A 57,671-nucleotide genomic window follows, 5' to 3' on the forward strand; every position below is an offset into this window, starting at 1 on the left:
GAAGCTAAAGAAAAGAAAGCTGAAATTGCTTTTGAATCAGATGTTATTGATTACGGCGATGTTGCACATGGCGCAGACGGCACACGTGAATTTAAATTCACAAACACCGGTAATGCTCCACTTGTAATCTCTAAAGCATACTCGACTTGCGGCTGCACAGTACCAAGCCCACCAACAGATCCTATCGCTCCCGGTGAAAGCAATGTAATTAAAGTAAAATACGATACAAATCGTGCTCCAGGACCTATACGTAAAACAATAACTGTTTATACAAATGCATCTGCAGAGCCTTATACTTTAAAGATTAAAGGAAATCTTTTACCAGCTGCAAACTAAACTGGTGAATCTCTAAATTAAAAAGCGGTCAAAATGACCGCTTTTTTTATGCTTTAAAGTGATCTAAACTTATTGTCAAGTAATTAAAGTAGTTTATCTCATATAAATTTTCCTATGAGCAACTATAACGAGCTAGCTTTTCACTAGAAAGGTGTGTGATTATAAACGTACTCAAATTACTTTCTCATTAATAATTTGCAAATTTGCAGTTCTAAAAAAAAAGATTTTATGCCGAAGATTTCACACAAGGGGCTATCTATGCCTGAATCACCTATACGTAAACTCGTACCTTTTGCAGAAGCTGCAGAAGCGAGAGGAGTAACTATACACCAATTAAATATAGGTCAACCTGATATTAAAACCCCTCAAGCCGCTCTTAATGCTGTAAAAGAGGCAGATATTGAAGTTTTATCATACAGTCATTCTGCAGGTTTTCTAAGTTATCGCGAAAAACTAGCAGCCTATTATGGTAAGCAAGGCATAAATGTTACTGCATCAGATATTATTATATCTACCGGCGGATCTGAAGCTCTTATGTTTGCAATGGGAAGTGTTACAGATCCCGGTGATGAGATCATCATTCCCGAACCTTTTTATGCCAATTACAATGGTTTTGCAACTGCCTCAGGTGTTACCGTAAAGCCTGTAATTTCTTCTTTTGAAAGCGGTTTTGCATTGCCCCCTATTTCAGAATTTGAAAAACAAATTACAGCTAAGACTAAGGCTATTGTTATTTGTAACCCAGGCAACCCTACCGGTTATTTATACAGTCAGGATGAATTAGACCAACTCTCTGAATTAGTTAAAAGACACGACTTGTTTTTAATTGCAGACGAGGTATATAGAGAGTTTGCTTATGATGGTTTAAAACACCACTCGGTTTTAAATCAACGCACTATAGATGAGCATACAATAATGATCGATTCTGTTTCTAAGCGTTTCTCAATGTGCGGTGCGAGAATAGGATGCATCGTGAGTCGTAATAAAACATTGATGGCAACTGCTATGAAGTTTGCTCAGGCACGCTTAAGCCCTCCTACACTTGCTCAGATTGCAAGTGAAGCTGCATTAGACACACCTCAATCTTATTTTGACGAAGTGATATCAGAATACGTTGATCGTAGAAATACATTAGTAGCCGGTTTAGAAGCGATTCCCGGCGTACGTGTTGCAAACCCTAAAGGCGCATTTTATTGCATCGCAGAATTACCTGTTAAAAATTCAGACGACTTTGCACGCTGGCTTTTAGAATCGTTTGAGCATAACAACAAAACGATAATGGTTGCTCCTGCTGCAGGTTTTTACTCTACCGAAGGTGAAGGACTCAATCAAGTACGTATTGCTTATGTTCTTAAAAAAGAAGATTTAATTGAAGCTGTTGCTTTGCTAAAAGAAGCGCTAAAACAGTACCAGGATTAATGAAAATAACGCCAAACGTTTCTCTTAAAAATTACAATACCTTTGGTATAGATGCTATAGCCAGTTCTTTTGTTTCAGTAACTACAATTGCCGAATTAAAAGAAGCCTTAAGCACAAAGGTTGTTGATCGTAAATTTATCCTGGGTGGCGGGAGTAATATGTTACTGAAGAATGATGTTTCGGCATTGGTGATTCAAATAGGATTGAAAGGAATTGCTACAGTAAAAGAAAATGAGGAGCACATTTGGCTTGAAGTTGCTGCTGGTGAGAATTGGCACGACTTTGTGATGTATTGCGTTAATCATAATTATGGAGGAGTAGAAAACCTCGCTCTGATTCCCGGAAATACCGGCACCTCTCCTGTTCAGAATATTGGGGCTTATGGTGTAGAATTAAAAGATGTTTTTGATTCCTGTACGGCATTAAATCGCAGTACACTAGAATCTAAAAAGTTCACACATTCTGAGTGCAAATTTGGTTACAGAGAATCTATTTTTAAAAGTGAGGCTAAAGACATTTTTGTAATCACATCGGTAGTCTTTAAACTTACTAAAACAAACCATTCGCTGCATACCGAGTATGGAGCAATACAGGAGATTCTTGAGAAGCAAAACATTACAGAGCCCGGCATTAAAGATATTGCCGAAGCTGTAATCCATATACGTTCTTCAAAATTACCAGACCCTAAGGTGTTAGGTAATAGTGGTAGCTTTTTTAAGAATCCTGTGATTGATATCGCTGAATTTAAAGCAATACAACGTATTTATCCCGAAATGCCATTTTATCCGGTATCTGAGAATTTAATTAAAGTTCCTGCCGGCTGGCTTATAGAAAAAGCCGGATTTAAAGGAAAACGTTTTGGGGATGCCGGTGTACATACAAAACAAGCATTGGTACTTGTAAATTATGGGGAAGCGAGTGGTGATGATATCTGGAGTTTAGCCATAAAAATTCAGAAAGAAGTTCGTGATCTTTTCAATATCGTTATAGAGCCTGAGGTAAATATTATAGAATAACCATAGCGCTTGTAAAAATAAAAAGCCCGCTCAGCAAATGCTGAGCGGGCTTTTCTATATATTAAAATCTAAAATTATTTAGACATCAATACTTTACTAACCTCATGTATAACCCCGTTAGAAGCGTCGATATTTCCTAAAACAATTTGAGCTTTTTTACCCTTACCGTCTTTAATTACAATCTGATCACCATCACGCATAATAGTAAGTTTATCTCCCTTTACAGTGGTAAGCTCTGCTTTACCGTTACCAGCATCAATAGCTTTACCTAAATCTTCAGATCTCATTTTACCTGCAACTACGTGGTATTGTAAAACACCTATAAGCATTTCTTTATTTTCAGGTTTTACTAGGTCTTCCAAAGTTCCTTTTTTCAATTCAGAAAATGCGTAATCTGTTGGCGCAAAAACTGTGTAATCACCTTCAGCTAATAACATATCAGCAAGACCAGCAGCTTTAAGGGCTATTACTAGCGTATCAAGATCTCTTGATGCCATTGCTTTACCCGCAATACTGTTAGTTCTGGCTTCTTCCTTCATTTTCTCTTCATTAGCTTGAGCTTCTTTCATCTCAGCTTCTTTTGCATCACTTTCGGCTTTGGCCATTTCTGCCTCCTGCTCTTCAAGCTTAATTTGATCTTTTTTCTTACCGTCTTCACAAGAGCTAAATGCTATTACAAAGCCCATAAGTAACATAAATACAAGAGATTTATTAAATTTCATAATTTTATTTTTAATGGTTTGTGAAGATCAAATGTATCAATAATTAACATTCAAATTTTGCGCAGCCTACTAATCTTTAGTTAAATAAAGCAACTTAATGTTAGATATTTTAACTAAATAGTGAATGGTAAATACTTTGGGGCTCTCTCTTCAAGGTCGTATCTTTGCAGTTCAAATTTAAGCTATGAAATTACTTCTGATAACTCTTGTACTTTTAGGACTTGCCTTTGCAGGTATTGCTATTAAGATTTGGGCAAAAAAAGATGGTAAATTTGCAGGAACCTGTGCAAGCCAGAATCCGTTTTTAAATAAAAGTGGTGAAGCTTGTGGTATGTGTGGTAAAATGCCTGAAGAAATGGGCGATTGCGCACCTAAATCTTCTTAATACCTTGTGCTACAATTACCTATTATAAGTGAGCTACTACTAGTTTTATATGTAGCCACTGTTCTAGTTAACTGTTGCTATTATCTCTACTTTTTAAAATTCGGCTATACCAAAGGTGTCTTTGTTAAAAATCATCCTATTCAAAATGAAGGAGTTTCCATTATAGTTTGTGCAAGAAATGAAGCTCACAATATAGACTCACTTTTACAGTCACTTGTAAATCAACATTATCCTCTTTTTGAAATTATACTGGTCAACGACCATTCTACAGATGCTACTTTAGCATTGATGCGGCGATACGCAGGTTTTCACAATTGTATAAAAGTTATCGACTTAAAGTCGGAAACAGGAAAAAAAGCAGGAATTACACAAGCAATAGCCAAGGCATCTTTTGAAAAACTTTTGTTTACTGATGCAGATTGCATACCTAACAGCCCGTACTGGATCACTTTAATGACTGAAAATTTAAATGACACCAAGACATTTGTTTTGGGTTATAGTGGTTATAGATCCTATAAAAATTCATGGCTCAATAAACTTATTCGCTTTGAAACGCTTTTAACTGCGATGCAATATTTTAGTTATGCCACCCACGATAATGCCTATATGGGCGTAGGTCGCAATTTGAGCTACTTTAAAAAAACGTTTAATACAGGAAACGGATTTGAAAAGCATCTGCATCTAAAGGCCGGCGATGATGATTTATTTGTGAATCAAAATGCCACAGCCACTAATGTAGCTACATGTTTTATTCCGGAATCATTCACCTATTCTGAGCCTAAAAAAACCTGGAAAGAATGGTTTATACAAAAACGCAGACATACCGATGTCGCAAAAGAATATAAAATGAAACATCAAATCCAATTGGGTTTATTTTATGTCTCTCAGTTTTTATTTTTTATACTATTCTTCGCACTCCTAATCCTAAAACAATTTTTTACACTGGTTTGCGTTTTAGCACTTTTACGTATTATTTTGGTTTGGTTTGTCACATCAAAAACAGCCATTAAATTAAAAGAAAATAGACTCATTCCGGTAATCCCTATCCTGGAGCCATTTTTAATAAGCCTTCAAATGCTTATCTTTATTTCAAATACATTGGTAAAACCCCACCGTTGGAACTAGACCAGGAACTCTTAGACCGTAAAATTAAAGATGCCAAATCTGGCAGTCAAAGCGCCTATAATTACTTACTTAATGCGCACTGGCACTACGTATACGCTTTTCAACTAAAACGTACTCAAGATGATTTTAAAGCCGAAGAAATAACTATACAGACATTTTCTAAAGCCTTTAATCAGCTAAGCACCTACGATAGTAAATATAAATTTAGCACCTGGCTCATTACGATTTCTAAAAATCTTCATTTAGATCTGCTGCGTAAAGAAAGCAGCGAGCATAAACGTGTACATAAAGAATTTAAACTTAATAGTGTTGTCGATAAAAATCCTACTGCAGAAGACTCTCTTATTACAGAGCAGAATCTATCAGAGCTATTAGCACACATCAAAAAGCTAAAACCTCATTATCAAGAGGTGATCAATTTGAGGTACTTTCAAGAAATGAGCTACAAAGAAATGGCTAAAACACTTGAAGAACCCTTAAGCAATGTAAAAGTTAAGCTCCTACGTGCACGCCGATTACTTTCAGACTTAATTGAGAAAAAATCAAATTTTAAATGAAAAATCTTCTCAGACAATTGGGTCCAGGCCTCTTGTTTGCGGGTGCAGCAATTGGGGTCTCCCATCTGGTACAATCCACGCGATCTGGTGCTGATTACGGTTTTGGTCTGGTATGGGCTTTAGTTCTTATACATATTATAAAATACCCGTTTTTTCAGTATGGCCCAAGGTACGCGGCAGCGACGGGCACGAGTTTATTAGACGGCTATCGTAAGCTTGGTAAGATTGTTCTAATCTTCTATTTTATAATTAATTTGCTTACCATGTTTACTATTCAAACCGCTGTAACTATCGTTACTGCCGGTATTGCGACCTATATTTTTGGCATAGATTGGGATATTACCACCTGGAGTTTAATTATAACCACTATTTGCGCAACACTTCTCTTACTGGGTAAATACAGTTTTCTAGATAATTTGATGAAAGTTATCGTAATCACATTAACTATTAGCACATTAATCGCCGTTTCAATTGCAGGGTTTGAACCACATCAGCAAGTGGCATTTACTCAAGTATTACCTACAGATGCAGCAGGCATTGCTTTTCTTATAGCTTTTATGGGCTGGATGCCCGCACCACTAGATATTTCAATCTGGCATTCGCTCTGGTCATTAGAGAAAGCCAAAGAAGAAACACTTACCAGAAAATCTGCTGTTTTTGATTTTAATATTGGTTTTCTGGGCACTATAATCGTTGGGACGTGTTTTGTAGGTTTGGGAGCTCTCGTGATGCACAATAGTGGCATCGAATTTAGTGGAAGTGGCGTCCTGTTTGCTAAGCAACTCATAGATATGTATACCGGTAGTCTGGGTAATTGGGCATTTTTTCTAATAGGTATCGCAGCACTCACCACAATGTTTAGCACCACGCTCACCACATTAGACGCTTCACCTAGAGCAATGTCGAGAACCTTAGAATTAATAAGCGATGAAACGATTAAAGGAAGTTATACCATCTGGCTTTTAATTCTCATATTAGGAACCAGCTGCATCTTATTTTTTCTTACCAGTGAGATGGGTAAGCTGGTTGAAATAGCTACTATACTTTCATTCCTAACTGCTCCTTTTTTTGCTATCGCAAACTTCTTTGTGATGAATAGTAAAACAGTTCCTCAAGAACACAGACCCGGTAAATTGTTAAATGTATTTAGTATCGTGAGTATTATTTTATTAATTGCGTTCAGCATCTGGTATTTGAGCACTTTATAAATCAACTCTTTTTTCGGTCTTCTCTACGCGTACGTATGGGTGCGTTTTCAATTACTGTAGAAAGCACAATATGGGTTTTAGTCTCCCCATAAGTTATGAGCTTATCTATGAATTCTTCAAGATGAAATTGATCAAAGAGTACTACTTCTAATAAAATATTCTCGTTACCCGTAATGCGATAGCAATTGAGCACTTCGCTAAACTCATGCACTTTCTCTAAAAAGGGTTTAAGACGTCCCATAAAAGCGCGTAGCGTGATTATGGCTTTTAACTGATGACCTGATTCAAAATGAGATATTTCGGCTTTATAACCTATTAATATACCTGCATCTTCCATTTTACGTATACGCTCTGCAACAGCAGGTGATGTAATTCCTACCGCACGCCCTAAAGCACTGTTGCTAATACGTGCATTTTTCTGCAGTGTTTGTAAAATTTTCCAGTTGGTTGAATCTATATGCATTTTTAAATAAAATTGGGTTATTTTCTTTAAATATTAAAGTAAATATAACTTAAAACTTTAAAATCTATATATATTAATCTATGAATACTGCTAAATTTGGAACACAATTAAGCTATGTCATCAACACCTAGAAATACACGTTTATACAATCAAGCAATTGAAATACTGAGACTTTCGCGCTCAATTTCAAATTACCTGATATATGATCTTGCTCCCTTAGAATCTAACGGAAGTGAGAATCCCTACGTTTATTTTACAGGCGACATTGTACGGCATTCAGATTCTTTAGCACCCGAGATCATTAAGGCAGAAAGTCAGACTTTTCAAGATGATCGTCTTAAATATGCTGCATCATTAGAGCGCCTTACTGCCAGTTTATATGCAACCTGTGAACGCCTGGAGCGTGCTGAAAGCAGCGGTAAAGATTTTGTGCGTTTGCTGCGTACAGAAGTAAGAAAATTTAGAAAACTTCAGCACAAATGGATGATGACACTCTAGTCAAATCCTCTTTTTTAAGTATAAATTTTATTGTAATTTAAAGTGTTATGTCCGCTTTCAAATAACAGGGCTACTATTCCTTTAATCTACAGTCATTAATCAATGACTTAAATCTCAATGTATGTCTTTAGAAGACAATTTTAATTCCTCTAATAACTATAAAAATTCGGCGCTTTACTTAAAAGCTACAGAAATATTGAAGTTAGCAAATAGAATTGCAGAGATTGCTGCGGCTTACGAGACAAGCTTAGAAGCGCAACTAGACCAGGAGATTTTAAGAAGTCAGGCATTATACATTAGAGAAGATGCTTCTGTGATTCCTTCAAAAATAGCCGGAGCTTTTAATTGTGATCTTTACGATATTAAGATGGAAAAAGCCTGCCTAATTCGTAAATCTGCGCAGGATCTTGATACACATATGACCGGTTTAGAAATGTATGGCTTTAAAGAAACCGAATATTTAGACTTGTTGCGTAATGAAATTGAAGCCTTTAGAATTCTTTTTGCAGAGTGGGTAAAAACTTTTGATCCTTTTAATTACATGATAGACCGTTGGGGACTCTTTAATCCGCCGGGCGTTAATTATAACGATCCTGATGTAGATGACGATGAGTCATTTGACCCTGACGATTTCAATTTTGAAGATTAAAAAATATTCAAGCTGTTATACAAAAAATATTTATTTAAATAATTAGGGCGTGTCCCTTCGGGTCAGGCTATACGTTGCAAGTCCTCACCTTTGCTAGCGCTTGGCTGCGGGCTTTACACTTCTATCCTTCACGCATTTTTCACCCTTAAATTGATAAAAAAAGGCCTCACAGTTTTTCACAACTATGGGACCTTTTATGATGCGTATATGCTGGTTAATTCCAGATTCGCTAACGCAATTAGAACTATCGCTTACATATTTCTTCTATACTGCCCGCCTACTTCAAAAAGAGCATTTGTAATCTGCCCTAATGAACAGATCTTAGTAGCTTCCATCAGCCTTTCAAACATATTTTCATTTTGAATTGCTGCTTCCTGAACGCTTTTTAAAATCGCTTCTGCATCATTCTCATAAGCTTTATGCAGATTAGTAAGCGTTGCAATCTGTGCTTGCTTTTCTTCTTCAGTAGCGCGTATTACTTCCATAGGTTTTACAGTAGGCGAACCTTTACTACTTAAAAATGTATTTACACCTATAATCGGAAATTCACCATTGTGTTTAAGCGTTTCGTAATACAAACTCTCTTCTTGTATTTTACTGCGTTGATACATAGTTTCCATTGCACCAAGAACACCACCGCGTTCTGTGATTCGGTCAAATTCTTTTAATACCGCATCTTCAACAAGGTCTGTTAATTCTTCAATAATAAACGCTCCCTGAATAGGATTTTCATTTTTAGTAAGACCTAATTCTTTATTGATTATTAGCTGAATTGCCATTGCCCGACGCACACTTTCTTCGGTAGGTGTAGTAATCGCCTCATCGTAGGCGTTTGTATGCAGTGAATTACAATTATCATAAATCGCATACAAAGCTTGAAGCGTGGTACGTATATCATTAAAATCTATTTCCTGCGCATGCAACGAGCGCCCTGAAGTTTGAATGTGATACTTCAGCATTTGCGCTCTTGAGTTTGCTCCGTATTTATATTTTAAAGCTTTTGACCAGATTTTACGAGCTACACGACCTATAACCGCATATTCAGGATCTACACCGTTACTAAAGAAAAAAGATAGGTTAGGACCAAATTTATTGATATCCATACCTCTGCTTAGGTAATACTCTACATAAGTAAACCCATTAGCAAGGGTAAAAGCTAATTGTGTAATAGGGTTTGCTCCAGCTTCAGCAATATGGTATCCAGAAATAGAAACCGAATAGAAATTACGTATCTGATTTTCAATAAAATATTCCTGCACGTCACCCATTAAACGCAATGCGAATTCCGTAGAAAAAATACAAGTGTTTTGCGCCTGATCTTCCTTCAATATATCTGCCTGTACGGTTCCACGCACCTGTTGAATTGTCTCTGCTTTTAATTTTTCATAAACCTCCTTAGGCAATACCTGATCTCCTGTTACTCCCAGAAGCATCAACCCTAAACCATTATTTCCTTCAGGAAGTTCGCCCTGATACACAGGACGATCTAGACCGTTCTTCAGATAAATAGCTGCAATAGTTTTTTCTACATCATCTTCTAGATCATGCTCCTTTATATATTTTTCACAACTTTGATCTATCGCTGCATTCATAAAAAAGCCCAGCAACATAGGTGCGGGACCATTTATCGTCATACTCACTGAAGTCATTGCGTTTGACAAATCAAAACCAGAATACAGTTTTTTAGCATCATCAAGACAGCAGATAGAAACGCCTGCATTCCCTATTTTCCCATAAATATCAGGACGGTGATCGGGGTCATTTCCATAAAGCGTCACACTGTCAAAAGCAGTCGAAAGCCTTTTTGCAGGCAATCCCATACTTACATAATGAAAACGACGATTAGTCCGCTCAGGACCACCTTCGCCTGCAAACATTCGCGTAGGATCTTCTCCTGTACGCTTAAAAGGATACAAACCAGCCGTATAAGGAAATTCACCTGGTACATTTTCTTGTAGGACCCATCTTAAAATATCTCCCCAGGCTTGATACTTGGGTAATGCTATTTTTGGGATATCAGAATGAGACAACGATTTTGAATGTGTCTCAATCTTAATTTCTTTATCGCGTACTTTGAAACTATAAATAGGCTCTTTGTACTTATTTACTTTGTCTGCCCAGCCAGTGATTACTTCCCAATTATACGGGTCAAGATCCATTTTTACCTTATCGAACTCTGCTAAAAGAAGCTTTGCTAAATCTGAATCTGTACCGCTATCATCTAAAACTAAACCTGCTTTATCTAACTGCGGAGTCACACCGGTAACCGTATCTAAGGTTTTAAAAATACCATATAACTTTTGAGCAACCTCTGCTTGATCTATTGCTGTTTTATCATAGGCACGATTACTTTCTGCAATCTCAGATAAATAGCGTGTACGCGCCGGTGGAATTACAAATATCTTTTCAGACATTTCGTCTGTAATCTCAAAGCTACTTCTTAGTTCAGTTTCAGTCTTAGCTACCAACTCATCCATTATAGATTTATAGAGTTGGTTCATTCCCGGATCGTTAAATTGAGATGCTATGGTTCCAAAAACAGGTAAGTCATCTTGATGGGTTTCCCACAATTGATGATTACGCATATATTGTTTTTTAACATCACGCAGCGCATCAAGTGCTCCCCGTTTGTCAAATTTATTTATGGCAACCAGATCTGCAAAATCAAGCATGTCAATTTTTTCAAGCTGTGTTGCAGCTCCAAACTCGGGTGTCATTACGTATAAAGAAACCGAGCTATGGTCTAAAATTTCGGTATCGCTTTGCCCTATTCCGCTGGTTTCTAAAATAATTAAATCGTACTCAGCCGCCTTTAAAACCTCAACAGCTTCCTGTACGTGTTTAGAAAGTGCCAGATTGCTTTGACGCGTAGCTAACGAACGCATATAAACACGAGGAGAATTAATAGCGTTCATACGTATACGGTCTCCTAAAAGTGCTCCTCCGGTTTTTCGTTTTGAAGGATCTACTGATATTATACCTATAGTTTTCTCTGGAAAATCTACCAGAAACCTGCGTACCAGCTCATCTACTAACGATGATTTACCAGAACCACCTGTTCCTGTAATTCCTAAAACCGGTGTTTTTGATTCTTTGTTTTTTTCATGAATTAAATCAAGTGTTGGCTTCGCAACCTCAGGATAGTTTTCTGCAGCAGAGATAATACGTGCAATGGCCGTGTCGTTTTGAGCACTCAACTTATCAAACTCTCCATTTAAAGAATCGCCCAGCGCATAATCTGACTGCATTACCAGATCATTAATCATACCCTGTAATCCCATTTCACGACCATCATCTGGAGCGTAAATACGGGTTACCCCATAATTCATTAATTCTTCAATCTCTTCCGGCAGAATTACGCCGCCGCCGCCGCCAAATATTTTAATATGCCCTGCTCCTTTTTCGCAAAGCAAATCATACATGTATTTAAAATACTCGTTATGCCCTCCTTGATAAGAAGTGAGTGCAATTGCGTGTGCATCTTCTTGAATAGCGGTATTAACAACCTCTTCAACACTACGATCGTGCCCCAGGTGTATTACCTCAACTCCGGTAGTTTGTATGATGCGACGCATTATATTTATAGCCGCATCATGCCCATCAAAGAGCGAAGCTGCAGTTACAATACGTACTTTATGATTAGGCTTATAGGGTGTTATTTGTTTCATTCGTAATATTTAACTTTAAAACTGGTACTAATTTAAATAAATGACAACAAAGACCGTTTTATTTTGTGTTATTTATATAATAATTTGACACATATTTTTCTAGATTAGCTTTAATCTAGCTTGATAAATTATGCAGAAAATTACACTTTTAATTAATTGCCCCGATCGCAAAGGTATTGTAACCACAATTACCCAATATATACTTGAACTAAGTGGAAATATTGTTTATCTCGATCAACACGTAGACAGACAACAAAGCGTGTTTTTTATGAGACTTGAGTGTGAGTTTGACCACGCAGATTTTACAATTACGGAATTTGAAAATCAGTTTGCGGCAAAGTTTGAAGAGGATTACCAGCTCACGTATAAGCTCTACGATGCTCTTTATAAACCGAAACTTGCTTTATTTGTTTCAAAATACGACCATTGCCTCTATGATCTTTTAGGCCGAAACGCTTCAGGTGAACTCGAAGTAGAAATACCTTTGATTATAAGCAATCACAAAGATCTTGAGGTTGTGGCAAAGCGATTTGACATTCCTTTTAAATACATTCCCGTTACTAAAGACACAAAAGAGCAAGCCGAAGCTGAACAGATACAAGCCATACGGGATCATAATATTGATCTTATTATTCTAGCTCGCTATATGCAAATCATATCTGACGATTTTGTTGCTAACTTTAAACATCAGATTATAAATATTCATCATTCTTTTTTACCGGCATTTATTGGCGCTAAACCCTATCACGCTGCTTTTGAGCGCGGTGTAAAAATTATAGGAGCCACCAGTCATTATGTGACCGCAGATCTTGACGAAGGCCCCATTATCGAGCAGGAAATTGTGCGTGTTTCTCACGTACATTCGGTACAGGATTTTATATTGAAAGGTCGAGACTTAGAAAAAATTGTTTTAGCCAGAGCCATAAAAGCACATATAGAACATAAAGTACTGGTCTACGGAAACAAGACTGTTATTTTTTCTTAACCAGCTAGTCATAGACGGCTTATGCGCGTGGTATTACCCATAAAAGGAAGTGACCCTCGGTGCTTTTGCATTTTAAAATTAACCAAGAAAAACCTAACTTAACTCCATGAAAAAAATAATTGCATTAGTTGCCGTACTCTTTTTAAGCGGATGCGCAGAACTACAATCTGTAGTAAATAATTTGCCCAATCAGGTAGGTGTAGACAATACAACTATAGCGAGCGGTTTACGTCAGGCGCTAGATTTTGGTATAGATAAACAAGTAACAAAACTTACGCAGGAAAACGGTTTTTATGGGAACTCGTTAGTGAAAATTCTACTGCCTGAAGAATTGCAAAAAGTAGATAATACATTACGCAGTGTTGGTCTTGGAAGCCTGGCAGACGAAGGTTTAAAAGTATTAAATCGTGCTGCTGAGGATGCTGTAGGAACAGCGACTCCCATATTTATAGATGCAGTAAAAGGAATCACGTTTAATGATGCTAAAAACATCTTATTAGGAGCAGACAATTCTGCAACCTCCTATTTAGAGAGTAAAACAAACACCGCATTATATGCACAGTTTAATCCTATTATTAAAGAATCATTTAATAAAGTAGGAGCAGATAAAATCTGGAGCAACCTGATTACAAAATACAATGCGTTACCGCTTACTAATGATGTTAACCCAGATCTAACAGATTATGTAACTAATGAGGCGCTTAAAGGAGTTTATACTATGATTGCTTTAGAAGAAAAAGATATTAGAACAAACGCTGCCGCACGTACCACTACGTTACTTCAAAAAGTATTTGCACTACAAGATTAATCTTATGACAAAACCTTTAAAAATAGTTGTAGCAGGACCTATTCCTAGAGATACCATCTCAACCTATGAGAATGATATTATTATGCGTTACGGCTGCGTAACACATCCTGTTATTGCCCTTTCAAAACTTTTAAATACTGAAGGAACCGTTACTCCGGTTTCTAATATTCATAAAAAAGATCGTGAAGGCATTGCAACTGAATTTAAAGATTTTAAAAATATTGATCTCGCCGGAATTAATAGTAAAGAAGACCGTGGCACAGTAATTCTACTTGACTTTAAAGATCAAAATAACCGGGAAGAAAAACAGCTTGCCTGTATGAATCCCATACGCCCTAAGCATATCAAAAAGCATCTTGACGCAGATGCTTTTGTTTTTGTGCCTATTACAGATTTTGAGATAAGTTTAAGCACTTTAAAATATATTAAGAAACACAGCAAGGGCATAATTATTTTTGATGCACACGGCGCTACAACAGCGATGGATGTAAAAGGACACAGGCATCGTAAATTCTGGATTGATCAGGATGAATGGCTCCCGTATATTGATGTCTTAAAAATGAATCTTGAAGAATCACAATGCATGTCTTTCGCTAATGAATACGAGCACGAGATCCCATCAATATATGATGATAACGCCACCGGTCACTTAGATGATCTGGCAAAGCACGTTCTTAAAAAAGGTGTTTCCTTCTTTTATGTAACTATGGATTCTAGAGGCTGCATTTTATATCAGTTAGAAAATGGAAAACTTAAAAAAGATTGGATCGCATCAATTAAAGTAGCTAAAGTTGTAGACACAACCGGCTGCGGAGATTCTTTTGCAGGCGGACTTGCATATGGTTTTGCTAAATATAACAACCCTGTTAAAGCAGGACAATTTGCAAACATTCTAGGCGCCAGACGTACTCAGGGAAAAGACTGGGATGTTTTTAAAACGGCTCAGGAAACTGAAGAGATACGTATTTCTAATTACGGACTTTAGAAACTACATAAAGCCATCCTCTCAGATGGCTTTTTTAATTTAAAGATTTGAGTAACTTTTCAAAATAATCAAATGCTTTTAAAAGCCTACTGCCGTACCAACTAAAATACTCCCCATCTACACAACTAATTTTAGCATCGGTAAAATTTTGAAATTCTTGAATATGTTGTTCTGTAAATGGAAATGGTTCTGAAGAAAGAAAAACCAATTCTGCACTTTTCAATTCTGCATTTTCTATTTGTGGATAACGCCCCTTATTAACTTCAAAAATATTTTTCAAATTTAACTCGTGCAAAAGCACATTTATAAAGTTGTCACGCCCTGCAACCATTAAAGGATTTTTCCAAATAAGATAGGCAACTTTGCGCTCTGGCAAATCAGCTGTTTTTCTTCGGAAGGCTTCGCGTTTACTCTTTATATCAAGAATAAAAGAAGCTGTTTTTTCTTGAATATTAAAGAGCGCTCCCAGATGAGAAAGAAAGACATACAAGTCTTCAAAACTATTTATATCTGATACATAAACAGGTGCTAAATCATCACAGGTCTTAACAATATCAATTGTGTTTTCTTCTTTATTACAGAGAATAAAATCAGGATTTAAAGCGGCTATTTTATGTTTATGAATGGTTTTAGTACCTCCAACAACTGTTTTTTCGGTTCTTAAATTGTGAGGATGTACGCAGAACTTAGTTATACCTACAAGGAATTCACCAAGACCTAAATCTACTAAGAGTTCAGATAAACTTGGCACTAAACAAATAATACGTTGAGGCGGTTTTCGTATTTGAATGAGACGCCCTAATTGATCTTTCATAGCGCCAAAATTATGCGTTTAGCTTAACTTTTGAAGATGAACGGACATTTGTTCCTGCAATCTCTTTGCTTCAGCGTTTGCAGCGTCAGCAAAGTTTTCTTCGGTAGAAGCATAAATAATTCCGCGAGATGAGTTTATAAGAAGACCCGCATTAGCGTTAGCTCCATATTTAAAAACGTCATCAACACTTCCGCCTTGCGCTCCTACACCGGGAACTAACAAAAATGCGTCTGGTATTATTTTACGAATTTCTGCAAGATATTCTGCCTTAGTCGCGCCTACTACATACATTAATCGGTCACTATTTTTCCAGGTTTTAGAAGTCTCAAGCACTTTTTTATAAAGTTCTACCCCATCTACTTTCTGGGTTTGAAAATCAAATGCCCCGGGATTAGATGTGAGGGCGAGCATTATTGTAAACTTTCCGGCAAATGCCAAAAAGGGCTCAATTGAGTCTTTACCCATATAAGGAGCGGTAGTAACCGAATCGAAGCCTAAATCCTCAAAAAAGGCTTTAGCGTAACGGCTGGAAGTATTACCTATGTCGCCACGCTTAGCATCTGCTATTGTAAAAATTTCAGGGTAGTTTGTATTGAGATAATTGATAGTTTTCTCAAGTGACTGCCATCCTTGAATACCGTATGCCTCATAGAAAGCCGTATTAGGCTTGTATGCAACAGTATACTGATGCGTTGCGTCTATAATTGCTTTATTAAACTCAAAAATAGGATCTTCTAGAGTCAGTAAATGTTTCGGTACTTTATCTAAATCTGTATCCAGACCTACACAAAGCACCGATCGTTTCTTTTTTATCTGATCTATAAGTTGCTGACTATTCAAGGGAGTTTATTTTCTAATTAGAATTACAGATTAGATTGCATCGCCACCTTCGGCTAATTTCTCTGTATTACTCACAAGCTGAAGCTCATCAATAATTCGTTGAATATCGCCATCTATAATATTTGATAGATCATAAAGCGTAAGATTTATACGGTGATCTGTAACACGACCCTGAGGATAATTATAAGTACGTATTTTTGCACTACGATCTCCACTAGTTACCATAGATCCACGCTTTAAAGCATCTTCTTCCTGTTTTTTAGCAAGCTCCATATCGTATAAACGAGAGCGAAGAACTTTAAAGGCTTTCTCTTTGTTCTTGTGTTGAGACTTCTGATCCTGACATTGTGCTACTAAACCGGTAGGTAAATGCGTCAAACGCACCGCAGAGTAGGTAGTGTTTACAGACTGCCCTCCTGGACCTGACGAACAGAAAAAATCGATTCGCACATCTTTAGGGTTTATCTCAACATCAAATTCTTCTGCTTCTGGAAAAACCATTACAGTAGCCGCACTGGTATGCACACGACCCTGGGTTTCGGTTTGTGGTACACGCTGAACTCGGTGAACACCAGCTTCAAAACGTAACGTACCATAAACATCTTCTCCCGTTACTTCTACCTGAATTTCTTTAAAGCCACCGCTTGTACCTTCGCTATAGTCTATAGTACTGGTTTTCCAACCTTTACTCTCGCAGTACTTCATATACATACGATAAATATCTCCTGCAAAAATACTCGCTTCGTCACCACCGGTTCCTGCTCGAATTTCCATCACTGCATTCTTAGAATCTTCAGGATCTTTAGGAACCAGCATAAATCTAATTTTCTCCTCTAAAGCCGGAACAGCCTCTTCTGCCTCTTCTAACTGCATCTTTGCCATCTCCGTCATTTCAGGATCACTACCATCGGCAATAATCTCCTTAGCCTCGTCTATGCGCTGTATATGCTTAATATAGTTATCACGCTCATCCATTATGGCGCGCAAATCTTTATATTCTTTATTGAGCTCTACATAACGCTTCTGATCAGAAATAATATCTGGCTGAATAATAAGATCACTTACTTCGTCAAAGCGTTGTTTTATAAAGTTTAATCGTTCTAACATGAGAAATTTTAATTGCCTGCGAATTTACGCAAAAAAATAAGGGTTGTATAGCAATTTTAATTAATGAATAATCAAAGAATGCGTATTTGTAAAATTTAAGTTTAAATGTTATTTATAATTTACAGTAGCTCGTCTTTGAGACTCAGTTCTTTTTGCCGCAATGTTGTATTTACTGCATAATTGGTAAGAAGAATTAACCCCAAAATATAGAATAGTCGTACACCTATATAAAGATTATATAAATCCATATAATAGGCAAAGCAACACAAAGCATCAGATAGCATAAACGAGAAAACACTAAACGAAAAAATTAGCGACCTTAAATTACCCAATCTATAATGGTAGTAAATGGCAATAAATAATAAAAATATAATACTGGTTCCCATACTGTAGAAAAAGTAGGTTGTAGCAGAACCTGTAAAATTTTCTTGCACTAAAGTCTCTAATAAAATTAGTATGAAAAAACTAGCAATCGCAAATAAAAATAACGAAAGTATTGAGGGGAGTTGTACCCTATACGTACGAAGATTTCTAGCCTGCTTAATAATTAAAATAGAATAGGCTAAAAAGCCAAAAACAAAATAAAGATAGGTACTCATCTGCGACTCGTAGTAGATTGAGAAATAATCTCTAATTATAAAAGCCGTAATTGCAAAAAAGAAGAATAGGTTATGTTTTGGAAGTAAAAAAAGATAATACAAGAGAATAATTACAGAGGAGATAAGGCGTAAATATCGTGTTGTAATTACTGGCAAATAAATCACCGAAAGCACGTTGCAAATAATCAAAAACCCACCCAAGTAAACCAATTTGTTTAACCAGGTAGATTTCTTTTTAAGTTCATTTGCTGCACAATTCACTCCCATCTATAATAATTCTATTAGATATGGATTCCTTCTAACCTCAATTTAAGCTATTTACAAATATTAAGTGTTGCTCTACACACTCAATTATTAAAAAACGTACATTTTAAACAATAAACTACTCCTGAAGAGATATAAAATCTACCTCTTCCCTTGCTGCACCTTTAATATTGAGACCAAAGTTTACCAATAACGCCATACTTAAAATAAACATTGTACGATCTAAATAATACAATCCTTGCAAATCAATATAGTAAGCTAAACATGACGCAATATCTGATGCTACAAAACAAAAAACCATCATTAAAAAAAGTAGGGAACGCATGCTATTTAATCTATGGTTGTAATAGTAGGCTGATAGAATAAGGGTAATTAGAGAAACACCATATAGATAAAATAAAAGAAGCTCTATATTATTGTTTACGTGGTTTGAGACAATATTTCCTAATTCAAATAATATAGTTCCATTTGCAACAACCAGTAACAAACCAAAAATAACAGCAAAAAGACTAAACCTGGTACCTCTAAAGAAAGGGACTCTATCTAATACGAGTAAGAAATAACCCAATGTAGCAAATGTCATATAGGTCTCTGCACCCCAGGAAACTTCAAAAAATTGGTAAGCAATGTCACGTATTAGAAAAAAAAGGAATGCATAAATAACCCACACACTTTTAACATGCCGTCTATAAAGATAAAAACCTATTAATATACTTAAAGAAAATAGACGTACAAGCCTGAAGGTATCTAACTCTAAAAAATGTGTTACAGCTAGATTAACAATTAATAATACTACGGTTATTACCTCTAGCTTAAAATACTTACGAATTGAAAACACTTATCTTTTATTATTAATAAAATTGACTTCAAATTAACATAATTATTTCTTAAAACTATCATTCTCCATATCTATTTATTTATGATTTAAACAATTATAAAACAATGCTAAATCTATAGCCATAAAATATAATTTCAAATTCTTTAAATTATTCAAAATAGATCGTTCTCAATTCTATTCTCTTTTGAAATAAGTGATGGTCTAGCTAAAAAATTTATAAGCAAAACTAAAGCTATAATATAGAAAACCCCTGTGATTAAAAAAAGTGGATTTACTCCTAGATAGTAACCAAAATATGAAGATACGTCAGAAATCATTAAGCTAAATATTGCAAAAGAAAAGACGAGTGCCCTAAGACTACCCATTCTGTAGTAATAATATATAGAAAGCAAAATGAGAACTATGATACTTGACCAAAAAAAGTAGAAATAATAAATTAAAATAGATCCTTCAGAGGCATCACCAATTAAATATTTTAGATTAAATAAAATTATAAAACATGCAAGGGTAAATAAACCAGTTGCGATGATAGAAGGAACCTCAAACTTCAAATGCATCAAATTTTTTAATTGTTTGAAAAAAAGCAGCAAGTACGCAACAGTTCCTAAACCAAAATAAAAGAATACCCCTAGACTAGCTTCGTAATAAATTGCGCAAACATCTCGCATCCAAAAAAAATCAATGCCAAATGGAATATTTTTTTCCCTTTTTTAAGTCGTATCAAATAAAACCCTATGAGTACAGTAGCGTATAGAATTCGTACTAAACGGGCTGTGAATAGTGAAGTATAGAGAATCGTTGAACAACTTAGCACTGCTGATACTAGAGCGAGGTTACACTATATATCTTAATGAATTATAATCTCGTGTAGAACTATCTCGCATAAACAAATCTTACAATTATAAAATCTTAAGACTAAATACAAGTATTATCGATATATAAAAAAAATATACTTAAAATAAATATTTATAATTAAATAAATTTCTTACAAATGTAAACTACAGACAAACAAATTTAAAGGTATTTTAGCTATATTGAATTAAAGAATTTTGTAAAAACAAAAAAGAGATAAACATCCTATATTGGATATTTATCTCTTTTTTTTAGTGACCCCGGAGGGATTCAAACCCCCAACCCTCAGAGCCGAAATCTGATGCGCTATTCAGTTGCGCCACGAGGCCATTTTTCCGCGAAAGCGAAAACTCTTAAGCTAATTTTTTTCTTACAATTGTTGATATTGTTTTACCGTCTGCTTTCCCGGCAAGTTCTTGAGATACTAACCCCATAACCTTACCCATATCTTGCATACCAGTAGCTCCTGTTTGTTCTATAACAGCTATCACAACTTTTTCAATTTCTTCTTCACTAAGTTGTTCTGGCAAAAACTGTTCAATAACAGCCGCTTGAGCCAGCTCTTCTTGTGCCATTTCTGCACGATCTTGCTCTATATAAATCGCAGCACTGTCTTTACGCTGTTTTACTAACTTTTGAAGCATTTTAATCTCTTCCTCTTCAGATAACTCTGCATTTGCCCCACTCTCTGTCTGAGCAGTCAAAATTGCAGATTTAATAGCACGTAAAGAAGCTAAAGCATTTTGATCTTTTGCTTTCATCGCTGTCTTCATAGCCGTCATTACATCTGTCTGTAAGCTCATAGTTTTCTGTTTTTCGGGAGTGCGAAGATAGCTATTATTATGTGTTATCCCCACTTTTTTTTAAAGCTAAAAGATCTTTTAAATCTATAACTATTATTAAAATATAAAACCCTAACAGAGATCTATTAGGGTTTTAAATAATGATTTATCTATATATTAATCAACATTATCGTGTAAGAAAGAATTGTTTCTTCTTAACTGTATTTCGTCGTTATCATCTTTACTCAAAGAGGTACGTGACAAACTAGAATTAGAACTTGGATTTTGACTTAAATCAATACCCTGTCTTTTATAAGCTGGTTGTCTTTCAATCTCGTCTATACGCGATTGATTATTTTGAAACTTATAGTTAAACTCTTTCATCATACGTTTACGCTCTGCAGCGCGCTCAGTAAGCAGTTCTGATATAGGAGTATTCATAGGGTTTTCATCCTCCTCATTTACTTCTACTCGAGGTTTAGCTTCTACTGTCTTGCGTTCAAAAACTACAGGCTCTTCTTCCCTTTTTACAGGAGCTTGCGGCTTTACCGGTTGTTGTGGTTTTGCACTATTTAAATGCTCTTCCATCTCCATATAATCATCAAGACTATAACGCTTCTCACCTTGTTCATTAACTTCGGTAACTGAAACGATCTCTACAGGATTATTAACTTCAATATCATTAACATCATCGCTTAAGCTGTAAACAATCTCCTTTTCTTTAGTATCAGTCTTAGGTTCTGGAGTAATTTGTTTTGGCTTATCATTAAGAGGAAGATCAAATGATAGTGTAAACTGCTCTTCTTCTTCAAAAAGGTTTACCTGAGTATCTCTTGTAGGCTTTTCAACACTTACAATTTTAAAATCTAGATCAAGATCATCTGGCTCAGGTTCTATAGCAGAATAATCTAAAACTTCTTCATAAATAACCTGAATATTACGGATAAGATCTGTAGTAGAGATTAAATCCATTTTGGGCTTCTCAACCTCTTTCTTGCTTTGATTCACCATTAAATCTATAGGGTCATCACTATCATCAAGGGTATGTACGATAGGTTTTTTCTCTGGTTCTGCAGCTTCTTTAGGAGCAGGAGCATCAAAATTTAAGCGCGTACCGGTACTCTTTGGAGATAGCTCGTGCTGTGCACGTTGTTCGTCTTCAAGAGTATGAATAATTTTCTTTGTTTCGGTATTTACGATTTCATTCTGTTGCTCTACATTAAAACCCGTAGCAATAATAGTTACCGAGATTGCATCACCCAGACTTTCATCTTCACCTACACCCATAATGATGTTGGCACTGTGGCCAGCCTCATCCTGAATGTGATCGTTGATTTCCCCAATCTCATCTATTGTGATTTCTTCGGTACCAGAAACGATAAGCAACAATACGTTTTGAGCACCAGTAATTTTATTATCATTTAATAATGGAGAGTCTAATGCTTTTCTAATGGCATCCTGAGCACGACTGCCACCACTTGCATTTGCACTACCCATTATGGCAGTACCACTATTACTTAATACGGTTTTTGCATCTCTAAGGTCAATGTTTTGGGTATAGTGATGTGTTATTACTTCTGCTATACCACGTGATGCAGTAGCAAGTACTTCATCTGCTTTACTAAAACCAGCTTTAAAACCAAGATTACCATAAACCTCACGCAGCTTGTTATTGTTAATTACAATAAGTGAATCTACATGACTGCGTAAACGCTCAACCCCTAATTGAGCTTGCTCATTACGCATTTTTCCTTCAAATTGAAATGGAATTGTTACGATACCTACAGTAAGTACGTCTAGCTCTCTGGCCATCTTTGCAATGACAGGAGCAGCACCGGTACCTGTACCACCACCCATACCGGCCGTAATAAAGATCATTTTTGTGTTGGTTCCCAACATTCTTTTAATGTCTTCAGAGCTTTCTATAGCCGCCTTCTCACCTACATCAGGATTTGCACCGGCGCCAAGACCTTCTGTAAGGCTTACACCAAGCTGAATGCGTATAGGCACCGGACTATTTTCCAGAGCTTGCGAGTCTGTGTTACAAACCACAAAATCAACCCCTTTTATTCCCTGACTAAACATATGGTTAATGGCATTACTACCACCACCTCCTACACCAATTACCTTGATGACGTTGCTCTGATTTTTTGGTAAATCAAACGAAATGTTTTCAAAATCTGTGTTGCTCATAATATATCGTTTTACCGGTTTATTAGTTGGATGTTTTTCTTTTTCAATTCTTTATTCTGCATTATCCAAGAAATCCTTGAACTTTTCGGCCCAGGTATCAAAGATGCTTTTGCGTATTTTCTTCTCTTTAGGTTGCTCAATCTCTTCCTCATCTTGATCAAGTTGTACTTCTGGCTCTACTACAGGCACCTCCTCTTCTACAATTGCTGTATCCTGTTGTGCTTCGGGTTCATTTTGGCGATGCTCAAGACTATTCATTACAAGACCTACAGCAGTTGCATACAAGGGACTTGTGGTCTCAGAATCACTATCACCCGCCAAGTGCTCGTTAGGATAACCTATACGTGTATCCATCCCTGTGATGTATTCTACAAGTTGCTTTAAATGTTTAAGCTGAGAGCCACCTCCTGTTAAAACAATACCAGCAATTAGTTTTTTCTTTTGCTCCTCGTGACCATAATTTTTAATCTCGAGATATACCTGCTCAACGATCTCTACGACGCGTGCGTGAATGATCTTAGATAAGTTTTTAAGCGTAATTTCTTTAGGCTCTCTACCGCGTAATCCAGGTATAGAAACAATCTCGTTGTCTTTATTTTCTCCCGGCCACGCAGAACCAAACTTAATTTTAAGAAGCTCTGCCTGCTTTTCAATAATACTGCAGCCCTCTTTAATATCTTCAGTAATCACATTACCTCCAAAAGGAATTACGGCTGTATGTCTAATGATACCATCTTTAAAAATGGCAAGATCTGTTGTACCTCCACCAATATCTATTAAAGCCACACCAGCTTCTTTTTCCTCCTGACTTAATACCGCATTCGCGGAAGCTAAAGGCTCTAATGTAATTTTATCAAGATTAAGACCGGCACTTTTTACACATCGACCTATGTTGCGTATGCTACTAACCTGACCTACAACCACGTGAAAATTTGCTTCGAGTCTGCCACCATACATCCCAATAGGCTGTGTAATCTCGGCTTGACCGTCTACTTTATATTCTTGTGGAAGCACGTGAATGATCTCCTCTCCCGGAAGCATTACCAGTTTATGTACCTGATTGCACAGCATATCTATATCTCGAGGCCCTATAACCTGATCTGAATCTGCGCGGGTTATGTAATCACTATGTTGCAAACTACGTATGTGTTGCCCTGCAATACCTACGACTACATCTTCAATCTTCATGCCAGACACACTCTCTGCTTCCTGCACCGCCTGCTGAATAGACTGTATGGTTTGTGTAATGTTATTTACAACACCCCTATGCACACCAAGACTTTTAGATTTTCCGATTCCCAGAATTTCTAATTTATGATATTCGTTATAACGACCTATCATAGCGACAATCTTGGTAGTACCAATGTCTAATCCTACTGCTATGTCTTTCTGCTCCATAACTTAAAATTTTGTCCCAACTACCTGCCCTTTAAACCGCAGATCTATATTTTTATATACGGTGAGACTATTGTCTTTAATCGCCTTTTGATAAAAAGCTTTATAGTTTGCAAACTTGCTTTGCAAATCTTTAATCTTTCCTAAACTGATGTTATAGTTTAACACCCGAGGCGTTAAACTATAGTCTCCATTTTGATTTCGGCTTATACCTATCACTTGCGTTGCAAGTAAATCGTCTTGCTGTAAATATTTTAATAAAGGGTAAACCTCACCTATCTGCTCTTTTGAAACTCCTTCAATTAAGGGTACTCGAGCAGAGTAATTAGAAGATAAGGGCATTGCTACACCTTGCTCATCTATATAATACGGTTTTTGTGCCTGCACGCGACCTAGTGGTTTTCGTTGCCTTACCGTTGCACCTAAAACCCCATCTAAGGTTAGGTAAACATCTGCATCAGAAATCATTGCGTGCGAATCTAGCGTTGCCTCTAAATTTTTCAAAACTAGAATATCTTTAGGCTGTCCCTCCAGAGGTTTTCCATTTTGTATCAACAATTTATCAACCGTTTCTGCAGTGATAAATAGATTGGCTCCGGCTTCAAAATTCACCTTTACCTCCTTGATTTTTCGGTCTGCATTACGCTTGTGCGAAAATGCAACTAAAAACAGCGTTATTAGCACTAAACCGATCATACGTATATAAAACCACCCTATTTTCATCTACTGAATTTTTTAGTGATTTTTAATATCTCTTCTCCAATATCGCCGGCTCCCATCATTACTTTAATAGTTGCCTTAGACGCTCTCATTTTTTCCTCAAGCTCATTCTTACTCACGAGTTGTTTTCTAGGACTGGTAACTAGATTAATTAATTCTTGAGAATTAACTCCCACTATTGGCTCTTCGCGAGCAGGATAAATATCTAATAAAAGCAATTCGTCAAACTGAGATAAACTGCGTGCAAACTCCTCCATAAAATCGCGGGTACGACTGTAAAGATGCGGTTGAAAAACAGCTAAAACCCGTCTGTTAGGATACATCTCGCGTACGGCATTATGCACTGCATCAATTTCTGTAGGATGATGTGCATAATCATCAATAAGCACGTGGTCTGCTGTATTTATTCTATACGTAAATCTGCGATTAACCCCTTTAAATGCGAATAGCGCTTTGGCGAGCTTTTCGGCAGGGCAGCCGTATTTTAAAGCCATCGCCAAAGCTGTTATCGCGTTAGACAAATTATGTCTACCAGGCAGGTTAAGCGCCAAATCTTTAAGCAAACCATCAGGATGTTTTAGATCAAAATGATACGCTCCGTTTTCTATTTTTACATTTATTGCTGTATATACAGCGTCATCTTCAATTCCTACTGTAATACCTGCTAAAGGCAAGCCATTGGTTACAAAGAGTATTCCGTCTTCTTTTACCTGTGCTGCAAAATCTCTAAAACTTTGCTGTAGGGTTTCTGCATCTCCATAAATATCGAGATGATCTGCATCCATAGACGTAATGGCAGCAATATTAGGATAAAGCTGCATAAATGAGCGATCAAACTCATCTGCCTCTACCACAACAATCTCTTCTCCCTGCTGTATTAAATTACTTTGATAATTTTCTGCGATGCCACCTAAAAATGCGGTTACCGGCAACTCACAAGCTGCCATTAAATGGCCTAACATAGCACTTGTGGTCGTCTTACCGTGAGTACCTGCGACGGCTAGACAAAACTTCTCCTGAGTCAACATCCCCAGTACTTCTGCACGTTTTGAGATGTTGAAATTATACTGAATAAAAAATTGATAGCCCGCGTGATTCTTAGGCACCGCAGGTGTATAAACCACGAGTGTATGCGCTGCATCTTTATATATAGAAGGAATCTCTTCTACCGAATCTTTAAACGTAATAGCAATACCTAATTTTTCTAATGACGAAGTAATACCTGAAGGTGTTTTATCATAACCCGCAACGTTTTTACCCGCTGCTTTAAAATAACGAGCTAACGCACTCATACCTATACCGCCAATGCCGATAAAGTAAAAATTAGATATGTCGTTTAACTTATTCAATGCTCTTATTTTATTATTTATTAAGTAGCTTTTCTACTTCGTTTACTATTTTTTGAGTGGCCTCAGGCAATGCTAATTTTTTAAAATTTGAGCCCAAAACCTGCTGTCTGTCTTCATCTGAAACTAGCTTTGAAAATTCAGTTTTAAAAACTGTTGCCAGTTCGCTTTCCTTGATTAAAATAGCAGCATCTTTAGCAGCAATAGCTTCTGCATTTTTAGTTTGATGATCTTCTGCTACATTAGGTGATGGTATAAAAATCACCGGTTTTCCCACAAGTGCCAGTTCAGAAACCGAACCCGCTCCGGCTCTGCTTATGATTACATCTGCAGCTGCATATGCAAAATCCATCTTATCAATAAAAGGTAAAACCTGCACGTTTTTACCAGTATTGTGAATTTTATATTCTTCAAAATAAAGCTTACCGCATTGCCATAAAACCTGTACGTCCTTATCTAAAATAAATTGTAATTCCTGATCTATTAATTTATTTATTGCCCGAGCTCCTAAGCTCCCACCAAGAATTAGAAGCGTTTTTTTAGAGCTATCAAGCTTAAATTTTTCTAGTGCTTCATTTCGTTTAGAAGCTATATCTAGTAAATCCTGACGCACAGGATTACCTGTAATTACAATTTTTTGCCGCGGAAAGAATTGCTGCATATTTTCATAAGCTACACAAATCTTCTGCACTTTTTTAGCTAAAAGTTTATTGGTGATACCTGCAAAACTATTTTGCTCCTGAATTAAAGCGGGTACTTTTAAACGTGTTGCCATTTCCAGTAACGGTCCGCTTGCAAAACCACCGGTTCCTATTACTGCATCAGGCTTAAACCTTCTAATTATCTTAGCAGACTTGAACAAACTACTCATTAATTTAAATGGAAACATTATGTTTGACCAGGTGAGTTTACGTTGCAAACCTGCAATCCATAATCCTTCAATCGTATAACCGGCTGCCGGTACTTTTTCCATTTCCATACGATCCTGAGACCCTACAAAGAGAAATTCCGCTTGCGGATATTTTTCTTTTAAAGCATCTGCAATAGCAATCGCCGGGTAAATATGCCCGCCGGTTCCGCCACCTGATAGTATGAATTTATAGTTTTTCAAATCTTATTTATGTCTTTTAAATCGTTTCGCTTAAAATATCAAGCGGATTCATCTCATCTTCTTCCTTAACTCGCACTTCATCTCGTTTTACACTTACGCTAAGTATAATGCCTATCGCTAAGCAGGTCATCCAGATTGAAGTACCACCACTACTTACAAGCGGCAATGTTTGTCCCGTAACCGGAAATAATTCTACCGCTACAGCCATATTGATTAATGCCTGAAAAACAATAGGAATACCTACCCCTATAACAGCCAGTTTACCAAATACGGTTGGGGCTTTATTTGCAATAACAAGTATTCTAAAAAGCAATAGTAAATACATTACTAAAAGCGTTAACCCACCTATTAGACCAAATTCTTCAACAATTATCGCATAGATAAAATCTGAAGATGACTGGGGTAAAAAATTCTTCTGAATACTTTTACCCGGCCCCATACCTACAAGACCACCGGTTGCAATTGCTATTTTTGCTTTTTCAATCTGGTAATCACCCTCGCTGTCTTCATCATCAGAAAAACTGTCTATACGACTAATCCACGTATCAACGCGGTTAGGAAAAACTCCCGGAAATGCTTTTGCTGCGAGAATAAATAAAGTTAATGCGAGCAAACCTGTGGCTACAATAATCGATAAATATTTGATGGGATATCCTCCCAGAAAAACCAGTGTCAACACCATCACAAATATGATTGCTGTAGTAGAAAAGTTAGCCGGTAATATCATTCCTAAAATAAGCGCAACAGGCACCCAAAGCGGCAAAATACTCTCTTTAAAGGTGATTGTTTTATCCTTAATTCGAGAAAGATAGCGTGCTATATAAATCATCAATACAACTGAAGCCAGCGTAGAAGTTTGAAATGTAATTCCTACAAATGGCACTTTAATCCATCTACTGGCATTAGAGCCGTCTATCACCGTACCCTGAGCCATTGTAATTATCAAAAGAATAATCACGATAGGGATACCTATAATTGAGAGGCCTTTAAAATAATGCGAGGGCACTTTGTGTATGCCATAAATAATCGCAAAACCCAGAACCAAATGCATAAAATGACGTAATAAATACGGGAATGTATCCCCATTACCACCATACAAATAAGCAAGATTACTACTAGCACTAAATACCGGCAAAAAAGAAAACAACGCCAAAAATGCAGTGATAGCCCATATAGAGCGATCTCCTTTTAAAGTGGCAAATATGTTTTTTGATGTACTCAACTTAGCTTCTTAGTTTCTAATTAAAGATTCAGTTTTATAAATTTCTTACTGCATTTTTGAATTGTCTACCCCGATCTTCGTAATTTTCAAACAAATCAAAACTTGCACAAGCCGGTGATAACAACACATTGTCTCCCTTATCTGTTAACTTATATGCGATTTTAACCGCCTCAGAAATAGATTCGGTCTCAATAATAGTTTCTACCATGTTACCAAAGGTGTGAAACAATTTGGCATTATCTACACCCAGACAAATTATAGCTTTCACTTTTTCGTTCACTAAGGGAAAAAGATCTTTATAGTCATTCCCCTTATCTACACCACCCACTATCCAAACTGTAGGTGCACTCATGCTGTCTAAGGCATAAAATGTAGCATTTACGTTAGTTGCTTTAGAATCGTTTATATAAGACACGTTATTAATCTTTAATACGTGTTCTAAGCGATGTTCTACACCTTGAAAACCTTCTAAAGATTCTCGTATAGTAGCTTTACGAATACTTAGTAGTCGAGAAGCTGTCGCTGCCGCCATTGCATTTTTAGTATTATGAGCACCTTTTATTTCTAATTTTTTTGTTGACATAGTCATTCTCGTATCGTCAGTTAATATGTTTATTTCTTCGTTAGCGTAAAACGCTCCTTGTTTTAGTTCTTTTGATATTGAAAAAGGCATCAGTGTTGATTTAACCGGGTGCTTTTCTAACCATTCTGTAATCACGGGGTCATCTGCATCGTAAATCAAAAAATCATTTTCGGTTTGATTTTCCGCTATGCGGAATTTTGACCGGATATAATTTTCAAAGTTGTACCCATATCTATCCAGATGATCTGGCGTAATATTCATGAGTATGGCGATGTGCGGCGCAAAACTGGTGATTCCATCTAATTGAAAGCTACTAATCTCGAGGGCATAATAATCCTGATCATCTACCGCAACCCATTTTGCAAAACTGTCACCTATATTTCCGGCAGCCACGCTCTTTAAACCTGCCTGCTTTAAAATATGCGCCATAAGCATAGTCGTGGTGGTCTTACCATTGCTTCCTGTAATACCTACCAAAGTAGCTTTAGTATATCTCGCAGCAAACTCAATTTCTGAGATCACCGAAACTCCGTTAGCTACCACGGCTTTTACTAATGGTGCTTTATCAGGAATCCCCGGACTTTTCATAACCAGGTCTGCATTTAAGATTTTAGCTTCGGTATGACCGCCATCTTCCCATTCAATCTCAAACTCTTTAAGAACGTCGCGGTATTTAGCTTTTATCTTCCCGAAGTCAGATACAAAAACTTCAAACCCTTGCTTTTTACCTAAAATCGCGGTACCTACTCCGCTCTCTCCACCTCCTAAAATCACTAACCGTTTCATCTACCTTACTTTTAAGGTTACAATCGTGATAATGGCTAGTAAAATACCTATAATCCAAAAACGGGTAACAATCTTACTCTCATGAATCCCTTTCTTCTGATAATGATGGTGCAAGGGTGACATTAAAAATATACGACGCCCTTCACCAGATTTTTTCTTGGTGTATTTAAACCAGCTCACCTGCAACATTACTGACAGGGTTTCCATGAAGAAAATTCCGCAAAGTATAGGTATTAGTAATTCTTTACGAATCGCAATCGCGATTACTGCGATAATCCCACCAATGGTTAAACTCCCCGTATCTCCCATAAAAACCTGGGCCGGATAGGTGTTGTACCAAAGAAAACCAACTAATGCTCCTACAAAAGCGGTAATAAAAATTACCATCTCCCCAGATCTCGGGATATACATAACATCTAGATAATCACTAAATATGATGTTACCAGAAACCCATGCAAAAATCCCCAGGGTCAACACAATTATAGCCGAAGAACCCGCTGCGAGTCCATCTATACCATCGGTGAGATTGGCACCATTAGAAACTGCTGTCACAATAAAAATTACAATAGGGATAAACAGCAACCACGAGTATTTTAAATAATCTGGACCTAACCAACTTACCAGAATACTGTAGTCTATCTCATTGTTTTTGACAAACGGGATAGTTGTAGTCAATGCTTTTTCTTCCGAAGAAAATTCACGCGCGCTGCTATCTACTAACTCTTCTTGTTGAACCGGGTTATTTGCTAATTCTTTTTTTACTGTAATTCCCGGGTGAAAAAACATGGTTGCCCCTACAATAACACCCAGTCCTATCTGACCAAATATTTTAAACTTTCCCTGAAGTCCTTCTTTGTTTTTCTTTTTGATTTTTAGGTAGTCATCCATAAAACCAATGGCCCCCATCCATAACGTGGTTACAATTAAAAGAATGACATAAATATTCTCGAGTTTAGCAAGCAATAAAACTGGTATTAACGTTGCCAGAATTATAATTAAACCTCCCATTGTAGGAGTACCTGCCTTTTCTACCTGACCTTCTAAACCAAGATCTCGTATAGATTCACCCAGTTGTTTACGTTGTAAATAAACAATAATGCGCTTTCCCCAAATTGTCGAGATTGCTAACGACATTAAAATCGCAATAGCCGCCCTAAACGTAATGAACCCAAAGAGACTTGCTCCAGGGAAGTTGTATGTACGCTCTAAATATTCAAAAAAGTAAAACAGCATATTTTTAAAAATTCAATTACGCGCTATGCGTTTTTGACTTATTTATTCAGTTCAGTTAACAGTTCTTGCACAATTTTGAAATCATCAAAATTGGTTCGCTCTCCTTTTATCTCCTGGTAGGTTTCATGACCTTTCCCGGCGATTAAGATGATATCATTCTCTTCTGCCATTTGACAAGCCGTTTTAATAGCTTGTTTTCGTGACGTAATTGAAAGCGTCTTTTTATAATCTAGAGGTTCTACACCTTTTTCTATTTCTTCAATTATAGCCTCAGGATCTTCACTACGTGGGTTGTCACTCGTGAAAATTACCTTTGTACTTAAAGCTGCTGCAATCTTGCCCATAACAGGACGCTTAGTGCGATCACGATCACCACCACAGCCTACAACCGTAATCAGGTTTTCATTTTTTGTACGGATGTCATTAATCGTCTCAAGCACGTTTTTTAATGCATCTGGCGTATGTGCATAATCTACAATTGCCGTTATTTTTTTTGCTGAAATTAAATACTGAAACCTTCCGCTTACACTGGTTAATTCAGACAAATACTGAAGTGCTTCAATCTGTGTTAAACCCAGCAACTCTGCTGCGGCATAAATAGCCAGTACGTTATAAGCATTGAAAGAACCAATGAGTTTTACCCACACTTCAGTCTCATTTACCTTAAGTAATAAACCGGTAAACTGATTTTCTAAAATTTGTGCTCTATAGTCGGCATATGATTTAAGAGCGTAGGTTATTTTTTTTGCCTGCGTATTTTGAAGCATAATCTGCCCATTGCGATCATCTATATTTACAAGCGCAAACGCATCTTTAGGTAACTTGTCAAAAAATGATTTCTTTACATCTCTGTATTCTGCAAAACTGTTGTGGTAATCAAGATGGTCGTGCGTAAGGTTTGTAAAGATTCCTCCTGCAAAACGCAAGCCTTCAGTGCGCATTTGATGAATACCGTGTGAGCTAACTTCCATAAAGCAGTACTCAATACCTTCAGCATTCATTTCTGCTAAATATTTATTGATTGTAAGTGAATCTGGTGTGGTATGAGTGGCAGCATATTCTTGATCTGCAACCATAACACGCACTGTAGAAAGTAAACCGGTTTTAAAACCTGCTTTAGTAAAAAGCTGATATAATAATGTGGCTATAGTAGTCTTACCATTAGTACCGGTAATGCCCACTAACTTTAAATTTTCTGACGGATTGTTGTAATAATTAGAAGCGATAATAGCAAGAGCCTTAGCAGAGTCTGAAGTCTGCACATACGTTATCCCATTTACAAATTTAGAAGGCATATCCTCACAAATAATTGCAATCGCACCTTGCTCTTCTGCTTTTGTTATATACTCATGACCATTGCTTTGCGTACCTTTTACAGCCACAAAAACATCATTTAAGCCCACTTTACGTGAATCAAAATGCACCTCGTTAACAGGCACATTAGGATTGCCCGTTACAGACTCTAAGGTCACTTTATACAATATGTCTTTTAATAAAATCACGACAGCTGTAAAATGATTTTTTGGTTCTTACTCAGTTTTTGTCCGGCTTTTAAAGATTGTTCTTTCACTTTACCGTTACCTCTATATTCTACTTGCAATCCTAGATTTTCAAGAATAGATACTGCATCCATCCCGCTCATACCCTTAACATTAGGTATGGTTTGCGCTTTGTTTTGCGACATTTTGTAATATCCTTCATAATCAGAAACTACAGGTTTTGTATTTGTTTCGGCTAATCTTACCTCATCACTTATGGGGGTATCGCTGTAAATCTTTTGAGCGATTTTTCTAAATACAGGTGCCGAAACAATATTTCCGTAATACCCTAAACTCTTTTTAGGTTTGTGAATAACCACAATACAGGAGTACTTAGGATCATCTGCTGGGAAATAACCTGCAAATGAAGCTATGTATTTACCTTCTTCTAACCAGTATTCTGTCTGGCACGTTCCTGTTTTACCGGCCATCGAAAAATCTTTAGAATAGATGTTACTTGCTGTACCGCGCTCTACCACGTGCAGCATCATATCTTTTACCTTATTAATAGTGGTCTGTGAACAAATCGCCGGATTAATTACCTGTTTTTCAAATTTCTCTACAGAAACATCCCATTTTTTTATCTCTTTAATAAACCGGGGTTTTACCATCTCACCATTGTTAGCAATGGCATTATAAAATGTAAGTGTTTGGAGTGGTGTTAATGAAACTCCATAACCAAAAGCCATCCAGGGTAATGTTGTACCGTACCAGTTTGCATCACCCGGATATGGGAACCGTGGCGCTCCTTCTCCTTTTATCTCTAATCCTAATTTATCATTAAGACCCATATTATAAAGACGCTTAAGAAAACGCTTAGGGTCGTCTTTATAATTTTCATTAATCATTTTTGCAAATGCTGTATTTGAAGAAAGTTCAAATGCTTTAGCGGCACTTATTTTACCATAACCTCCCCAATGCGAATCATAAACCGTACGGTTGTAAAATTTAACGCGACCATTCTCGGTGTCGACAACATCACTACTATCTATTACTTTATCTTCTAAAGCAGCCACCATAGACATCAACTTAAAGGTCGATCCCGGTTCTGCAGACTCGTACACCGCATAATTACGATCTTCATAATAGCCGCCATCTTCCATACGACCCAGATTAGAAATCGCCTTCACCTCTCCCGTCTTCGTTTCCATTACTACAACACAACCGTGATCTGCCTGAAACTTCTCTAAAGATTCTAGCAAAGCGTGATGTGCAATATCCTGAATGTTTACATCTATTGTAGAGATTACATCATACCCATCTTGTGGCTCTACAATGTTATCATCACCTATAGGTTTCCATTGTCCTTTAGCAATACGCTGCTTTAAACGCTTACCCTCTTTCCCTCTTAAATATGTCCCAAAAGCACCTTCAAGACCTGCTTCACTGTATCTGCCATATTCGGTTAAACGATCATAGCCTATAGTACGTTCGGCAATTTTATCTAATGGGTGTTCTCTTACAGTACGCTGCTCAGTTATGATACCGCCTTTATAAGGACCCTTGTTAAACAACGGAAGTTTTTTTACTGCTAAATATTTTGAATACCCCAGGTTTCTCGCTAATAATAAGTATCTGTTTTTATTAACACGCGCCTTACGTAACGTGCTTATATAATGCTCAACCGGCTTACCCAATTCTGCAGACAAGCCTTTTGCAAGACCCTGTACATGTTCTTCAAAATCTGCCTGCGTAGGTGCCAATGCATCAAAACGGATATCATACTTAGGAACCGAAGTTGCCAGCAAACTACCATCACCAGCATACAGGTTTCCTCTATTTGCAGGAATAGTAAACATGCGCTCTGTACGAGCTTCAGCTAAAGCTTTATACTTATCACCTTCAGAAACCTGAATATTAATAAGTTTAAACGCAACAAAAAAGGCAAAGAGAAACATAGCTCCTGCCACTAAATACATCCGGTTTAATATGTTCTTTTCGCTAGTCGCCATTAGAACTTAAGGTGCTTTTATTACATTAATTTTTTTAGGCGGCGTCATTGATGGTGCCAGCCCTCTATCAGACACTTTACGTGTCACCACACTTTCCATTTTAGATCTGCGCGCTTCTAATCGAGCATCTACAAACTCACTATGCAATTCTTTTACCTCTGCACTCAGGCGTGATATCTCGTGTACTTTTTTATCTGCACGATGCGAACTGCCAATCATAATAATTGCCAGAAATGACAGGAATATGATCATACGCCAGTTCTTCATCGCATCATCGCTAAAAAGAAACTTACCTTTTAATATGTTGTAAATACCTTGCTTCAAAATGCTCTATACTTTTTCAGCTATACGCAACTTCGCACTACGTGCTCTATTATTTTCTTTAATCTCAGCTTTACCAGGAACAATAAGACCTCCTACTTTTTTAAAAGGCACTGTAAAATTGCCAAACATGTCTTTCTCGGGCTCACCCTCAAACAATCCATTACGAATGTAACGCTTCACCAACCTGTCTTCTAAAGAGTGATACGAAATAAGACTAAGTCTTCCGCCGGGCTTAAGAAGCTCTTCAGTCTGACTTAAAAACTCTTTTAACGCTTCGATTTCCTGATTTACTTCTATACGAATTGCCTGATACACCTGAGCCAAAACCTTATTCTCTCTATTAAGTGGCAAATACGGTTTTAACGCACTCTTTAAAGCTTCCGTAGTTTTAATAGGTGCTTCTTTGCGCGCAGAACTAAGTGTACGTGCTATTTTAGGAGCACTTCTTAACTCACCATACTGCAATAAAACCCTACTCAAATCCTCTTCAGCATATTCATTTACCACATGGTAAGCAGAGAGCTTACTCTTCTGGTTCATTCTCATATCCAACTCAGCATCAAACCGCGTTGAAAAACCACGCTCTGCAACATCAAATTGATGAGAAGAAACACCAAAATCACCCAATATACCATCTACCTTAGCCGCACCGTAAAATCTTAAAAAGCGCTTTGCAAATCGAAAATTTTCGTGAATTAAAGTAAATCTTGGATCTTCTATTTTATTCTCAAGAGCATCAACATCCTGATCAAAAGCAAATAATTTTCCGTTTTCACCAAGACGACTTAAAATCTCTTTGGAGTGACCACCACCACCAAACGTCACATCTACATAGATACCATCTGGCTTTATAGCCAGGCCGTCTACTGTTTCTTTTAATAATACCGGATTATGATAACTCATCTACTATATCATTTTGATCTCCCATTACTTGTTCTGCAAGTATGGCAAAGTCACCATCATTATCACCTACAGCCACTTCATAAGCTTCTAAATCCCAAATCTCAATTATGTTTCCACCTGAGGTTAACACGATATCTTTTGAAATTGAAGCAAACGCAATCAAGTCTTTAGGAATAAGTAATCTGCCGGCTGCATCTGCCTCAATAAGCTTAACTCCTGCAGTAAATCGTCTTATAAACTCTACATTCTTTTTAACAAAACGATTAAGACCGTTTAGCTTTTTCATCATCACTTCCCATTCAGACATAGGCCACAACTCAAGACATGAGTTAAAAACAGAACGCTTTATTACAAAGCCCTCCTGCAACTCTTTTGCAAGCTGTTTTTTTAACGCAGAAGGCATCATAAGACGTCCTTTAGCATCAACTTTACATTCATATGTCCCTATTAGGCTGAGCACTAATACTGTAGGTTTTAATAGTTACAACTTCAAATATATAGAATTTATTACCACAATCTCCCACAATCTCCCACTTTGTTAATAAGTCTACCCACTTGTTGACTATTGCCAAAATCTTAACAGTAGGCTATATCCCTGTTAGCAAACTCATTGTTGTTAAACCCCAGATATACTTATACAATCCCTTTATATTTAAATTTTGATTTTAGTCTAAATGTCTATATTTGTGCGAAAGCCTCTTGCCGACCAATTATGAAGCACCAATTAAAAACCGAGGGAAAATTCACCTACCTAGAAGCAGGCGAAGGAACCCCTATAATTATTCTTCACGGACTCATGGGCGGGCTCAGCAATTTTGATGAAGTCACTGAACATTTTTCAAAGCTTGGCTACAAAATTGTAATTCCAGAATTGCCCTTATACTCTATGCCCCTCATCAAGACCGGGGTGAAAACATTTGCAAACTATTTAAATGAATTTATTAAGCTAAGAGGATATGAAGATCCTATCTTACTAGGTAATTCTTTAGGTGGTCATATAGGATTAATACATACAAAACTTTATCCTGAAGCTACTAAAGCATTAGTAATTACAGGCAGCTCTGGTTTGTATGAAAGTGCGATGGGAGAAAGTTATCCTAAACGTGGAGATTACGAATATATAAAGAAGAAAGCTGAAGATGTATTTTACGATCCCGCTGTTGCTACTAAAGAAATTGTAGATGAAGTTTACGAGACTGTAAATGATCGCAATAAGCTTATCAAAACCTTAGCTATTGCAAAAAGTGCAATACGTCACAATATGGCTCAGGATTTACCACATATGACTACGCCTACATGTATAATATGGGGTCGTAATGATAATGTTACACCACCAGAGGTTGCAGAAGATTTTAATAAACTACTGCCAGATTCTGATTTATTTTGGATAGATAAATGTGGGCATGCAGCGATGATGGAGCGCCCAATTGAATTTAATGAGATTTTATCTCAGTGGCTTAAAGACCGTAATTACTAAAAACAGACCATGCGAATTAAATCTGCTGAATTTCTTGTAAGCAACTCTAATGTGGCAAAATGTCCACAAAATAAAATGCCAGAGTATGCTTTTATAGGTAGGTCAAACGTAGGTAAGTCTAGCTTAATAAATATGCTTACCGATCGTAAAAATTTAGCAAAGACGTCTGGAAGACCCGGTAAAACCCAGCTTATAAATCATTTTGTTATTAATGATTCCTGGTATTTAGTTGATTTACCCGGTTATGGTTATGCCCGTGTATCTAAAAAAGCTAAAAAAGAATTCCAGAAATTTATCACGCAGTACTTTGAAGAACGTGAACAGTTAGTTTCGGCTTTTGTACTTATCGATTGCAGACACGATCCTCAGCCTATAGACAAAGAGTTTATAGAGTATATGGGTGAAAAACAAATACCATTCTCTATTATATTTACCAAAGCAGACAAATTAAAACCAAAAGCACTGGAGCGTAATATTGAAAACTACAAACAGGCTTTACTAGAGGGTGCCTGGTTAGAAATGCCCAACTATTTTGTAAGCAGCGCCTCTAATTCTGCAGGTAAAGAAGAAATTCTAGAATATATAGGATCTATAAACGAGCAGCTTAAAGACGAGTAGTCTTTAAATTAATTAACCTTATAAGCTCTTTCTCGCTCTTTAATTTATCTAATTCACCCTTTGAGATAAACTCCCTCAATGTTCTCTTGCTTTCTTCGAGAATTAGGGGATACTCATAACCTGCAAATACCTCGGGCCCAAATTTATTTTTGAACTCATCTAAATGATAAAATTCTAAATCCAAATCTGTGTTCTCCTTAAAAGATTGCCACTCCGGTTTTATTTTTAAAACTCCATACGTGATATCACAAAGACTACAAGGATAAGTTTTAGGACTTAATACTTTATGCAGACTATCCAAATAACCATTTAGCTTCCCGGAGTTGGCGTTATAAATAAATATAAGTTTCACATTTATTTTTTCAATTCTAATTTTTCTGCGAAGTAATCACAGAAATCCATCATCGTTGCAGACATTTTCTCATCATCTGTTGCACGCTGAAAAGTTTTAGCCATACTCACTAATGTTTGATGAAAAAATACCTTCATCTCATCTACGGGCATATCTTTTGTCCATAAATCAATACGAGCTGCCTCCTGTGTTTTTGCATCCCACAAGGCAAGCATTAAAGCCTTAGCGGGTTCATTTGCAACACCACCATCAGGAGCATTCCACGATATTTTTTCAGGTACTCGATTCGCGTCTAGTTCTACGTTTATTCTAATTTCAGTTTTCATGAACCGTTATTAATTACGGGGTTTATAATTTGCTTTCTCAAAAATCTCATCTGTATTCTTTTCCGGAAGCATTTGCAAAGGTATTGTATTGCGCTCCATATAGCGCTTTACTATTTGCCAGCCAATATAACGCCCTAATCTAGGCGGACTATCATTATCAAAATCTAGATAAAACTTTGAAAATGGAGCCGGGTTTATAAAGCGGCTTAACAATTTACTATCTGTATCAAAAAGCAATTGATTTTCTACAAAATATTTCCAGATATCAACTTCATTTGCCTCAGCCCAGTTATACTGATCTTGAGTATAACCTATAATCTCGTGTTTCGGTTTTAGGGTCAAAAGCTCTTGAATCATATACAGTCGCTTTCCGTGATAAATCATTTCATCAAGAAACCTGTGATTACCTTTATGCTTTATTAGTTTTAATACGAATGCATCTGCAACGTTTACATCTATCTGCTCTTTTCTAAAATTTTGGGTATAGAAACGCTGTATTCCATTGTAGAAAGGATGTTCTGAACCTAAATAATTATCTAGACCTATAAGCAACAAGCTGTCTGTTAAAATAACCGGCATCTTATAAGACACATCTGATGTTATGGTGACAACTTCAGGAGCTGTAAATTTTGGATAATAGTATTTAATGTGTTTAAAAAGATTTTCTAACTCAAGCTCTAAAGTATCTAAATCAGGAAATGCTTTGGCAACCTCTGTATTTAGTTCAAGCTGAATCGTATCTTTAATTTTAGCCACCCAAAAATCATCAGGATAATCTGTGGGAAACAGATAGGGGTACTCAGCAATTAAGTTTTTTAAACCGGCAGAATCTACACTGGCGAACTTAGTATCAAACCTATCTACCTGGACATCTATTGCTATTTTAGAAATTTCATCGGGTAATTTTGCATCTTTCTTACAAGCGGTAATTAAAAATAATAAAAGCCCTAAAAAAATGCTAAATCTACCAAGTATAGCCCACATCGCTCCAATAAACTTTTTAAAATTTAGTAATTTCACCATAACAAAAAATTGCGCCGCAAAGGTAGTATTTACATCTAATAAATCTGTTTCTTATGCAAACTGAAAAAGTAATTGATCACATTGTAAACTGGCTAAAAGAGTATGCCATTAATGCCAATATTAATGGATTTGTAGTAGGTATTAGCGGCGGTATTGATAGTGCTGTGACCTCTTCGCTTTGCGCAAGAACAGGATTACGCACATTATGTGTTGAAATGCCTATACATCAACCACCGGCTCATGTAACTAGAGGCAAGGAGCATATTGCACAATTAAAAAAACGATTTGCAAATGTGAGTGATGTTAATACAGATTTAACCGAAACTTTTGAAGTTTTTAAAGCTGCACTTCCTGAAATATCAGCCAGTCCAGAATTAGAATTGAGCCTTGCAAATACAAGAGCACGTTTGCGTATGAGCACGTTATATTACTTTGCAGGTATTCACAAATATCTGGTTGCCGGCACTGGTAATAAAGTGGAAGATTTTGGTGTAGGCTTTTATACAAAATATGGCGATGGCGGAGTAGATCTTAGTCCTATTGCTAATCTTATGAAAAGTGAAGTATATGAACTTGCTAAAGCTCTGGGTGTGCCTCAAAGCATACAAGTTGCTAAACCTACAGATGGACTATGGCAAGATGATCGTAGTGATGAAGATCAAATAGGCGCAAGTTATGACGAGCTCGAGTGGGCTATGCTTGAAGATGAGAAGGGCCATACGGCATCAGATTTTAAGGGACGTCAAAGAGAAGCTTTTGAGATTTACAAGCGCTATAATAATGCTAACAAACATAAAATGGAACCCATTCCCGTTTGTGAAATTCCTGCCAATTTGAAAGAATAATGACGTTGAACCTGTAAATTTATTCTTACACCGAAAAGCATTTGCAGATCAATTAAATCATACTATTTTAGCTGTTTAGAAGAATTTTTCCATCTTATGATTACACTTACAATAGCAGATCACCATCCCATTATTACAGATGGTTTGTCTCATATTTTACGCAATACAGAACACCAGATTTTAGATGTAATTGTTGATGGAAACAACCTGGCAGCCTCATTAGAAAATCAAGTTCCTGATCTCGTCGTTATGGAGATTGATTTACCTAATCTACAAGGTTTATCTGCCATTAAAGAATTACGTAGAAATTTTCCGGGATTAAAAATTATGATTTTTAGTACACACCCTGAAGAAATGTACGCACTAAGTGCTATTAAGGCGGGTGCAATGGGTTACGTAGGCAAGACCGTAGATTCTGCTACCGTATTAAAAGCTGTAACACAAGTGGCTCGTGGTGGTATTTACCTGAATAATGCACTGGTAGAAATGTTATCAAATACAGACCCTTCTAAAAACAATTCGCTTGCATATCGCTACAAAAAACTTTCTACACGGGAGACCGAAGTTCTTAATCTATTGTCTTCAGGAAAACGCAATAAAGACATTGCAGAATCTCTAGATATCAATGAAAAGACGGTAAGCACCTATAAAACTCGTTTACTGAAAAAATTAGATGCCGGCAGTCTTGCTGAACTTATTCAACAGGCACGGTTACTTCAAACTTCAGATCTTTAATTTTAAACTACCCTATTTAATTTTAGGGCTATAAATTTATTCAGCTCCTGATAATCTTTGATATCCATCAGGACTTCCATAGAAGAATTTTCGGGTGTTTTCACAACTTCTGCAAGTTGTTCTATTTTTTGAGTAATGTAAAAACGTCTTAAATAAAGAACGGTTTGCGACACTACTTGCGCTACCGTTTCTTTTTTAAGCTTTACAAAGATTTCCTGAGTATCCCACCTATGTAAAACATACTTATCTTCGTTTAAGATGATATCAGAAATTAATGACCCCTCATCTGGGTTTACGGTATTGATAAATGTTTCAATTTTAAAATTTTCCCGCTGTTGCGTCAAGGCTTCAATCAACTTAACATAAAGATTTCTAAACTGCTCATTTGCAAACTCAGTCTCATCTTCCTGAAGATCAAGATAAATTTTCTCATACACATCAAGCTCTAATACAACCGGCTCCTCAACAGGATCTCCATCTTCATTTTCTTTTACAATAACATCATCAAACTTAATTTTTTGATTTCCGTAGAGTAATAAAAGTTCTATAAGCTTACGCTCTAGTATAAACTGGCGATCAACTGTTTCGGCTTTCTTTTTTTCAACAACCTGCATTTGCCCTGCACCAGGCTTAGTAGGAGCAGGAGCTTCTTTTTGTCCCTTAGTTAGAATTTGTGCTAGCGTATTAAAGAGCACATCTTCTTTAATATCCATAATACGGGCACATTCCTGAATGTAGATTTCCCGTTTAATTACATCCGGAATTTTACCAATGCTCTCTACCATATCCCGCACAAGACCTGCCTTTTTTATAGGGTCACCCTGCGCCTCTTCCATAAGTAGAGAAGCTTTATACTGTATAAAATCTTTAGCATTATCCTTTAAAAAATCCTGAACTTCGGTTAAGGTATTTTTACGCGAAAAACTATCAGGATCTTCTCCTTCAGGAAAACTGCATACCTTAACATTCATCCCCTGCTCAAGGATCAAATCTATTCCTCTTAGCGATGCACGTTGACCGGCCGCATCCCCATCAAAAAGCACCGTAATATTTGGCGTTAGCCGATTTATAAGGCGTATTTGCTCTGGTGTAAGTGCAGTTCCTGATGAAGAAACTACATTCTCAATACCTAGCTGATGCATTTGTATCACATCTGTATACCCTTCAACCAGATAACAGGTATCTTCTTTAGCAATAGCTTGCTTTGCGTGATAAATACCATAAAGCACCTTACTCTTATGATAGATATCACTCTCAGGACTGTTTAGGTATTTTGCTGCTTTCTTATCATTTGTTAAGATACGCCCTCCAAAACCTAAAATTCTTCCGCTTAAAGACTGAATAGGGAACATTACTCTTCCCTTAAAGCGATCAAATTGCTTTTCTTCTTTAACTATAGAAAGTCCGGTTTTCTCGAGATACTCTAGCTTATAGCCTTTGCGTATCGCTTCACTGGTAAAGGCATCCCAGGTATCTGGTGAATATCCTAACTGAAATTTTTCTATAGTCTCTGAAGTGAAACCGCGTTCTTTAAAATAAGTGAGACCAATGGCCTTGCCAGCTTCGGTATTTAAAAGTGTTTTGTAAAAATAATCTTTTGCGTATTCTGAAACCACATACATGCTCTCCCGCTCATCTGCCTGCTCTTTTTGCTCATCTGTTTGCTCGGTTTCTTCAATCTCAATATTATATTTTCGAGCCAGATATTTAATGGCTTCAGGATAGGTAAAATGCTCGTGCTCCATTAGAAAAGCAACCGCATTACCTCCCTTTCCACTTGAGAAATCTTTCCAGATCTGTTTAACCGGCGACACCATAAAACTGGGAGAGCGCTCATCTGTAAACGGACTCAAACCCTTATAGTTACTACCCGATTTTTTAAGATTTACAAAATCACCTATAACCTCCTCTACACGAGCAGTTTCAAACACATTATCTATGGTGGTTTTTGAGATCAAAGAAGTTATTCTATATAATTTAACGCGTACTATAATTAAAATAAAGCCTACAAATTTACACAATAAAAAACCTGTAAGAAGTTTATCGCACAGGTCTTATTAATCTTTTTTGCAAGTGCTGCAGACACTAGTCCATATCAAATCGTAAACCCACGGAAATATTGCGTTGCTCAATCGGGTTATCTTTAAAAATGGTATTCAAATCATATTTCACAAAAAGCGCTACATCTCCCAAAGCGACATAACCACTCAAACCATATATGAAATTATTAGTGTTGAAATTCTGCTTAAACTTATCCTTACGATCTTCGCCGTTTTCTTCATACTTCAGCTTTTGAATAGTCAATAAATTAAAGCCGGCATAACCACCTAATCCCAATTTAAATTTATCTTTTGTAGAATATCTGAAGTAATTATCACCTTCTCTTTTAGTTGAAGGCCCAAATTCAAAATGAACCGGAAATACCAGGTTATCCATTCTAAATTTAGCTTTGTCAAGATTTATAGGGTAGGTTTCTAGAACGGTTTGATCTCCCTGCTCCACTAAATATTGATTATCATCAATCTTCAACCCATTAAACTGAAAACTAAACCCGTACTTTAGTCTCAAAAAGTTGGAGTTATCAAACACGCGTGTTTTCCATGCAACTCCCAATTCAAAAAAGCGGCTACCCCCTATTTTATATGGAGAATCGTTTAACTCCTGCTCTTCTATTATAGCATTATTAAAGCCTATTGCAAGAACCAGATCTGAAGTGGTGCGACGATCATAAACCACCTCTTTCTCACTAGAATCACCTAATTTGAGCTTGTCTTTGCCTATAAAAATACCAAAAACGCTAACGTCATCAACACCCTCGTTACGCTCTAAAAGATCTATTTGACTTTCTATAATAGCAAGCTTATCTTCTATATTACGGGCGTGCTTTTTAGCGGCTTCTTTTTTCAATTCGCTTGCTTGCGCCTCTGTAATTTCATTATTTGCAAGGCGTTTATTAATGGCCAGCACTTCGGTTTTTAAAGCCTCTTTTTCTTGATTTACAACCTCTTCTTTTTTAATTTGAAGTTGTTTTACAGTTTCTGTATTTTCTTCAGATTGTGCGAATGTTAGCTGTGGCATAAAACTTAGCCCAACGATAAAAAGTAAAAGTAAAATTCTCATAATTTTTGATTTAGTTTCAGGTCACCGCTCTCCGTCATAGACGGAGATTAGCTTCCCAAAGATTGATGAATGAATATTTATATTAATTATTGCGAGATACAACAGCCTCTCTAGCTTTTAAAAAACCATCTTTAAGTGCTTCAAATATGCGGTCTCTAAAGGAGGGATCTAACTCTTCTTCCACTTCATAAAGTAATGCCTGTGCATTTACTTCATTTTGAGCATTTTTAAATAGTTTTTCGGTAATTATATCACGTTGCGCTTCGCGCAATAACATATCGATTTCTACATCAGAATAAGCTACACCGGTGTTTTGCTGCTGCTGTACTTTTAAAAGCAGCTGATCTACTTCTTCATTAATATAATTCTGAATAGGAGCATCAAAACTAGTCTCTTTTGTAGTCTTTTGCGACAAAGCTACAGCCTCAGTATTCTTTTTAACTACAACTGAATTTTCAGGAAGTATAGCCACCTTTTTAACTGCATCTTCTCTTTCTACTTCAGCAACTGCCTCCTTAGCTGTATGAGGCAACTGCTTTTCAGTAAGCTTGTTTTCTGGCAAGTTGTCTTCGGTTGTAGTTTTTTCTACGGGAATTTCTACTACCTGTTGATTTTGTGGAATCTCATTTTTAAAAAATAACGTTCCTGCCAGTATTAATATTCCTACAAAACTAGCTGCCATAACTAACCAACCGTAACTTCTTTTATTTTTCCGCTTTGCAGAATGATTAAGTTCATTTTCAATACGCTCCCAGGCAAGAGGCGAAGGTTTAATCTCCCGTTTTTCAAGCTTCTCGCGTATGTTTTCTTCAAATTTCATCGGTGCCATACAGGTATAGATTAGATTCTTTTAATTTGTACTGAAGTAGTTTTCGAGCTTTAAACAATTGAGTTTTAGAAGTACTTTCTGAAATACTCAACATTTTTGCTATTTCCTGATGCTTAAAACCTTCAACGGCATACAACACAAAAACAGCGCGATATCCCTCTGGTAATTCATCTATTAAAGACTGAATATGCTCAACTTCAAGGTCACTGTCTTGCGGGCTATACGTCGCGTCATTAATCTCTTCAGAATATTCAGTAAAAACAATTTTTTGCTCTTTCCTTAAGTAGGAGATTGACTCGTTTACCATTATACGGCGCATCCAACCTTCAAAACTGCCTTCATCTCTAAAGGATTCCAGATTTTTAAATACTTTTAAAAACCCATTACACATTGCTTCTTCTGCCTGCATAACATCTTTTAAATACCGCCTGCATACCCCAAGCATTTTTGGCGCGTGCAAATTATAAAGTGTTCGCTGCGCATCACGATTTCCGTTAGCTGCTTTCTTTATAAGCTGTTTCTCGTTATTAAAAAATGAAATGACTTTCACAAAAGAGGGTTTTAAAACTGCCTTCACTTATAAAGACGCAGCATTTAATAAAATGGTTGCCTGAGATTAAAAAAAAATTGAATTTAATTTTAGATTGCTCATTACCAACAACCAATTGTAAAATAAAACATAATGAAGTCCACAATAAAACAATTGAAAATAAGTCTTTGCAGATAAAGACATTTTTAAATTGGCCTGCGACTTTATATAAGCACTTTGAAGATTTATAGTGCTACTACCCTTGTAAACTAAACGCGTTACTTTTTACGTTCAATTACATAATTCACCATAAGAATAAGTGAATCTTTATATTGAGATTCAGGATATTTATTAAGCATTCTTAATGCCTGTTGTTGAAGGGAGACCATTTTATCTACGGCATAATCTAAACCTCCAGATTTTTTCACGTAATCAATCACCTCGTTTACGCGGTTTTTGTCTTTATTGTGATTCTTAACCGAGTTGATAAGCCATTTACGTTGTTTCTTATCACTATTGTTTACAGCATAAATTAACGGAAGGGTCATTTTTTGCTCTTTGATATCTATACCGGTAGGCTTTCCTATTTGCTGTGTTCCATAATCAAACAAATCATCTTTAATCTGAAACGCAAGACCTATTAGCTCTCCAAATTTACGCATAGCCTCCACATCTTTTTTACCTGCGTGCACGGCGCAAGCACCCATTGCACAACAAGCAGCTATTAATGTTGCTGTTTTTTGACGTATGATTTCAAAGTAAATTTCTTCAGTAATATCAAGGTTGCGTGCTTTTTCAATCTGAAGTAATTCACCTTCGCTCATCTCGCGTACTGCAACCGAAATAATCTGCAAAAGATCAAAATCTTCATTATCTATAGAAAGTAGTAAGCCTTTTGAAAGCAGAAAGTCACCTACTAAAACAGCAATTTTATTTTTCCACAGTGCATTCAGACTAAAAAAACCACGCCGGCGGTAACTATCATCAACCACGTCATCGTGCACAAGTGTAGCTGTATGTATCAATTCTATGACAGAAGCACCCCGATAAGTACGATCGTTTAGGCGCTCGTCTCCCAGCATTTTGGCCACCAGAAATACAAACATAGGTCGCATTTGTTTCCCTTTACGGTTAACAATATAATGGGTGATGCGATTGAGAAGCGGCACTTTTGATTTCATCGAAAGCGAAAACTTCTGCTCAAAGAGTTCCATCTCGTGAGCAATAGGTTGCTTAATCTGTTCGACTACTTTCACTGGTGTTTTATGTTATTATATGCTTTAAAAAATCTTCAGTAAAATCTATAAATGACACCAAAGATTTAATTGTTTATCCGTTTTTGTTTGCGAGTTGTCCGCAGGCAGCGTCAATATCTTTACCACGTGAACGTCTTACCGTTACCGTTATTCCTCTATCCTCAAGTTTTGCAACATAACGATTTATGATCTCAGGATCTGCCTGTTGAAACTGACCGTCGTCTATAGGATTGTATTCGATCAAATTTACTTTACTTGGTACTGCCAGGCAAAATTCGATTAACGCCTCTATATCTTTATCCCGATCATTTATACCACCCCAAACAATATACTCATAGGTTATAAACTTCTTAGTTTTAATATACCAATATTGGAGTGCTTCTTTAAGCTCTATTAAAGGCATTTGCTCATTAAAAGGCATAATATCTGTACGCACCTCATCTAGAGCAGAATGCAACGAAACAGCAAGATTGAATTTAACGGCGTCATCTGCCATCTTCTTTATAATCTTTGGAACACCAGAAGTAGAAACCGTAATACGCTTTGGAGACATTCCTAAGCCATCTGGAGATGTTATTTTCTCTATAGACTTAATGACATTATTGTAGTTCATTAACGGCTCTCCCATACCCATAAATACGATATTAGAAAGCGGCCTTCCAAAATACAGTTTACTTTGCTGATCTATCGCCACTACCTGATCAAATATTTCATCAGGATTTAAATTACGCATACGTTTTAAACGTGCTGTAGCACAAAATTTACAATTTAAACTACATCCCACCTGTGAAGATACACAAGCTGTAGTTCTACTGGCTGTAGGTATTAATACAGATTCAACAGTAAGATTATCATGAAGTTTTACAGCATTTTTAATCGTACCATCATTACTGCGCTGCATCTGATCTACCTTGATGTGATTAATCACAAAGTGCGTATCTAAGAAACTACGGGTTTCTTTAGACAGGTTTGTCATATCATCAAAAGAATGTGCTCCTTTACTCCACAACCATTCATAAACCTGATTGCCTCTAAAAGCCTTCTCGCCCTGAGCTACAAAATAATCCCTCAATTCATCACGGGATAATGCTCGAATATCTTTTTTAGTTTGTATCACGCTGTAAAGTTACTATTTAACAAGCTGCTTCCTATAACCTAAGCCTTAAGTTTTATACTAAAAATCCCCGACACTACTGCCGGGGATTTTTTAATTATAACTAGAACTAGAATTAGATGATTAACATCGCATCCCCATAAGTATAGAATTTATATTTCTCTTTTACTGCTTCTTCATAGGCTTGTTTCATAAAATCATGACCCGCAAAAGCAGACACCATCATCATTAGCGTAGATTTTGGTGTATGAAAATTAGTCACCATACAATTTGCAATACTAAAGTCATAAGGAGGGAAAATAAATTTATTAGTCCACCCACTAAATTCGTTTAGCGTACGATTAGAACTTACTGCACTTTCCAAAGTACGCATTACGGTAGTACCTACTGCGCAAATTTTTCTTTTTTCACTTATCGCCTTATTGATAACTTCTACAGCTTCCGACTTGATGTAAGCCTCTTCACTATCCATCTTATGTTTAGAAAGATCTTCAACTTCAACAGCACTAAAGGTACCCAAACCTACGTGAAGTGTAACTTCAGCAAAATTTAGACCTTTAATTTCAAGACGTTTTAATAGGTGCTTACTAAAGTGCAAACCAGCTGTAGGCGCAGCAACAGCACCTTCTTCTTTTGCAAAAATAGTCTGATAACGCTCTGCATCTTCGGGCTCTACTTCACGCTTAATGTATTTAGGTAGTGGTGTCTCTCCTAATTCTGTAAGTTTATTTCTAAACTCCTGATATGAACCATCATATAAAAAACGTAAAGTTCTACCTCTAGAAGTTGTATTGTCTATTACTTCAGCAACAAGACTCTCATCATCACCAAAATAAAGTTTATTACCGATACGTATTTTACGTGCAGGATCTACAAGAACATCCCACAGGCGGGTCTCTGAATTAAGTTCTCTTAATAAGAAAACCTCGATACGAGCACCGGTTTTTTCTTTATTTCCATAAAGGCGTGCAGGAAAAACCTTTGTATTATTAAGAACCATAATATCATTGGGCTCAAAATAATCTATAATATCTTTGAAGAGCTTATGCTCTATAGTCTTAGTTTTACGATTAAGAACCATCAAGCGTGCTTCATCCCTATTTTCGGCAGGATATTCGGCTAACAGCTCGTTTGGCAAATCAAAATTAAAATGCGAAAGTTTCATTCCCATGGGATGTCTTTTTTAGGTATTTAAAATAGCGTGCAAATATACAACCTCAAGGTAGGGGTTGTCAAGTAAAACACGGTTTAATTTAGTATTAGTCTAAACTTGTTCTATTTTGAAGCCCAGCCCTCTAAAATCAGCCCAAAAATCAGGATATGATTTGTTTACAACCTCAGCATCTTCAAAAATAATTGGGACTTTTAATGCTAAAGGAGCAAAAGCCATCGCCATTCTATGGTCTTGATAGGTTTTTATGGTCACATTTTCGACACAAGTTCCACCAGCTTTCAAATGAAGAGATTTATCAGTCACTTCAATAGTTGCACCTAATTTACTCAGTTCTGCTTTTAAGGCCTCAAGGCGATCTGTCTCCTTAATTTTTAAAGTGTGAAGTCCTGTTAAATCGCAGGAAATACCCAGACCAAAACAGGTAACTGCAATTGTCTGAGCGATATCTGGGCTGTTTGCAAGATCAAAAGATATGTGCTTCAGTTGAGCATCTTTTTCTTTTTCCAGAATAATCGAATGCTCTAGAAAAGTAGTTTTTACACCAAGTTTTGTATAAAGTTCTGCTAAAACAGCATCGCCCTGCAAACTTTCCTTTTTATAACTTGATAAGGTAAGTTTTGCAGTTTCTGAAAGTGCAACCAGGCTGTAGTAATAGGAAACACTACTCCAGTCAGACTCTACTGTCATTTGCGCAACAGTCACATTTTGAGCCGGTGCTATATATATAAGTTGATCTTCAAAACTGCTTTCTATTTCAAGTTGGGTTAATAAAGAACGCGTCATTTCTATATATGGTACCGAAGTTATTTTACCCAGTAATTCTATCTCCAGACCGTTTTCAAATGAAGCACCCACCATCATAAGCGCAGATATATATTGGCTACTCACGTTAGCGGCTAATGATACTTTATTTTCAGTAAGTCTTTTACCTTTAATTAATAAAGGCGCAAAACCCTCTGCATCTACATAAGTAATATCTGCACCTAAACTTCTAAGCGCATCTACCAGAAGCCCTATAGGACGCTCCTTCATACGCTGGCTACCTGTAAGTAAGGTTTCTCTACCTTCGTAAGCTGCAAAATAGGCGGTTAGAAATCGCATAGCCGTGCCCGCATGATGAATATCTATTGTTTTTTCTGTGGAAGCTAAAGCTTTTTGCATCACCTCGCTATCATCGCTATTTGAAAGATTATTAATCTCAAAATTGCCATAAAGGGCCTGAAGCAATAACAATCTATTGCTCTCACTTTTTGAACCTGTTATGCGTACCTCACCCGATAAATGCGGACTTTTTTGTTCTAATTTAAGTATCAAAATTGTAGTGTATTAGGAAAGTGCGATTACTTCAGTTTATCATTATTATGGTGACGATCGTGATCTCGCTTTGTCTTTAAGTCAAGCTTTTTATCAAAAGCGTCCTGCAGATTTATTCCGGTTTGATTTGCCAGACAAAGCACTACAAATAGAACATCTGCCAGTTCTTCTCCTAAATCTTTATTTTTGTCGCTCTCTTTCTCGCTTTGTTCACCATAACGACGTGCGATTATACGCGCAACTTCGCCTACTTCTTCGGTAAGCTGAGCCATATTAGTAAGTTCATTAAAATAGCGAACTCCGTGAGTTTTTATCCACTCGTCAACAGCTAACTGAGCATTATCGATTTTCATGATTGGGTTGTTCTTACTTAAGACGCTAAAATAAGGTAAAGTAAAAAACTAATCACTTAAAGAATCAAAAAAGCCTAACAAAGCATTAGCAACAGGTCAGATTTTTTGAAGAATCACACGTTCATTTTCCTTAGCTACTTTTAATTTGAAAAATTCTTTTAAAGAAAAATAATATGCACTATCTATAAAATGCTTTTTTACATTAAAACGTGCCATAATTTGCAATGTCCCCGATGTATGTACTATAGAATAAAAGAAATCTCCCATTTCATTAGGCAAACTTATACGCATTGCTTCAGGCAAACTGTTTACCTCATAACCTTCAGGGATTTTTATATTAATACGAATATCGCGTAAAAAAGGATATTCAAAATCTATGGGATATTGGCGTTCATCAGATTTAAAAGGTGATTCAGTTTCCGTAAAAAATAATAAAGGACTTATGAGAATTTTATCTCCTATAATATCTACAGCAGCTTCTCTCTTAAAGTCGAAAGTCTCTACTATGGGCTCTGACAATTCTTTAAGATTATTTAGATTATAATTGCTAATTGCATCTAAGCCTAGTTTTTCCTGCTGCTTATCAGTATAGTTATTCACATCGGTATCGTGATATTTAGCTCTAAAATCTAAAGCTTCAATACCTATATACCGTTTGATAAGCTCTCCACTTAATGAGCCTTCTTCAGATAATGTAGCATTTAAAAAGATATGCGTCGCTGAATTTAAATCTTCAAAAAGATCTATTTCCTGAGAAATACCATTTTTATTAATCATTCTGCCATACCAGTTGTAAACACGCGTGGGCAGGATATTAGGCGCGCTTAATTTATCTGTAGCATCAAGCAGAATCGTTTTACCACCCTCCCGCACACCTGCCAGAACATAATTAAACCCTTCTAAGGTAGGAAAGTTAGGAATACCGTACTGCTTTGTACTTACTAAAACAGGGTTTGCATTCACTCCTACCTCCTGGAGAAGAGCTACAAGCATAAGATTAATTTCTGCAACATTACCAGAACCTAAAGTGAAGGCTTTTTTTAAACCCTGATCTGTATATTTCCCGTAATCCCCATTCCACGTCATTTTACCTTTGATGGCTTCTAAAGATGCTGTGATTTTATCTTCGGTGCTTGTATTAGAGACAGTAATTGTTTTTCCTAAATCATTAAGGTAAATCGTACGCTCTAATTGCCCTCCAAAGTTAACCGACTTAAAAATTGATTTTGCAACCTCTTCCCAGGTGGTGGCATACGCTCTTTTATTTCCTTTATCAAATTCTGTTGAAACCAACTCATAGACTACAGACATTCTGTAGTTTTCAGGGTTGTTCATAAACACCTCTTTCTTTAAAGCTGGGATATTTTGTTTTGAAAATTCAGCGGTGATTTCACTAAATGTTATATTCATATTTCTTGTAGTAGAAAGGCTGGAACCATAAGCTCCTTTAGGATTATAACTAACCCCCAGAGTTCTTTTCTTAACAGATTCTTGAGGTTCAATAGTAAAATATCCTTTTTTAATTCTTCTAAATGAAAACATACCCGGTGTACGCACTTTAGCATAATAATTTAACACCGGTATATTCTCCTGAAGTATTAAATCGTCAATTTTATAAAAAGGAGATATCGTCTTATAACTCCATTCTATAATACTGCCTACACGTGCATCTGGAAGCGTAAAACTGGTCTCGTTAAAATTTTCGCTTACTTCCTGTTCAAAAATTGCCTCTTTTGTAAGCTTGTGTTTTTTAATCTGCCCATCATCTAAATTATATGTAAAACCGCTCACATCTTCTACTTCTTCTTCACTTTTTTCTTTTTTATATAATTTGATTCGTTTTGTGGCATAATCAAGACCGCTGGTATTTAGAATTTTAATACGCTCTGTAATTTCATTTATAAAAACCCAATTTTTAAGTGTAGAATCGTAATCAAGATAAGTCTCCCTTATTTTGTCAATATAAACTGCGGGTGCTGTAGAATCATTCTCATACATTCTAGAACTTAGGTCTTCTTCAGAAATTTTATCAAGCTTGTACTCTTGCGCACAAAGCGTATTTAAAAAAATAATAGCTGCCAGGCAAAACTTAAATTTGTGTAATCTCACATCTTATACTTTAGATAAAACAATCTTATTGTTTTGCTTAGAGACGATAAGTTCATAGAACTTCTTTAAATCCTGATAATATTGCGGGGTAATTATAGATGAGTTTAATGCCATTTCACAAGAAACCTGCACATACCCATTTGTATTAGATATTAAATATTTGAATACCCCTAAATCTTCAGCAAGATTCACGATTTCATTTTGAGGAAGACTTTCTACCACATAGCCTTGAGGAAGTTTAATGTTTATAATAAATCTATCTTTCCACGGGTACATAAAATCTACAGGATGTTTGCGCTCTTCAGACTTGAAGGGATTTTCTTGTGTTGCTAAATGTAGAAATGGCGATATGTAGAGTTTACCTCCTATTTCTTCAATACCATCTAACATTTCAAAACTATAATTCAATTCTACAGGCTCGTAAACTTCTTCTATATTTTTAATTTCTAATTCATTAATTTCAATCCCCGAATACCGTTCTTCAAGAGTTTCCAGACTTTCCTGGTCACTTTTTCCACTATAATTTCTTCTGTAAGACAAACCGTAATTACCCGTGTATTGGCTACGTGCTCTACAAGAAATGGCTAAATCTTCTGTTATTTCTAAATTGAGCATGGTATTTTCTAATGCATGTTTTGTAGGGTTTAAACTCACCCATTCTGACGTACCATCTTCACGTATTAATCTACCATTCCAGTTTAAAAGCTTTTCCTCAAGCAAATTTGCGGCTCCCATTTTATGAGTAGCGTCCATCAGAATTACGTTCTCATCAAGTTTAACTCCGGCAATTACATCGTTAAAACCATTACGGGTAGGAAAAAGAGGAATTCCATTATCGCGTGTACTTAATATAATAGGGTTTGCATCAAGTCCCGCATACCGCAACATACTTACTAATAATAAGTTTATATCTGCAGTGTTACCTACTCCGGTTTTATAAGCATCTTTCACACCCTCATCTGCATAAATACCTATATATTTATTCCAATTCATTTTTTGTTTAACAAACTCATAGATTCGCGTTGCTTTTTCTTCAGAAGTTGTTGAGCCCGATATAACCGCATCTACATCATCAGCATAAAACCGATCGTTTTTTAACTGACCTCCAAAATTTTCAGAATCATAAATCGTTTTTGATACAGCCTCCCATGTACTGGTAATCGTCTCAAAAGGTTCGTTGGGGTATTTAGTATAGGCCAGTTCAAAGGTTATTGCAGACCTGTAATTATCAATATTAGAAGAAAATACCTCATCTTTCATTGCGGGTACATTTTCAACATTAATTGAATAACTATTAGCTTGATAATCTATAGTTTGATTCTGCGTGGTATTTCTCTTTTGTAATTGACTGCCACTTAGGGTTGCAAAGCCGGCATTGCGATCAACACGTACTACATAATTTAATTTTGCAGCTTTACTCGACTCCTCTACTTTAAAAGGTTGTAATCCTTTACGATGCATCTGATACACCAACCACTCTGGGCTGTAAAAACGAATATCTGCTTTGTTTAAAGGGATATCTTCCTGAAGACGTATTTCATCAATATTTGATAGAAACGGGGATACAAGCTTATACTTAAATTCTATAATACAACCCGCCTGAAGATTAGGCATTGTAAACTTTTCTACGTTGTAAAACTTATTACGTACTTCTTTAAAAATACCGTCATTCTGTAATTTAGTTTCAACTACTTTTCCATTTTCAAGCGTATAGGTTACTGCTTTAAGACTATTAATGTCTTCTTCATTATCACCTCCTCCCTGATATATTGGAATCACATGAGTACCCCATTCAAAACCTTCTGCGTTATAAATTTTAATACGCTCATATATTTCTGTTGTGAGTGTAAAACCGTTATTCTGACTGTAATCAATGTGAGAATATTGCTCTCTAAATAAAATAGCTGCATCAGCATCAGAATCAAGCGCGTGAGATTCTTCTTTGAGTTCTTCAACAGAAACTTTTCCAAATCTAAAGTCCTGACCAAAGTTTACTGTTGTAATTAGAAAAAACAGGAATAATGTAGTTTTATGCATATTTTATTTTTTTTCAATTAGTAATTTTTGACCATCTAAACGCACACAGTTTTTATAAAAATCACGATACGCATTATAAACACCTACCGAATATTCTCCTTCATTTAATTTTAAAATGCGGGTATAGTATAGCATACCCTCTTTGATTTTGTAGGTTGCCTTGTAGGAGGCAAATTCTTCAGTAATTTCGATATCTTCAGGAAGACTATTTACTGTGAAATTTTGAGGAAGCGCAATTTCAACTTCCTGTTTTTGCACCGTGCCTCTTAGAATTATAAAATTCGATTTTCGATCTACATAACGTGGCGGTATTGCATCTCTTGTAATCGCAAAGGGATTTACTTCAATTAAAAAATTCTCGTTTATTTTTGAAGCATATCCAGATGCTTCAATTTTCATGTCTTCTTTATAGTTAATTGCCAGTTTATCATTTTGCAAACTAATATCTGATACCGACAGATTCTTTATACCGTCAAAAGTATTGTAATAGTAATCTTTGAGATCTTTATCATTCTTAGTGTCTAACTGCATTCGGGCCGAATAATAAATTCCGTCAGAGGTTCTGGAAATAGAACCCGATAAATCACCTGCGGCGTCTAAAATAAATTTTGCTGAGACTTTATTGAGATTATCTTCCTGCTCGTATTTTGTAGTTCGTGCCAGCTTACCACCTTCTTCGGTTACTAATAAAACGTCTCTGTCATCTGTAAACAAACCCATATAACCAAATGGAGTTTCCTGACTGGTACATTCTAAAAATTTAATAGAATCTCCAAGCTGTACACCCAAAATTGCGTGATTACCCTGCATAGCAACAACATCTGTCTCTAATGACTCTTTGCCAGTATCACCGTATAAAATGGTATAATAAGATTTTATACCCGCCGCTTTAAGCAAACTTTGTGTATAGCTACTTAGAGCCTTACAGTCGCCATAACTTAATCGCTGTACATCTGAAGCATTCATAGGTTTCCAACCACCTATTTCAACCTGCACACTAATGTACCTTACCTTATCCTGTACAAGTTGATAAATAGCTCTTGCCTTAGCCTCCTCATCTGGTAGATCTTTAACAAGTTCTTGCACTTGCGCTATAGTCGCTGCATCGAGATCTTGTGTATCTATAACCAATTCATCATACATCCACTTACCAAAATCTTTCCAATTGCCGGCAATACCGGGTACTCCTTCTAAATAAAACGTATCAAAAAAGCACTTTACACGTGGCATTCTTTTATCGAGAGCAGGAGAATTATATTCTTGTGATATCGGGGTAATATTACGTGCCGTCCAAACGGTTTTACCTGCTGTTTCTTCTACTGTAACATCATACTCCTCTAGGCGTGTAGATTTTGATCTTAGGGTATTTTCCGGATTATGTATTACAGTAAATTGTGAGAATTGAGTTCCACTTTCATACCGGGAGACGGGCATCCATTCTCTGAGAAAAGCAGTGGTTTTAGATTCGGTTTCTGAAACAAAACTTACCGTATAGGGATATGAAGTTGCCGTATAATCTAAATACATGATACGACTATCTGCATACAACGTTCCGCCGCTTACTGCACTCACATCTTTAAAATCGCGCTTTTTTATTTTTTGCTTTTCATTGCCCAGTAAGTCATAGATAACTGCTTCAATTTTAGAAACTTTAGAATTGTTATTGTAACTAGCATAGGCTTTCACATCAGATAAACCAGCCTTATTATAAACGGTAACAACTCTATAAACTGAAGTTTTTAAAGTGCCTTCTTCTGAAAGATCTAAGGTGATTTCTTCGTGTATAATTACACTGTCTGCTCCCTGAGAAAGGGCAGAGTCGACATTTAATGCTGAGAAGTTTACTTCTTGACTAAATGTAAGTAGGGGGCAAACAATTAGGAGGAAAAATAACTTTTTGATAATATGTATATTGTTTAGCAATATACTAAAATCTTAATATTTTCCTAAACTATTCTCTGTTTTTAGAATCAATTGTAATAGTTACCGGCCCGTCGTTAATAATGGAGACTTTCATATCGGCGCCAAATTCACCTGTTTTAACCCGTTTACCAAGCTTCTGAGAAAGTGCTCCTACAAAATTTTCATACAGTGTAATTGCAATTTCGGGTTTTGCAGCATTTAAAAATGAAGGGCGATTTCCCTTTTTGGTAGATGCAAATAAAGTAAACTGACTTATTAAAAGTATTTCGCCATTTTGATCAATAATACTTTCATTCATTAAACCTTCAGCA

General features: G+C 36.5%; 54 protein-coding genes and 1 tRNA gene (2 of these 55 only partly in view). 16 read left to right on the plus strand and 39 right to left on the minus strand.

The window, feature by feature from the left end; translation table 11 throughout:
- The 3 genes from ACEN25_RS12270 to murB all read left to right on the plus strand — a co-directional run.
- A protein-coding gene (locus ACEN25_RS12270; protein ID WP_028377597.1) for a DUF1573 domain-containing protein crosses the window boundary here: on the plus strand, positions 1 to 336 show its 3' portion. Its footprint begins 63 nt before the window's first position; 336 of the gene's 399 nt are visible here — the last part of the coding sequence; the start codon falls outside the window, past its left edge; the stop codon is at positions 334 to 336.
- A gap of 228 nt (positions 337 to 564) precedes the next feature.
- Positions 565 to 1,755 carry a pyridoxal phosphate-dependent aminotransferase gene (locus ACEN25_RS12275; RefSeq protein ID WP_441803180.1) on the plus strand — a complete coding sequence of 397 codons (1,191 nt, stop codon included), beginning with the start codon at positions 565 to 567 and terminating at the stop codon, positions 1,753 to 1,755.
- Positions 1,755 to 2,771: a UDP-N-acetylmuramate dehydrogenase gene (gene murB / locus ACEN25_RS12280; protein WP_441803181.1), complete on the plus strand. Its 1,017-nt coding sequence runs from the start codon at positions 1,755 to 1,757 to the stop codon at positions 2,769 to 2,771. Before ACEN25_RS12275 ends, murB begins: the two co-directional genes overlap by 1 nt.
- A 74-nt stretch (positions 2,772 to 2,845) precedes the next feature.
- On the opposite strand, the gene ACEN25_RS12285 is transcribed toward murB, so the two are convergent.
- A complete protein-coding gene (locus ACEN25_RS12285; RefSeq protein WP_028377594.1) occupies positions 2,846 to 3,493 on the minus strand; it encodes a fasciclin domain-containing protein in 648 nt (215 codons plus the stop codon).
- Positions 3,494 to 3,677: 184 nt separating this feature from the next.
- Between ACEN25_RS12285 and ACEN25_RS12290 the strand changes: the two genes are divergently transcribed.
- Genes ACEN25_RS12290 through ACEN25_RS12305 form a run of 4 tightly spaced genes read left to right on the plus strand, consistent with a single transcriptional unit; the run spans position 3,678 to position 6,768 of the window.
- The gene (locus ACEN25_RS12290; protein WP_028377593.1) at positions 3,678 to 3,878 is read left to right on the plus strand and encodes a hypothetical protein; all 201 of its coding nucleotides are present in this window, start codon (positions 3,678 to 3,680) and stop codon (positions 3,876 to 3,878) included.
- A gap of 6 nt (positions 3,879 to 3,884) precedes the next feature.
- The gene (locus tag ACEN25_RS12295; protein WP_441803182.1) at positions 3,885 to 5,003 is read left to right on the plus strand and encodes a glycosyltransferase; all 1,119 of its coding nucleotides are present in this window, start codon (positions 3,885 to 3,887) and stop codon (positions 5,001 to 5,003) included.
- On the plus strand, positions 4,994 to 5,560 hold the full coding sequence (locus ACEN25_RS12300; protein ID WP_441803183.1) for an RNA polymerase sigma factor: 567 nt from the start codon (positions 4,994 to 4,996) through the stop codon (positions 5,558 to 5,560). Before ACEN25_RS12295 ends, ACEN25_RS12300 begins: the two co-directional genes overlap by 10 nt.
- Positions 5,557 to 6,768, plus strand: coding sequence for an Nramp family divalent metal transporter (locus ACEN25_RS12305; RefSeq protein WP_441803184.1), 1,212 nt, complete (start codon positions 5,557 to 5,559; stop codon positions 6,766 to 6,768). Before ACEN25_RS12300 ends, ACEN25_RS12305 begins: the two co-directional genes overlap by 4 nt.
- Before the next feature lies 1 nt (position 6,769).
- Here the strand turns inward: ACEN25_RS12305 and ACEN25_RS12310 are convergent, their stop codons facing one another.
- Entirely contained in the window at positions 6,770 to 7,231 is a 462-nt protein-coding gene (locus ACEN25_RS12310) for an Lrp/AsnC family transcriptional regulator (RefSeq protein WP_441803185.1), read from the minus strand.
- Between the two features lie 114 nt (positions 7,232 to 7,345).
- Here ACEN25_RS12310 and ACEN25_RS12315 point away from each other — a divergent pair, with 114 nt between their 5' ends.
- On the plus strand, positions 7,346 to 7,729 hold the full coding sequence (locus ACEN25_RS12315) for a hypothetical protein (RefSeq protein WP_028377588.1): 384 nt from the start codon (positions 7,346 to 7,348) through the stop codon (positions 7,727 to 7,729).
- A gap of 121 nt (positions 7,730 to 7,850) precedes the next feature.
- Positions 7,851 to 8,378, plus strand: coding sequence for a hypothetical protein (locus ACEN25_RS12320; protein WP_441803186.1), 528 nt, complete (start codon positions 7,851 to 7,853; stop codon positions 8,376 to 8,378).
- 251 nt (positions 8,379 to 8,629) lie between these two features.
- Here ACEN25_RS12320 and ACEN25_RS12325 read toward each other — a convergent pair whose 3' ends face one another.
- A complete protein-coding gene (locus tag ACEN25_RS12325) occupies positions 8,630 to 12,046 on the minus strand; it encodes a methylmalonyl-CoA mutase family protein (RefSeq protein WP_441803187.1) in 3,417 nt (1,138 codons plus the stop codon).
- Positions 12,047 to 12,176: 130 nt separating this feature from the next.
- Between ACEN25_RS12325 and purU the strand changes: the two genes are divergently transcribed.
- The 3 genes from purU (at position 12,177) to ACEN25_RS12340 (ending at position 14,824) form a co-directional block, all read left to right on the plus strand.
- Positions 12,177 to 13,031: a formyltetrahydrofolate deformylase gene (gene purU / locus ACEN25_RS12330; RefSeq protein WP_441803188.1), complete on the plus strand. Its 855-nt coding sequence runs from the start codon at positions 12,177 to 12,179 to the stop codon at positions 13,029 to 13,031.
- 106 nt (positions 13,032 to 13,137) lie between these two features.
- A complete protein-coding gene (locus ACEN25_RS12335) occupies positions 13,138 to 13,839 on the plus strand; it encodes a DUF4197 domain-containing protein (RefSeq protein WP_441803189.1) in 702 nt (233 codons plus the stop codon).
- A gap of 4 nt (positions 13,840 to 13,843) precedes the next feature.
- Positions 13,844 to 14,824: a carbohydrate kinase family protein gene (locus ACEN25_RS12340; RefSeq protein ID WP_441803190.1), complete on the plus strand. Its 981-nt coding sequence runs from the start codon at positions 13,844 to 13,846 to the stop codon at positions 14,822 to 14,824.
- Between the two features lie 34 nt (positions 14,825 to 14,858).
- On the opposite strand, the gene ACEN25_RS12345 is transcribed toward ACEN25_RS12340, so the two are convergent.
- The 20 genes from ACEN25_RS12345 to ACEN25_RS12440 all read right to left on the minus strand — a co-directional run bounded on the left by ACEN25_RS12345 (position 14,859) and on the right by ACEN25_RS12440 (position 36,686).
- A complete protein-coding gene (locus ACEN25_RS12345; RefSeq protein ID WP_441803191.1) occupies positions 14,859 to 15,638 on the minus strand; it encodes an ABC transporter substrate-binding protein in 780 nt (259 codons plus the stop codon).
- A gap of 18 nt (positions 15,639 to 15,656) precedes the next feature.
- Positions 15,657 to 16,478: an orotidine-5'-phosphate decarboxylase gene (pyrF, locus tag ACEN25_RS12350; protein ID WP_441803192.1), complete on the minus strand. Its 822-nt coding sequence runs from the start codon at positions 16,476 to 16,478 to the stop codon at positions 15,657 to 15,659.
- A gap of 30 nt (positions 16,479 to 16,508) precedes the next feature.
- Positions 16,509 to 17,585 carry a peptide chain release factor 1 gene (gene prfA / locus ACEN25_RS12355; protein ID WP_028377580.1) on the minus strand — a complete coding sequence of 359 codons (1,077 nt, stop codon included), beginning with the start codon at positions 17,583 to 17,585 and terminating at the stop codon, positions 16,509 to 16,511.
- A 119-nt stretch (positions 17,586 to 17,704) separates the two neighbouring features.
- The gene (locus tag ACEN25_RS12360; protein WP_028377579.1) at positions 17,705 to 18,451 is read right to left on the minus strand and encodes a hypothetical protein; all 747 of its coding nucleotides are present in this window, start codon (positions 18,449 to 18,451) and stop codon (positions 17,705 to 17,707) included.
- Between the two features lie 115 nt (positions 18,452 to 18,566).
- On the minus strand, positions 18,567 to 19,118 hold the full coding sequence (locus tag ACEN25_RS12365; protein ID WP_441803193.1) for a hypothetical protein: 552 nt from the start codon (positions 19,116 to 19,118) through the stop codon (positions 18,567 to 18,569).
- Positions 19,119 to 20,393: 1,275 nt separating this feature from the next.
- A tRNA-Arg gene (locus tag ACEN25_RS12370) sits at positions 20,394 to 20,467 on the minus strand.
- A 24-nt stretch (positions 20,468 to 20,491) separates the two neighbouring features.
- Complete coding sequence (locus ACEN25_RS12375) at positions 20,492 to 20,941, minus strand: GatB/YqeY domain-containing protein (protein ID WP_441803194.1); 450 nt, start codon at positions 20,939 to 20,941, stop codon at positions 20,492 to 20,494.
- 156 nt (positions 20,942 to 21,097) lie between these two features.
- Positions 21,098 to 23,113, minus strand: coding sequence for a cell division protein FtsZ (gene ftsZ / locus ACEN25_RS12380; RefSeq protein WP_441803195.1), 2,016 nt, complete (start codon positions 23,111 to 23,113; stop codon positions 21,098 to 21,100).
- Between the two features lie 51 nt (positions 23,114 to 23,164).
- A complete protein-coding gene (gene ftsA, locus ACEN25_RS12385; protein ID WP_441803196.1) occupies positions 23,165 to 24,511 on the minus strand; it encodes a cell division protein FtsA in 1,347 nt (448 codons plus the stop codon).
- Positions 24,512 to 24,514: 3 nt separating this feature from the next.
- Entirely contained in the window at positions 24,515 to 25,231 is a 717-nt protein-coding gene (locus ACEN25_RS12390; protein ID WP_028377573.1) for a cell division protein FtsQ/DivIB, read from the minus strand.
- Positions 25,228 to 26,577, minus strand: coding sequence for a UDP-N-acetylmuramate--L-alanine ligase (murC, locus tag ACEN25_RS12395; RefSeq protein WP_441803197.1), 1,350 nt, complete (start codon positions 26,575 to 26,577; stop codon positions 25,228 to 25,230). The genes ACEN25_RS12390 and murC overlap by 4 nt, the downstream gene beginning before the upstream one ends.
- A 13-nt stretch (positions 26,578 to 26,590) precedes the next feature.
- Entirely contained in the window at positions 26,591 to 27,685 is a 1,095-nt protein-coding gene (gene murG, locus ACEN25_RS12400; RefSeq protein WP_441803198.1) for an undecaprenyldiphospho-muramoylpentapeptide beta-N-acetylglucosaminyltransferase, read from the minus strand.
- A gap of 16 nt (positions 27,686 to 27,701) precedes the next feature.
- Positions 27,702 to 28,907, minus strand: coding sequence for an FtsW/RodA/SpoVE family cell cycle protein (locus ACEN25_RS12405; protein ID WP_441803199.1), 1,206 nt, complete (start codon positions 28,905 to 28,907; stop codon positions 27,702 to 27,704).
- A 34-nt stretch (positions 28,908 to 28,941) separates the two neighbouring features.
- Positions 28,942 to 30,276, minus strand: a complete 1,335-nt coding sequence (gene murD, locus ACEN25_RS12410) for a UDP-N-acetylmuramoyl-L-alanine--D-glutamate ligase (RefSeq protein WP_441803200.1) — start codon at positions 30,274 to 30,276, stop codon at positions 28,942 to 28,944.
- Positions 30,277 to 31,509, minus strand: coding sequence for a phospho-N-acetylmuramoyl-pentapeptide-transferase (gene mraY / locus ACEN25_RS12415; RefSeq protein WP_028377569.1), 1,233 nt, complete (start codon positions 31,507 to 31,509; stop codon positions 30,277 to 30,279).
- A gap of 38 nt (positions 31,510 to 31,547) precedes the next feature.
- The gene (locus ACEN25_RS12420; protein ID WP_441803201.1) at positions 31,548 to 33,011 is read right to left on the minus strand and encodes a UDP-N-acetylmuramoyl-L-alanyl-D-glutamate--2,6-diaminopimelate ligase; all 1,464 of its coding nucleotides are present in this window, start codon (positions 33,009 to 33,011) and stop codon (positions 31,548 to 31,550) included.
- Positions 33,008 to 34,999 carry a penicillin-binding protein gene (locus ACEN25_RS12425; RefSeq protein WP_441803202.1) on the minus strand — a complete coding sequence of 664 codons (1,992 nt, stop codon included), beginning with the start codon at positions 34,997 to 34,999 and terminating at the stop codon, positions 33,008 to 33,010. Before ACEN25_RS12425 ends, ACEN25_RS12420 begins: the two co-directional genes overlap by 4 nt.
- Before the next feature lie 6 nt (positions 35,000 to 35,005).
- Positions 35,006 to 35,323, minus strand: coding sequence for an FtsL-like putative cell division protein (locus ACEN25_RS12430; protein WP_441803203.1), 318 nt, complete (start codon positions 35,321 to 35,323; stop codon positions 35,006 to 35,008).
- A gap of 6 nt (positions 35,324 to 35,329) precedes the next feature.
- Complete coding sequence (rsmH, locus tag ACEN25_RS12435; RefSeq protein ID WP_441803204.1) at positions 35,330 to 36,226, minus strand: 16S rRNA (cytosine(1402)-N(4))-methyltransferase RsmH; 897 nt, start codon at positions 36,224 to 36,226, stop codon at positions 35,330 to 35,332.
- On the minus strand, positions 36,213 to 36,686 hold the full coding sequence (locus ACEN25_RS12440; protein ID WP_441803205.1) for a division/cell wall cluster transcriptional repressor MraZ: 474 nt from the start codon (positions 36,684 to 36,686) through the stop codon (positions 36,213 to 36,215). Before ACEN25_RS12440 ends, rsmH begins: the two co-directional genes overlap by 14 nt.
- Before the next feature lie 252 nt (positions 36,687 to 36,938).
- Between ACEN25_RS12440 and ACEN25_RS12445 the strand changes: the two genes are divergently transcribed.
- On the plus strand, positions 36,939 to 37,703 hold the full coding sequence (locus ACEN25_RS12445) for an alpha/beta fold hydrolase (RefSeq protein ID WP_028377563.1): 765 nt from the start codon (positions 36,939 to 36,941) through the stop codon (positions 37,701 to 37,703).
- 9 nt (positions 37,704 to 37,712) lie between these two features.
- On the plus strand, positions 37,713 to 38,321 hold the full coding sequence (yihA, locus tag ACEN25_RS12450; protein WP_441803206.1) for a ribosome biogenesis GTP-binding protein YihA/YsxC: 609 nt from the start codon (positions 37,713 to 37,715) through the stop codon (positions 38,319 to 38,321).
- Here the strand turns inward: yihA and ACEN25_RS12455 are convergent.
- Genes ACEN25_RS12455 through gldB form a run of 3 tightly spaced genes read right to left on the minus strand, consistent with a single transcriptional unit; the run spans position 38,308 to position 40,022 of the window.
- Positions 38,308 to 38,673 (minus strand): GTPase, encoded by a 366-nt coding sequence (locus tag ACEN25_RS12455; protein ID WP_441803207.1) that lies wholly within the window; start codon positions 38,671 to 38,673, stop codon positions 38,308 to 38,310. The two genes, yihA and ACEN25_RS12455, sit on opposite strands and share 14 nt — an antisense overlap.
- Positions 38,674 to 38,675: 2 nt before the next feature.
- The gene (gene gldC / locus ACEN25_RS12460) at positions 38,676 to 38,999 is read right to left on the minus strand and encodes a gliding motility protein GldC (RefSeq protein ID WP_028377560.1); all 324 of its coding nucleotides are present in this window, start codon (positions 38,997 to 38,999) and stop codon (positions 38,676 to 38,678) included.
- 9 nt (positions 39,000 to 39,008) lie between these two features.
- Entirely contained in the window at positions 39,009 to 40,022 is a 1,014-nt protein-coding gene (gene gldB, locus ACEN25_RS12465) for a gliding motility lipoprotein GldB (protein ID WP_441803208.1), read from the minus strand.
- Positions 40,023 to 40,075: 53 nt separating this feature from the next.
- On the opposite strand from gldB, the gene nadE reads away from it, so the two are divergent.
- Both nadE and ACEN25_RS12475 read left to right on the plus strand, forming a co-directional pair.
- Positions 40,076 to 40,867: an NAD(+) synthase gene (nadE, locus tag ACEN25_RS12470; RefSeq protein ID WP_441803209.1), complete on the plus strand. Its 792-nt coding sequence runs from the start codon at positions 40,076 to 40,078 to the stop codon at positions 40,865 to 40,867.
- Between the two features lie 96 nt (positions 40,868 to 40,963).
- Positions 40,964 to 41,602 (plus strand): response regulator, encoded by a 639-nt coding sequence (locus ACEN25_RS12475; protein WP_441803210.1) that lies wholly within the window; start codon positions 40,964 to 40,966, stop codon positions 41,600 to 41,602.
- 2 nt (positions 41,603 to 41,604) lie between these two features.
- On the opposite strand, the gene dnaG is transcribed toward ACEN25_RS12475, so the two are convergent.
- The 13 genes from dnaG to dtd form a co-directional block, all read right to left on the minus strand.
- Entirely contained in the window at positions 41,605 to 43,560 is a 1,956-nt protein-coding gene (dnaG, locus tag ACEN25_RS12480; protein ID WP_441803211.1) for a DNA primase, read from the minus strand.
- 127 nt (positions 43,561 to 43,687) lie between these two features.
- The gene (locus tag ACEN25_RS12485) at positions 43,688 to 44,722 is read right to left on the minus strand and encodes a hypothetical protein (RefSeq protein WP_441803212.1); all 1,035 of its coding nucleotides are present in this window, start codon (positions 44,720 to 44,722) and stop codon (positions 43,688 to 43,690) included.
- Between the two features lie 82 nt (positions 44,723 to 44,804).
- Positions 44,805 to 45,551, minus strand: a complete 747-nt coding sequence (locus ACEN25_RS12490) for a hypothetical protein (RefSeq protein WP_441803213.1) — start codon at positions 45,549 to 45,551, stop codon at positions 44,805 to 44,807.
- On the minus strand, positions 45,532 to 46,101 hold the full coding sequence (locus ACEN25_RS12495; RefSeq protein ID WP_441803214.1) for an RNA polymerase sigma factor: 570 nt from the start codon (positions 46,099 to 46,101) through the stop codon (positions 45,532 to 45,534). The genes ACEN25_RS12490 and ACEN25_RS12495 overlap by 20 nt, the downstream gene beginning before the upstream one ends.
- Positions 46,102 to 46,358: 257 nt before the next feature.
- Positions 46,359 to 47,336 carry a polyprenyl synthetase family protein gene (locus ACEN25_RS12500; protein ID WP_441803215.1) on the minus strand — a complete coding sequence of 326 codons (978 nt, stop codon included), beginning with the start codon at positions 47,334 to 47,336 and terminating at the stop codon, positions 46,359 to 46,361.
- Between the two features lie 73 nt (positions 47,337 to 47,409).
- On the minus strand, positions 47,410 to 48,453 hold the full coding sequence (rlmN, locus tag ACEN25_RS12505) for a 23S rRNA (adenine(2503)-C(2))-methyltransferase RlmN (RefSeq protein ID WP_441803216.1): 1,044 nt from the start codon (positions 48,451 to 48,453) through the stop codon (positions 47,410 to 47,412).
- 112 nt (positions 48,454 to 48,565) lie between these two features.
- The gene (gene queA, locus ACEN25_RS12510) at positions 48,566 to 49,615 is read right to left on the minus strand and encodes a tRNA preQ1(34) S-adenosylmethionine ribosyltransferase-isomerase QueA (protein WP_441803241.1); all 1,050 of its coding nucleotides are present in this window, start codon (positions 49,613 to 49,615) and stop codon (positions 48,566 to 48,568) included.
- 99 nt (positions 49,616 to 49,714) lie between these two features.
- Positions 49,715 to 50,938 (minus strand): 3-phosphoshikimate 1-carboxyvinyltransferase, encoded by a 1,224-nt coding sequence (locus tag ACEN25_RS12515; protein WP_441803217.1) that lies wholly within the window; start codon positions 50,936 to 50,938, stop codon positions 49,715 to 49,717.
- A gap of 26 nt (positions 50,939 to 50,964) precedes the next feature.
- On the minus strand, positions 50,965 to 51,291 hold the full coding sequence (locus ACEN25_RS12520; protein WP_028377548.1) for a nucleotide pyrophosphohydrolase: 327 nt from the start codon (positions 51,289 to 51,291) through the stop codon (positions 50,965 to 50,967).
- A 96-nt stretch (positions 51,292 to 51,387) separates the two neighbouring features.
- Positions 51,388 to 53,400, minus strand: coding sequence for a DUF3857 domain-containing protein (locus tag ACEN25_RS12525; RefSeq protein WP_441803218.1), 2,013 nt, complete (start codon positions 53,398 to 53,400; stop codon positions 51,388 to 51,390).
- A 3-nt stretch (positions 53,401 to 53,403) separates the two neighbouring features.
- Positions 53,404 to 55,437 (minus strand): transglutaminase domain-containing protein, encoded by a 2,034-nt coding sequence (locus tag ACEN25_RS12530; protein WP_441803219.1) that lies wholly within the window; start codon positions 55,435 to 55,437, stop codon positions 53,404 to 53,406.
- A 3-nt stretch (positions 55,438 to 55,440) separates the two neighbouring features.
- The gene (locus tag ACEN25_RS12535) at positions 55,441 to 57,360 is read right to left on the minus strand and encodes a DUF3857 domain-containing protein (protein ID WP_441803220.1); all 1,920 of its coding nucleotides are present in this window, start codon (positions 57,358 to 57,360) and stop codon (positions 55,441 to 55,443) included.
- 28 nt (positions 57,361 to 57,388) lie between these two features.
- Positions 57,389 to 57,671, minus strand: partial view of a D-aminoacyl-tRNA deacylase gene (dtd, locus tag ACEN25_RS12540; protein ID WP_441803221.1) — the 3' portion only. It continues 170 nt past the right edge of the window; the window shows 283 of its 453 coding nt (coding positions 171-453); its start codon lies beyond the right edge, outside the window; it ends in the stop codon at positions 57,389 to 57,391.

This window comes from Leeuwenhoekiella sp. W20_SRS_FM14 (assembly GCF_052119605.1).
Lineage (GTDB): Bacteria > Bacteroidota > Bacteroidia > Flavobacteriales > Flavobacteriaceae > Leeuwenhoekiella.

Coding starts and splice junctions, on each gene's coding strand:
- ACEN25_RS12375 (WP_441803194.1), bottom strand. CDS start 20,941: ATGAGCTTACAGACAGATGTAATGACGGCTATGAAGACAGCGATGAAA.
- rsmH (WP_441803204.1), bottom strand. CDS start 36,226: ATGAGTTATCATAATCCGGTATTATTAAAAGAAACAGTAGACGGCCTG.
- yihA (WP_441803206.1), top strand. CDS start 37,713: ATGCGAATTAAATCTGCTGAATTTCTTGTAAGCAACTCTAATGTGGCA.
- ACEN25_RS12310 (WP_441803185.1), bottom strand. CDS start 7,231: ATGCATATAGATTCAACCAACTGGAAAATTTTACAAACACTGCAGAAA.
- ACEN25_RS12325 (WP_441803187.1), bottom strand. CDS start 12,046: ATGAAACAAATAACACCCTATAAGCCTAATCATAAAGTACGTATTGTA.
- ACEN25_RS12445 (WP_028377563.1), top strand. CDS start 36,939: ATGAAGCACCAATTAAAAACCGAGGGAAAATTCACCTACCTAGAAGCA.
- ACEN25_RS12390 (WP_028377573.1), bottom strand. CDS start 25,231: ATGAAAATAGGGTGGTTTTATATACGTATGATCGGTTTAGTGCTAATA.
- ACEN25_RS12290 (WP_028377593.1), top strand. CDS start 3,678: ATGAAATTACTTCTGATAACTCTTGTACTTTTAGGACTTGCCTTTGCA.
- ACEN25_RS12320 (WP_441803186.1), top strand. CDS start 7,851: ATGTCTTTAGAAGACAATTTTAATTCCTCTAATAACTATAAAAATTCG.
- ACEN25_RS12345 (WP_441803191.1), bottom strand. CDS start 15,638: ATGAAAGATCAATTAGGGCGTCTCATTCAAATACGAAAACCGCCTCAA.
- ACEN25_RS12315 (WP_028377588.1), top strand. CDS start 7,346: ATGTCATCAACACCTAGAAATACACGTTTATACAATCAAGCAATTGAA.
- ACEN25_RS12490 (WP_441803213.1), bottom strand. CDS start 45,551: ATGGCACCGATGAAATTTGAAGAAAACATACGCGAGAAGCTTGAAAAA.
- ftsZ (WP_441803195.1), bottom strand. CDS start 23,113: ATGAGCAACACAGATTTTGAAAACATTTCGTTTGATTTACCAAAAAAT.
- nadE (WP_441803209.1), top strand. CDS start 40,076: ATGCAAACTGAAAAAGTAATTGATCACATTGTAAACTGGCTAAAAGAG.
- ACEN25_RS12475 (WP_441803210.1), top strand. CDS start 40,964: ATGATTACACTTACAATAGCAGATCACCATCCCATTATTACAGATGGT.
- prfA (WP_028377580.1), bottom strand. CDS start 17,585: ATGTTAGAACGATTAAACTTTATAAAACAACGCTTTGACGAAGTAAGT.
- queA (WP_441803241.1), bottom strand. CDS start 49,615: ATGAAACTTTCGCATTTTAATTTTGATTTGCCAAACGAGCTGTTAGCC.
- murD (WP_441803200.1), bottom strand. CDS start 30,276: ATGAAACGGTTAGTGATTTTAGGAGGTGGAGAGAGCGGAGTAGGTACC.
- ACEN25_RS12485 (WP_441803212.1), bottom strand. CDS start 44,722: ATGAGAATTTTACTTTTACTTTTTATCGTTGGGCTAAGTTTTATGCCA.
- ACEN25_RS12285 (WP_028377594.1), bottom strand. CDS start 3,493: ATGAAATTTAATAAATCTCTTGTATTTATGTTACTTATGGGCTTTGTA.
- murB (WP_441803181.1), top strand. CDS start 1,755: ATGAAAATAACGCCAAACGTTTCTCTTAAAAATTACAATACCTTTGGT.
- ACEN25_RS12425 (WP_441803202.1), bottom strand. CDS start 34,999: ATGGCGACTAGCGAAAAGAACATATTAAACCGGATGTATTTAGTGGCA.
- mraY (WP_028377569.1), bottom strand. CDS start 31,509: ATGCTGTTTTACTTTTTTGAATATTTAGAGCGTACATACAACTTCCCT.
- ACEN25_RS12520 (WP_028377548.1), bottom strand. CDS start 51,291: ATGAAAATCGATAATGCTCAGTTAGCTGTTGACGAGTGGATAAAAACT.
- ftsA (WP_441803196.1), bottom strand. CDS start 24,511: ATGGAGCAGAAAGACATAGCAGTAGGATTAGACATTGGTACTACCAAG.
- ACEN25_RS12275 (WP_441803180.1), top strand. CDS start 565: ATGCCGAAGATTTCACACAAGGGGCTATCTATGCCTGAATCACCTATA.
- ACEN25_RS12360 (WP_028377579.1), bottom strand. CDS start 18,451: ATGGGAGTGAATTGTGCAGCAAATGAACTTAAAAAGAAATCTACCTGG.
- ACEN25_RS12340 (WP_441803190.1), top strand. CDS start 13,844: ATGACAAAACCTTTAAAAATAGTTGTAGCAGGACCTATTCCTAGAGAT.
- ACEN25_RS12305 (WP_441803184.1), top strand. CDS start 5,557: ATGAAAAATCTTCTCAGACAATTGGGTCCAGGCCTCTTGTTTGCGGGT.
- ACEN25_RS12530 (WP_441803219.1), bottom strand. CDS start 55,437: ATGCATAAAACTACATTATTCCTGTTTTTTCTAATTACAACAGTAAAC.
- gldB (WP_441803208.1), bottom strand. CDS start 40,022: ATGGTGAAATTACTAAATTTTAAAAAGTTTATTGGAGCGATGTGGGCT.
- purU (WP_441803188.1), top strand. CDS start 12,177: ATGCAGAAAATTACACTTTTAATTAATTGCCCCGATCGCAAAGGTATT.
- ACEN25_RS12335 (WP_441803189.1), top strand. CDS start 13,138: ATGAAAAAAATAATTGCATTAGTTGCCGTACTCTTTTTAAGCGGATGC.
- gldC (WP_028377560.1), bottom strand. CDS start 38,999: ATGAAAACTGAAATTAGAATAAACGTAGAACTAGACGCGAATCGAGTA.